Source organism: Erwinia aphidicola, assembly GCF_014773485.1.
Taxonomy (GTDB): Bacteria; Pseudomonadota; Gammaproteobacteria; order Enterobacterales; family Enterobacteriaceae; genus Erwinia; species Erwinia aphidicola.
In genome coordinates, this window is sequence record NZ_JACXBP010000012.1 from 1 (window position 1) to 54,868 (window position 54,868).

A 54,868-nucleotide genomic window follows, 5' to 3' on the forward strand; every position below is an offset into this window, starting at 1 on the left:
GACCCCTGAAGGGACGTTGAAGACTACGACGTTGATAGGCCGGGTGTGTAAGCGCAGCGATGCGTTGAGCTAACCGGTACTAATGACCCGTGAGGCTTAACCTTACAACGCCAGAAGCGTTCTGGTGTGCGTTCGAGAGACGCAAAAGAGATTTTCAGCCTGTAACCGGATAACAATTTAGCGGAAACGAAAGATTTTGTGCTGAGGCAAGGCGGCAAGCGAAGGAAAGAAAGGAGCATACTGAAGTATGTGACTGACTTTACAAGCGCGGCCAACGCAGCAGCAGTGCAAAAGATTCGTTTCGTGCACCAAGATTTGCCTGGCGGCTTTAGCGCGGTGGTCCCACCTGACCCCATGCCGAACTCAGAAGTGAAACGCCGTAGCGCCGATGGTAGTGTGGGGCCTCCCCATGCGAGAGTAGGGAACTGCCAGGCATCAATTTAAGACCCGTTTACGGGTCGTGACCTTACCCCTGACAAGGTAAGGGCGAAACACCTGAAGTCAGACGCAGTCTGAATTCAGTACAGAATCGGTGGAGCGGTAGTTCAGTTGGTTAGAATACCTGCCTGTCACGCAGGGGGTCGCGGGTTCGAGCCCCGTCCGTTCCGCCACTAAAACATGAAGCCCTGACTCATACGAGTCAGGGCTTTTTTGTATTTGAGTTCTTATTTGCATTTCCTTACGCACAATCCCGTTTGAATTACCCTCCTCCGATTGAAAGTACGCAGTAAAGTCCCTATAACTGATAGATGGTAAGCTCATTCAGCAGTAATAAGTACAGGCGGTAACGTGCGGAAAAAAACATATGCCATGAGATACGTAGCAGGGCAGCCAGCGGAGCAAATATTTCCGCCAGGGGCAATGCTGCATGTCGGCCAGGCATTGCCGCCCGGTGCCCCGCTAACGACCGAATCCACCCTGAAGGTACTGGTGTGGAATATTTTCAAGCAGCAGCGCGCCGAGTGGCTGTCGGTATTACAAAACTTTGGCAAAGATGCGCATCTGGTTCTACTGCAGGAGGCACAAACGACGCCTGAGCTGGTGCGTTTCGCCACCACCAATTACCTGGCGGCCGACCAGGTTCCCGCTTTTGTTCTGCCCCAGCATCCTTCCGGCGTCATGACGCTGGCTTCAGCTCATCCGGTCTATTGCTGCCCGCTGCGCGAGCGTGAACCGCTGCTGCGCCTCTCCAAGTCAGCGCTGGTCACCGCTTACCCCTTGCCCGGTGGGCAAATGCTGATGGTGGTCAATATACACGCGGTGAACTTCAGTCTGGGTATTGATGTTTACAGTAAGCAGCTAGGGCCGATCGGTGAGCAGATCTTTCACCATCAGGGCCCGGTGATCATGGCAGGCGATTTTAACGCCTGGAGTCGTCAACGCATCAATGCCCTGTATCGTTTTTCACGCGAAATGGGGCTGCGTGAGGTACGTTTCACCGACGATCACCGTCGCAAAGCCTTTGGGCGTCCGCTGGATTTCGTTTTTTATCGCGGAATGGGGGTGGCAGAAGCTTCTGTACTGGTCACCCGCGCCTCAGATCACAACCCACTGCTGGTAGAATTTAACGCTCATCCGCCATCGCTGGCATAACAGGGAAGCTTCTCGTAATGGCAACAAAACATCATGACAACGTTGATAAACAGTTCGGCGAGCAGGCTAATGCCTACCTGACCAGCGCGGTACATGCCAGCGGTCGGGATTTAGTGCGGCTGGCAGAGCGGGTGTTTGGTGCCTCAGACGCGAAAGTACTGGATATGGGCTGCGGAGCAGGGCATGCGAGCTTTGTTGCCGCTCAGCATGTCAAAGAGGTCATTGCCTACGATCTGTCGGAAAAGATGCTGGCGGTAGTGCGCGAGAGTGCGGATGAGCGCGGGTATCACCACCTCAGCACGCAGCAGGGCTATGCCGAGAGCCTGCCATTTGCCGATGCCGCGTTTGATATTGTCATCAGCCGCTACTCCGCACACCACTGGCATGATGTTGGCAGTGCGCTGCGGGAGGTGTGTCGTGTGCTCAAACCCGGCGGCAGAGTGATTTTTATGGACGTCAGCGCGCCGGGCAATCCGGTGCTTGATATCTGGTTACAGACGGTAGAGGCGCTGCGTGATACCTCGCACGTGCGCGATTACAGCCCTGGGGAGTGGCTGACGCTAATGACCGAAGCCGGTCTGGCCGTGCAGGCTCTCTCGCAGGATAAGTTGGAGCTGGAGTTTAGCAGTTGGACAGAGCGTATGCGCACCCCTGAAGTAATGGTGCAGGCGATAAGGGCTTATCAGCAGGCAGCACCTGACGACGTCCAGAACTACTACGCTCTCAGGCCGGATGGCAGTTTCAGCACCGATATCATCTTTATCGAGGCCCTGCGGCCATAAAAAAAGCCCGTCTAGAGACGGGCTTTTTATTGGGTCTGGTATCGGACTAACTGTCAGGTGTCGCACTATTATCCACAAACAGCGTCAGCTTATCGCCGGGCTGGATGTTCTTAGCACTGTTACTGGCGACGCTATTCCAGCGCACCACATCTTTGATGTTTACGCCGTGACGTTTTGCGATACTGGCCAGAGAATCACCCTTACGTACCTGATAGGTGATGCTGTCGCCGTTATCTGCCAGTCTGTTACTGCTGCTTACGCTCAGCGTCTGCCCCGGTTTGATGCTGGCACCGCGCAAATTGTTTGCCCGCTGCAGATCTTTTACCGGAACGCCAAGACGCTTGGCAATGCCGGACAGCGTGTCACCGTTGCGCACCTTATAGGAGCCGGATGAAACGCTGTTGTTCGCAAGTGAAGTCGGCTGCACCGCTGCGATATCCCCGGTCGCCAGTGAGTTACGAAGCTTAGCCACGTTGGACTTCGGTACCATAATGTAGTGAGGACCATTAGGGGCCGTTTTTCCACGCGTGTAGCCGGAGTTAAACGTCTTCATCTTGCTTAGCGACATGCCAGCCATTTCGGCTGCCTGCGTCAATTCAATCTGCTGACCCACTTCAACGCGTGCCAGAGCACGAGATTCGTTGGGAGCGGGCAGACGTATGCCATATCGCTTACTGTTCTTGAGCAGTTGCCCCAGAGCCAGCATTTTTGGCACATAGACCGTCGTTTCTTTTGGCAGCGCTAAAGACCAGAAATCCGTAGGTCGTCCACGGGCTTTATTGGCTTTCATCGCTTTCAGCACGCGTCCTTCACCGCTGTTGTAGGCCGCAACCGTCAGTAACCAGTCACCGTCAAACATACCGTTAAGGCGCTGCATCATATCCAGGGCAACTTTGGTCGATGCCACAACATCGCGTCGTCCGTCATACCACTGGGTCTGCTTAAGACCATAATTTTTACCCGTCTGCGGCACAATCTGCCAGATGCCAGCGGCATTCGCAGATGATGTTGCATGAGGGTCAAAAGCGCTCTCCACTATGGGTAGTAGTACCAGTTCCATCGGCATTTTGCGTTGCTTAATTTGCTCGACAATCCAGTACATATACGGCTCTGCCCGTAATGTTACATCGTGGAGATAGCTCTTGTTCTTCAGGTATTTCTGTTTTTGTTCGCGTATCCGGTAATTATCCGGAACCTTCATCTTCAGCTCGTCGCTAATGAAATTCCACAGATCTTTGTCCTGCGCAAGCGATGTTCCATCATCCTGCCAGCGCGGCGACAACATATTATCTGAGTACTGTCCATTTTCACCTTGACCTGCCGAAGACAAACTCTGTGCATGCTGTTCAGGGATGTTAGCATCATGCCTTGATGCCTGGCACCCTACCAGCAAGACCGAGGCGAGTAATATCGCTTTAGCCTTCATGTGTGTGTCATTGGTTCCGCTTAAAAGACGAGCAATAATACGTGGTCGGTCCCCTCAGCACAACCTAAATTATCAAAAACGGTCTTTCTTCTCGCGTAGAGCCGCAAATACCTGCCACTCATGTTGCGGAGTTGTTTCTAATCCAATAGTGCGTTGTAATTCAACATCTTGCGTTCTTAAAAAAAGATTAATTTTTCGCTCAAAACCCAGTTTTGTAGGCAAACTTACCCCATTTTTTGCGTGTAACTCCTTAATTTCTCGATAGTAGCGGCTTATCTCCGCATCTTGCGGGAAAATGGCCTGCGCAAAGGTTAAATTCGATAACGTATATTCATGGGCGCAACAAACCAGAGTGTCAGCTGGAAGCTGATTAAGCTTTTGAAATGACTGAAACATCTGTTCAGCAGTGCCTTCAAACAGTCTCCCGCAGCCGGCGGAAAAGAGTGTGTCTCCGCAGAAAAGGTAAGGGAAGCTGAAATATGAGATATGTCCTAAAGTGTGGCCCGGCGTAGCATAAATGGTGAAGTTACAGCCTAAAACATCGACGCTATCACCCTCGTTGACGATCGCATTTGCCCCTTTATCTCGGGCTTCTTCCGGCCCATAAACCGTCAGGTCGGGGTAATGAGCCAGCAGCTCCGGCACACCGCCAACGTGATCGTGATGATGGTGCGTAAGCAATATCGCCACCGGCTGCCAGCGGTTTTTTGCCAGGGCACGCAGCACCGGAGCGGCCTCGCCAGGGTCGACAATCAGACAGCGGCCTGCCGCGTCGTTTAACGTCCAGATGTAGTTATCCTGAAGGGCTGGAATGCTGGTAAGATTCATATGATCGCTCCCGTATGCTCGCAATGGAAAGAAGATGGTAAAGCATGAAGCCCGCTAAAACACGTCATATTCGCCATGTGCCAGAGTCATGGTCGCAAATCCCCTGCGGTGAGTATTATCGCGATGCGCTGTCGCATCAGCTGCGCCCCAGCCTGGCTAAATTATATGGTTTTCATCTGCTGAAGGTAGGCAGTCTGAGCGCGGAAATCGATACTGAAAGCTGTGCGATTTCGCATCAGGTTAACGTTGGGTTGAGCGGGGATAATCTGCAGGTTCACGCCGACCCACTAAGCCTGCCCTTTGAGTCTAAATCGGTTGATGCCTGCCTGCTGGCCCATACGCTGGCATGGAGCAGCGATCCGCACCGCGTGTTGCGTGAGGTGGACAGGGTGTTGATCGACGACGGCTGGATGATCATCAGCGGCTTCAATATTTTCAGCGCCCTGGGAGTCGGCAAGCTCATCCCCGGCCTGCACCGTAAGGTGCCGTGGAATAGCCGGATGTTCACCCAGATGCGCCTGATGGACTGGCTGAGCCTGCTGAACTATGAGGTGATACACCGCTCGCGCTTCCAGGTACTGCCGTGGAACCGCCAGGGGGGGAAAGTGATTAGCACCCACCTGCCCGCGCTCGGCTGTTTAAACCTGATCGTCGCGCGTAAGCGTACCTTCCCACTGACCATGAACCCGGCGAAAAAGAGTGCCAGCAAGCGCCAGCTGCACGCCGTGGGTGCTACCAGCCAGTACCGGGAAGGGCGCAGAGGCTGAATGGTATAACGGGATCGCCTTCTATCCCGTTCATTGCTTTTGCGTTACGCGCCGGCCTGATAACCCACATCATCACATGTCGGATTGCCGGCAGCCGCGCGCGCCAGCTCATCGCAGCGCTCGTTTTCTACGTGGCCGGCATGCCCCTTAACCCACTTCCAGTGGATCTCGTGCGTGCTGAGGGCGCTGTCCAGCCGTTGCCATAAATCGACATTTTTAACCGGCTTCTTATCGGCAGTCTTCCAGCCGCGCTTCTTCCAGTTGTGGATCCAGCTGGTGATCCCCTGGCGCACATACTGGCTGTCGGTACTCAGCGTGACGTTACACGGCTGAGTCAGTGCTTCCAGCGCCACAATCGCCGCCATCATCTCCATGCGATTATTGGTGGTGAGATGGAAACCCGCACTGAATGTTTTTTCATGCGAGCCGTAGCGCATAATCGCGCCATAACCGCCGGGGCCTGGATTACCGAGGCACGAACCGTCGGTGAAAATTTCTACCTGCTTAAGCATCTCTGGTAGACTCTCCGTAGAAAAACGCCAAGTCTGACATAAACGGGTCCTATGAGCACAGTAAATACAACGCGTCAGATCGTACTCGATACCGAAACCACCGGTATGAACATGATCGGCGTCCATTATGAAGGGCACCGCATCATTGAGATTGGTGCGGTAGAGGTGATCAACCGCCGCCTGACCGGCAACAACTTCCACGTTTACCTCAAGCCCGACCGCCTGGTGGACCCGGAAGCGTTCGGCGTTCACGGTATCGCTGACGAATTTCTGCTGGATAAACCCACCTTCGCTGACATTGCCGACGACTTCCTTGCCTATATAAAGGGGGCGGAGTTAGTCATCCATAATGCCTCGTTCGATATCGGCTTTATGGATTACGAATTCTCCAAGCTGCAGCGCGGCATTCCGAAGACCGAAACCTTCTGCCAGATCACCGACAGCCTGGCGATGGCGCGCAAGATGTTCCCCGGCAAGCGTAACAGCCTTGATGCCATCTGCTCACGCTATGAGATAGACAACAGCAAGCGCGTCCTGCACGGCGCACTGCTTGACTCCGAAATTCTTGCAGAAGTCTTCCTGATCATGACCGGCGGGCAAACCTCGCTGGCCTTCTCGATGGAAGGGGATCGTGAAGAGCAGAGCGACGGCGAAACCATCTACCGCATCGAACGCCCCGCCTCCGGGCTGCGGGTAGTGCGCGCCAGTGAAGCCGAAGTAGCGGCACACGAGGCGCGTCTCGACCTGGTGCAGAAAAAGGGTGGCAGCTGCTTATGGCGCCCTCAGGAAGAGGCTGACGAGGTATAACGCTTTAAATTTGCATAATAAAACCGCGTGATGGTGAAAAACGCAGCAGTTGATATTAATCCACAGAAAAAGCGTTGACGAACATCTGACTGCCCCGTAATATCCGCCTCGTTCCCGACGGGGAACATCGGTGGAGCGGTAGTTCAGTTGGTTAGAATACCTGCCTGTCACGCAGGGGGTCGCGGGTTCGAGCCCCGTCCGTTCCGCCAAACATTCAGAGAAAGGCCGACTCGTAAGAGTCGGCCTTTTTCGTTTCTACGCTGCGCTACTCTTTCTGCATCGCCACTTTGGCGTTATAGCCTTTCGCCACGGTCGCCGCCAGGTCACCGCGTGCAATCCAGCGATAGCTCCCGGCACCCAGCGCCACACCGATAAACCAGCTAAAGTTCGCCACGGCATGCAGCGAAGGAATAAAGCTAATCACCAGCCCAATCGCCACCGACGGCAGCAGAGCAGCAATCGCTTTCGGGTTAAAGCCGCCCTTGTACCAGTAAATCCCCTTCGGCGTATCATCAAACAGGTCATCAACCGAAATCTGGCTGCGCTTAATCAGGTAGAAATCCGCCAGCAGAATCCCGAACAGCGGCCCGATAAACGCGCCCAGCACGTCCAGCGTATAGTGGATCAGCTCCGGTGACTGGAACAGATTCCACGGCGTCAGCAGTACCGATCCGACTGCCGCAATCATCCCGCCGGTGCGGAAGCTGATTTTCTGCGGAGAACAGTTAGAGAAGTCGAACGCCGGGGAAACGAAGTTCGCCACAATATTAATACCGATGGTCGCGATGATCATCGTCAGCAGCCCAATTGCCACGGCCAGATCGTTACCCACCATGCTGACGGTTTCAATAGGGTCAGTAATCATGCGGCCAAACAGCGACTGCGTGCCGGAGACAATCACCACGGTAACGATCGAAAACAGCAGGAAGTTGAACGGCAGGCCCCAGCGGTTGCCACGGCGGATCTCGCCCAGGCTTTTACCGTAGCGCGAGAAGTCACCAAAATTAAGCAGCGGGCCGGAGAAGTAAGAGACCACAAGCGCAGTGGCGGTGATCATCTGCCAGGCTTGCTCCCCGCCGGTCAGCGATTTACTCGCCAGCGTCAGAGAGATACCGCTGAAACCAGTTTTGTATACAATCCATCCCGCCAGCGCCACCATCACCACGTACACCGCCGGACCGGCGATATCGATGAAGCGCTTGATGGCGTTCATTCCATGCCAGAACACCATCGCCTGCAGGAACCACATAATCCCGAAGCAGATCCAGCCCAGCTGCGACAGGCCCAGCCACGAAGATTGTGTCAGGGTGCTCAGCGCCGGCCAGAACTTAAGGGAGACCAGCATCAGCGCATTCGCCGCCAGGTAGGTCTGAATACCGTACCAGGCAAAAGCGATCAGACCGCGGATCACCGCCGGGATATTAGCGCCAAAGACGCCAAACGCCTGGCGGCAGATCACCGCATAAGGCACGCCAGCCATCTGACTCGGTTTCGCCACCAGATTGGCGCACAGCTGCACAATGCAGATACCGGCCAGCAGGCAAAGCAGAACCTGCCAGCTGGCGAGCCCGAGCGTAAAGAAGCTGGCCGCCACCACATAACCGCCCATGCTGTGTACATCGGACATCCAGAAAGAAAAGATGTTGTACCAGCTCCAGTTCTGGTCACGCGTCGGCGCCAGATCCTCATTGCACAGCCTTGGGCTGTAGTTGGCATTGGCTCCAGCAGCTGCTGCCTGGGAAGACACTTCACTATTTGGCATGAAACCTGCTCCTCTGAATACAGTTATCAATAAACCGGGTTGCAGGAGACATTGCAGGATCCAGGCCAGATTGTAATTTCGTGTATACAAAAGTTGTGATTCCTGTGTACGCTTCCTGACAGAAATGATGTTGACCGGAGTAGGGAATGAAGAGTGAAAGCGGGCTGAAAACGGCCTCCGACCTGGGTGACAAGGACGAACCCATCTATCAGGCGCTGATGACCGCCATCGTTGAACATCAGTTACCTCCGGGGAGCAAATTACCTGAAGAGGCGCTCTCCGAAGTCTTTGGCGTTAGCCGGACCGGCATCCGCAAAGTGCTGCAACGCCTCGCCGCAGTGCAAATGATCACGCTAACGCCCAAACGTGGTGCACAGGTTGCCACGCCAACGGTGGAAGAGGCGCAGGATATCTTCCGCACCCGCAGCCTGATTGAGTGCGCCAATCTACCTGCCGTGCTGGCGCACTGCCAGGCACCGCATCTGGCAGCGCTGGAAAAGCTCAATCGCCAGGAGCAGCAGGCGCATGAGGATCATGACGGTGCCGCCGCCATCCGCCTCTCTGCCGCCTTCCATATTCAGCTTCAGGCTATCTCCGGCAATCAGGTACTGACCGAAATGGTGACGCGCCTGACCCAACGCTCTTCGCTGGTGGTCGCTGCCTGGGGCGCACCGTGGCAACAGGGCTGCCGCTGTGACGATCACGATCGGCTGGTCGAGCTGCTGCGCGAGAAATCTCTTACCCGCCTGACTGACTCACTACGGCAACATTTCGATCATATTGTCGCCAGTCTGCGCTTTGAACGCAGTGGCGAGACGCTGCCGGACTTTGCCCGGCTCTTCGCCGCCACAGGAGCACGATCATGAACAAGCAGGTCATCCAGGTCATCAACCCCAACACCAGCCAGGCGATGACGGAAACTATCGGCGCGGCTGCGCGTGCGGTTGCAGGAGCCAATACCGAGATCCTCGCGGTCTGTCCGACGCAGGGCGTGCCCTCTATCGAAGGTCATTTTGATGAGGCCATTGCGGCGATTGGCGTACTGGAGCAGGTGAAAGCCGGGCGTGAGCAGGGCGTTAGCGGCCATGTTATCGCCTGTTTTGGCGATCCGGGGCTGCTGGCCGCGCGCGAGCTGGCGCAGGGGCCGGTGGTGGGCATTGCCGAGGCGGCGATGCATATGGCTACGCTGGTGGCGACGCGCTTTTCGGTTGTCACCACGCTGCCGCGCACGCTGGTCATTGCCCGTCATCTGCTTCAGCAGTACGGTTTTGAGCATCACTGCGCGGCGCTGCACGCTATCGATCTGCCGGTGCTGTCGCTGGAAGATGGTAGCGGTATCGCCCAGGAGAAAGTACGCCAGCGCTGTATACAGGCGAAGCGCGAAGATGGCAGCGGGGCAATTGTGCTGGGCTGCGGCGGCATGGCCGATCTGGCGCAGACGCTGACGCGTGAGCTGGGGATCCCAGTGATCGACGGCGTAACAGCCGCGGTCAAAATGGTCGAGTCGCTGCTGGCGCTGGGGTTAAACACCAGCAAACACGGCGATCTTGATTACCCGATACGAAAAAATCTGTCGGGCCAGTTTGAGCGCCTAAACTAAGGCAATACCTTTCCGCGACCAGGGAGTCAAACCATGAGTGATGTACCGGAAAAGAAAGAATACAGCTTTAACAAAAACTATCCGCGTGACCTGCGCGGTTACGCCGGGAATCCTCCCCATGCCGCCTGGCCTGGCAAGGCGAAGATCGCAGTGCAGTTCGTCCTCAATTATGAAGAGGGCGCGGAAAACAACGTTCTGCACGGTGACGCCGGTTCCGAACAGTTCCTGTCCGATATTATTGGCGCAGCCAGCTATCCTGAGCGCCATATGTCGATGGACTCGCTGTATGAGTACGGTTCGCGTGCCGGTTTCTGGCGTATTCATAACGAGTTCCAGAAGCGCGGTCTGCCGCTGACGGTGTTTGGCGTGGCAATGGCGCTGGCCCGCCACCCGGAGATAGTCGCAGCGATTAAAGCCGCCGATTATGACGTGGTCAGCCACGGCTGGCGCTGGATCCACTATCAGAGCATGGATGCTAAAACCGAACGTCAGCATATGCAGCAGGCGCTGGATACCCTGACCGACCTGTTCGGCAAAACGCCGACCGGCTGGTACACCGGGCGCGACAGCCCGAACACGCGGCGTCTGGTGGTTGAGCAGGGCGGGCTGACCTACGACAGTGACTATTACGGTGACGATCTGCCGTTCTGGACCCAGGTCACCTGCCAGGATGGCACCGTGAAGCCGCATCTGGTGATCCCGTACACGCTGGAGACTAACGATATGCGCTTCGCCACGCCGCAGGGCTTTAATACCGCCGAGCAGTTTTATACTTACCTGCGCGACAGCTTTGACGTGCTGTATGATGAGGGCGACAGCGCGCCGAAGATGTTGTCGATTGGCATGCACTGCCGCCTGCTGGGGCGCCCCGGCCGCTTCCGCGCCCTGCAGCGCTTCCTCGATCATATCCAGCAGCACGACAGAGTGTGGATCTGCACCCGTCAGCAGATTGCCGAGCACTGGGTGGCAAAACACCCGGCACCGGAAATTTAATCGATTGCGGGCGGGTTCCTGATCTGAGGCACCCCCACAAAAGATTGGATTTGAAGGTTATCGCGGGATGACAGGCGCCCGGTTTCAGGAGGGAGGGCTGCTTTCCGCACCGGCATGAATACATCCCTGTAGCGAGGCAGCACGGCCATCCCTGGCCGCGTGCCGAGGCCCGCAGGGAGCGTGTTTTGCCGTTCCGGCGTGCTCAGGCTGAGCTCAGACCGGTTTGCGGACGTTTAGCGATGGAAATAATTCATGGGGAATTCATGAGTGTCTCCTCGCCCGTTTAGATCGCATAATTTATAAATTGGCTGAATTACTAATTCAAAAAGTGCGGATATTTGCTGTCGGCTCTTAATTATCGAGATATTGAGCATATAGTTATTGCGGGATGCGGTAATTACAAAATTAAGGATAAAACTATGTGCCAAAAAGTGAAAGATTCAAAAATTCAACAGATCATTAATCCTTTTATCAGGTTTTGGGAGGGGAGTAGTGAGCCATGGATAGTAAAAAATAATCTTTCTCAATTCGTATATTCGAATGTGCGTATGAGAAATTTTATTGGTTTGCCAAAAGGTTTTAATATGGAGGGACTTTTCGATCGTGAGCTACCATTGGCAATACACGAATTTGAACCTCAGTTTCAGGCCCACGATCGTAAAGTAGAAATCGCTAAAGATCGCGTAACTTCTGTAGAAGTTCATAATTTCGACCAACTGAACTATCTACAGCCCTGGTACTGTGAAAAATTCCCTATTCTGGATGAAGATGGCACACCCTTAGGCGTCATCGCACACTGTCGCCCGGTTGAGTCTGTTTTCATTACGCGCCTGGCGAAAATAAAAATCCCTACTTCGTTGATGTTTACTCCACCCACCGAAATATTCACTGATAAAGAGTGGGAGATCATCTTCTACACCTGTCAGTCATTTACACCGAAAATGATCGAAGCCGCTATTGGCGTTCCCAACCGTACGGTGGAGGATATCCTATGTCGTATTTATAAAAAATCTGGTGTTGGTAATAAACGAGGCCTGATTGATTACTGCATTGAGCACGGCTTTAATAATTTTATTCCGCAAAGTATTTTCCAAAGCAGTGATTCAATTATGCCATTTGAACAATAGCCTTCTCAAAAGGGGGAGCAAATCACGCTTCCCCATCATATCTTTTCTGCATTTTCACCTTCGCCTTGCGGCGCATCTCATAACGCGTGGGCCAGATCACTTCAGGCTTGATACCCAGCGTCAGCGCAATAATTTTCTCTCCTTTTGGCCACGGTCGCGTCAGGGCATTCGCCAGCGTGCCGCCCGCCAGACCGTATGCACGGGACAGCGAGGCAATAGAGTAGCCTTTAAGGCGTATAGCGCATTTTATCTCTTCGCGATGCCAGTCTTCATTAAGCGGTTTTGCTCTGGCAGCGATGCTGGGGCGGGTGGTGGTCATGTGTCTCTCCTTTTCACATCGTTGGAAAGGGAGTTTTATCATCAGCAGGGGGACGTTGCCACCGTGTAAAGTACGGATCGTAAGGGGCCGTGAGCGGCCCCTGAAAAACGCAATTTAGCTCATCAGGCTGACCTGGGCTGCAACAATCCGCCAGCCGCAGGGTAACCTGACCCAGGTCTGCTGCTGGCGACCTATTCGTTCGCTGCCTTCACGGGTAAACTCGGTGCTGCAGACCGCAAAGTCCTCGCCGTAGCTGGTTATTACGGTGTTCTGTAGCTGGCGGTCTAAGCCGGCAGACGGGCGTGAAGCGCGGAACTCTCTGATGGCATCAATACCGTACAGATTCTCCCCGGCCCCCAGGCGCACCGTACGCTCGTCATGCCAGAACAGTTCATCCAGTACCGCAACATTGTTGCTGATTAACGCCTCTTCATAGCGGTAAAACGCGGCGGTGACCTCGGCAAGAATGCCCGGGCGATCAATATATTCACTTTTCATGTTATGACTCCATGCTGGCAGGCGCGGCCTGCGCAATGCCCATCTGCTCAAGCACGCGTGCAGCTCGCAGGCAGGCTTCCTCTTTAAAGGGGGCTGCGATCAACTGTAATCCGATTGGCAGCCCCGAGGAAGTGCGCAGTGGTACGGTGGTGACGGGCAGGCCCAGGAATGAGATCGGCTGCGTCAGTATCCCCATGCTGGCGCGCACCGGCAGATCGCTGCCGTTAATGCGCATGCTTTCCTGACCAATCAGCGTAGCGCTGGTCGGCGTGGCCGGGGCGATCAGCACATCGACCTCGGCAAAGCGTGCCAGCACCTGCTGCTGAAAATGACGGCGGAAGCGCTGGGCCTGCACATACCATGCGGAGGGGATCATCGCCCCGGCCAGCAGGCGCTCGCGCGACAGCGGCTCGAAGCGCTCTGGCGAATGGCGCAGTGCGGGCAGGTAGTGATTGCCGCCCTCGGACGCCGTAATAATAAAAGCCGCCGCGCGCGCCAGTTCGGCTTCCGGCAGCACTATCTCATCATTGACGTTGAGCGCTTTCGCCGCCTGAGCCACCGCCAGCCGTGCATCGTCGTCACACCACTGCTGGAAATAGCCGCCCAGCACGCCGCAACGCAAGCCTTCCATCCCGCGCTCCAGCAGGGGGGCGACTGGCTGCATGGCTTTCTCCGCCTGGAAACTGTCCTGCGCATCACGCCCCTGAAGCGCATCGTAGACCTGCGTCAGGTCGCTGACGCGGCGCGCAAAGGGGCCGATATGGTCGAGGCTGGCAACAAAAGGATGGCTGCCGCTGCGCGACAGGCGGCCAAAGGTCGGTTTCAGGCCGAAGATGCCGCACAGCGAAGCGGGCACGCGAATCGACCCGTTGGTATCGGTGCCGAGAGAGAAGTGGACCACTCCGGCAGCGACGGCGGCGGCAGAACCGCCGGAAGAGCCTCCGGCAATGCGCGTCAGATCGTGCGGGTTATGGGTTGCCCCGTAGTGGCTGTTTTCAGTGGTAAAACCGTAGGCGTAAGCATCCATATTGAGCATACCGGAAAGCAGGCCACCGCTGGCGGCCAGCTTGTGGACCGCCCAGGCATCCTGACGCGCCGCCGTGCGGTTGCTGAACAGGCTGGCTCCCGCCAGGGTGCTGTGACCGGCCACGTCGAACAGATTTTTCACGGCATAGGGTACGGCAGCCAGCGCGGGCAGCGGCTGGCCTTCACGCTTCAGGCGATCGAGGCGGTCAGCCTCCTGTAACATGCGCTCCTGAGTGACGTGGGTCCAGGCGTTCAGCGCGGGATTATGGCGCTCAATATTTGCCAGCGTCTGGCTGGCGATATCGCGCGCGCTCAGCTCACCCGCCGCCAGCGCGCGTTTCAGTTCTGCAATCGATAAGGACGCCAGATTCATGCTTTATATACCCCCGCCACTTCAAGGCGATCGTCGAGCGGGAAAGCCATCAGCGGCGCCGCCATCGCGGCAATGCGGCTAAACTGAGTCAGCAGTTCGGCGCGGCGAGTCTCGTCCAGCTCCAGCGCCAGCACCTGCTCCATCTGTGCCACGTAGGCTGCCCAGTCGGGTGTGTCTTGTTTCATGATCTCTCCCCTGTCTCTTTAAATTTTCAACTCGGTTAAAAACCGGCCGCGCTGCCGTTGCTGCGCGGGTCGAAGGCGCCTTCCAGCATGCCGTTGATGTGGCGCACAATCGCTCCGGCATGGCCGACGGCCTCGCTGAAATCCGCTAACATCTCCACTTCATGCCCCAGCTCGCGCAGCGTGGCAACGGTCTCTGCGCTGAAGCGCCCCTCCAGCTTTAACGAATCCGATGCCTGGCCCCAGGTCCGGCCCAGCAGCCAGCGCGGAGCACCGATAGCCTGTTGCAGCGCCATCCCCTGAATTACATGGCGGGTAAAAATCGCCGCCTGGGTTTGCGGCTGGCCGTCCCCGCCCATCGAGCCATACACCATGGTGCGGCCATCCGTCAGGCGCGCCGCCGCCGGATTCAGGGTATGGAAAGGCTGTTTGCCCGGTACCAGCGCCAGCAGATGCTCAGGATCGAGGCTGAAAGAGGCACCGCGGTTCTGCCAGGTGATGCCGGTACCCGGGATCACCACGCCGCTACCGAATTCATGGTATATGCTCTGAATAAAGCTCACCGCCAGCCCGCTGCTGTCCATCACCCCCATCCACACCGTGTCGCCCGGGCCTTTGCCGGTGCCCCACGGCGCGGCGCGATCCACATCGACGCATGCAGCCAACTGCTGCAATCGATCGCTGTCGAGCAGCGCCTGCATCTCTTCCCGCATATGCAGCGGGTCGGTGATGTGCTGGTCGCGCAGGCCAAAGGCCAGCTTGGTGGCTTCGACAATGCGGTGAATGGTTTGCGCTTCGTCAGCATCTGCCATTGCCAGATGGTCGGTAATGCCGAGGATCGCCAGCGAAACCAGGCCCTGAGTGGGCGGCGGCATATTGAATACGTCGCCGTACTGATGGCGGATGCGCAGCGGCCTGCGGCGTTTTGCCTGCTGGCGGTTGAGATCTTCCAGCGTTACCGGCATGCCAAGGCGTGACATCTCGCTGGCAATCTGGCGCGCCAGCGGACCGCGATAGAAGCTCTCCAGCCCGGCTTCTGCCAGGTGGATTAAGGTCGCCGCCAGTTCGGGCTGGGTGAAGCGGCTACCGGGGCGGGGCACTTCGCCATCGGGCAGAAAGGTCGCGGCAAAGCCGGGCTGATTAGCCAGCTCGGCATGTTTACTGGCGGTGGCCACCGCCTGGGATTCCGTCACTGGAATTCCGTCAGCAGCATAGCGGATGGCATCGGCCAGCAGGCGCGGCAGCGGGCGCTGCTGGCCGCCCAGCTCTTTGGATACCGCCAGCGCTTCCTCCCAGCCGCTGACGGTTCCCGCTACGGTAAGTGCCGATTCAGGACCGCGATGCGGGATGGTGGCGTGGCCCTGGTAGAAATCGATTGAGGCCAGCGAACCGGCGGCACCGCTGGCGTCAATGGCGATCGGCTCGCCGTTTGGCGGCAGGATCAACCAAAAACCATCACCGCCCAAACCGTTCATATGCGGGTAGACCACGGCGATAGTGGCAGCCGCAGCAACCATCGCTTCAATGGCATTGCCGCCTTCGCGTAATACACCCAGTGCGCTTTCTGATGCCAGGTGGTGAGGTGTGACCGCCATACCCAGCGGCGCGATATTGCTTTGATTCATTCCATTCTCGTCGTCCAGATTGCTGATAGCTTAATATAAGCAATAGCCGTTCCAGTTTGCCGGATGATGGACGCAGGGAATTGAAAAACTGTCGGTCAGCACCGGTTTTAACAAAAAATGTTTAGTGCGCCGCGCTACAGACGGGCACGTTATTTGTATATCATCCAGACCGTGAAACAAAAGTTACAGGGCAGAAGCCATGAAGCAGCTTGATGAACGCCTGCGCAGCCATTACGCACAGCTGTCGCCGCAGGAACAGCGTATCGCCGATTTTGCCTTTGACCATTTCGACGATCTGATCAGCTATAACAGCGCGGAGCTGGCGCGCCTGAGTGGGGTCTCGAAGGCTACGGTCAGCCGCCTGTTTAAGCGCCTGGGCTATGAAAAATATAAGGATATGCGCGACGAGCTGCGTACCCTGCGCCAGAGTGGGATGCCGCTGACCGACAACCGCGATGCAGTGCAGGGCAACACGCTGCTGGCGCGCCACTACAAGCAGGAGATGGCCAACCTCACCCAGTGGGTTAACGCTATCGATACCGGGCAGTTGGGAGAGGTGGTGCAGGCGTTGTCCAACAGTAAACGCATTTTTATCATTGGCTTACGTAACGCGTATCCGGTGGCGTTGCACCTGCGACAGCAGCTGCTTCAGGCCCGCGCCCAGGTGCACTTACTGCCGCAGCCGGGCCAGACGCTTGCCGAGGAGCTGGTGGATCTCACGCCCGACGATCTGGTGGTGGTGATGGCTTTCCGCCGCCGTCCGCGCATCATCCGCCCGCTGCTGCAGCAGCTGCAGCAGAGCGGCATCCCAACGCTGGCGCTGTGCGAGCCGCAGGCGCAGGGCGTCATTGCTCTGGCGCGCTGGCAGCTCTGCGCCCCGCTCGACAGCGTTTCGGCGTTTGACAGCTACGCCGCGGCCAACAGCCTGATCAACCTGCTGGCGAATGCAGTGCTGCATGAACTGTTAAGCGATGGCCGCCAGCGCATTCATCAGATCGCCGACCTTTACAGCCAGCTGGATGAACTGGAACAGCGCTAATGGGGCACTGTTTTGGTGCTTTGCATGATTTTGGGGCGCGCCATCGCGCCCCATTTTATTCCCCAACTCCTGCCTCTGCCCACCTGTTAATCCGCCGTGCCTTCCGTGTTTTTATTGGCTAATTGCAGGCGAATAAACGCTTTTTTCTTCCCGCTTACCGCTTAAGACCAAAAATTTATGCAGTGTGCCGCGCGCTGGCACATTAGTTGCAAATAAATTCTTTAAGAATCTTTCGTTTCATGATGTATTAACCGGGGAAGTGAAGATGAAAAAAGGTTTACTCGCATTACTGGCTGGCGCCGTGCTGTTCACTCAGACCACCGTGGCGCATGCCGACCAGCTGCAGGATATTGAAAAGCGTGGCGTTATTCGTATCGCTGTGCCGCAGGACTTCCCACCGTTTGGTTCGGTCGGTACCGATTTACAGCCGCAGGGCTACGACATTGATATGGCGAAGTATCTGGCGAAGCAGATGAAACTTAAGTTGCAGCTGGTGCCGGTCACCAGCGCTAACCGCGTTCCCTATCTGCAAACGAATAAGGTGGATTTGGTCATCTCCAGCCTTGGTAAAAACCCGGAGCGCGAGAAAGTGATCGACTTTAGCCGCGCCTATGCGCCGTTCTTCCTGGGCGTATTTGGCCCGAAAGATGGCACGTTGAAAGATGCCGCCGAGCTGAGCGGCAAATCCATCGGTGTGACGCGTGGCGCGGTGGAAGATATGGTGCTGACCGGTATTGCGCCGAAAGACGCCGAGGTGAAGCGTTATGAAGATAACAACACCACGCTCTCCGCTTATCTGTCAGGGCAGGTGCAGTACGTGGCGACCGGTAACCTGGTGGTGGCCGCGATTTCCCGCCAGAACGCCGACAAAGCGCCGGTGGCAAAATTTATGCTGAAAGACTCACCGTGCTTTATTGGCATGAAGAAAGAAGAACCGGCCCTGAAGGCCAAAGTTGATGCGCTGATCGAGCAGGCAATTCAGGACAAAACTCTGAACGGCCTCTCTGAACAGTGGTTGAAAGCACCGCTGCCGGCTGACCTCGGCGCGTAAGGGCAGACTGATGATGGGGCAACTGAACTTTCCTGCACTGTGGCCCTACTGGCCGGAACTGATTTCCGGCCTGTGGGTGACTATCCAGCTAACGGTAATGGCAACGGTAGGCGGCGTGGCGCTGGGGATCTTTGGCGCTGCGCTGCGCAGCGGAAAACCGACGGTGCTCAGCCGCATTTGGGGTGTCTACGTCGAGCTGATCCGCAACACGCCGTTTGTGGTGCAGCTGTTTTTTATCGTGTTTGGCTTGCCCAATCTCGGCCTGAAACTGACGGCGGGCGAAGCCGCACTGCTGGCGATGCTGATTAACCTTGGCGCTTACAGCACGGAAATTATCCGCGCAGGCATTCAGGTGACGCCGAAAGGGCAGTGGGAAGCGGGGCGCGTGCTCGGCCTGAGCCGCACGCAGACCTTTATCCGCATCGTGCTGCCGCCGTCGTTGAAACGTATTTATCCGGCGCTGGTCAGCCAGTGCATTATCGTGATGCTCGGTTCGTCGGTGGTGTCGCAGGTCTCTTATGAAGAGCTGACCTTCGCCGCCAACCTGATCCAGTCGCGCACCTTTTTGAGTTTTGAAGTCTACCTGGTGACCACGCTGATGTATCTGGCGCTGTCGATTGCCATGCGTCAGCTGCTGCTGGCAGCGGGACGGAAATGGTTTGGGGAGCAGCCATAAATGAACACCTTTACCGACTGGGACATTCTGCGCAACCTGCTGCTGGCGGCGCGCTGGACTATCGCGCTGTCATTAACCGCCTTTTTCGGCGGCACGCTGGTGGCGCTGCCGCTGGTGCTGGTGCGCCTCGGCGGGCGCGTCTGGCCTAACCGTTTCATCCGTGGCTATATTGAGCTGTTCCAGGGCACGCCGCTGCTGATGCAGCTGTTCCTCGCCTTTTTCGGCGTGGCGCTGTTCGGCATCGATGTGTCGCCGTGGACCGCCGCCTCGCTGGCCCTGACCTTTTACACCAGCGCCTTTTTGGTGGATATCTGGCACGGCAGCATCAAAGCGCTGCCAAAGGGGCAGTGGGAAGCCAGCCGCTGCCTGGGGTTAAGCTTCGGCCAGACGCTGCTGCGCGTGGTGCTGCCGCAGGCGCTGCGCATCGGGCTGGCCCCGACCGTGGGCTTTGCCGTGCAGGTGGTGAAAGGCACCGCGCTGGCTTCGATAATCGGCTTTATCGAACTGACCAAGGCGGGCACCATTCTGAATAACGTCACCTATCAACCGTTTAAAGTCTTCGGGCTGGTAGCGCTGGGCTACTTCCTGATGTGTTATCCGCTGTCGCGCTACAGCCAGTATCTGGAGAAGAAATTCAATGCCGCTCATCACCATTAATCAGGTGCAAAAATATTATGGCGACAACCACGTACTGAAAGGCGTGGATCTCGACATCGAAATGGGTGAAGTGATCTCGATTATCGGCCGCAGCGGCTCGGGGAAAAGTACCCTGCTGCGCTGCGTCAACGGTCTGGAAGGCTATCAGGAAGGCAGCATCAAACTCGGCGGCATGACCATCACCGACCGCGATTCCCAGGCGCGTGACATCAGCCGCTCGATCGGCATGGTGTTCCAGAACTTCAATCTGTTCCCGCATATGACCGCGCTGGAAAACGTGATGCTGGCGCCGCGCCGGGTACTGAAAAAAAGCGAAGCCGAGTGCCGCCTGCTGGCTACCCAGATGCTGGAAAAAGTCGGCCTCGCTGACCGTGTCGATTACTACCCGGCCAACCTTTCCGGCGGCCAGCAGCAGCGCGTGGCGATTGCCCGCGCGCTGGCGATGTCGCCGAAAGTGCTGTTATGTGATGAAATCACCTCGGCGCTCGACCCGGAGCTGGTGGGTGAGGTGCTGAAAGTGCTGGAACAGCTGGCACAAGAGGGCATGACGCTGATTCTGGTGACGCACGAAATGAACTTTGCCCGTGAAGTGGGTGACCGCGTGGTGTTTATGCACCAGGGGCGCGTCTGGGAGCAGGGCGACAGCAAAACGGTGTTCTCCAACCCGCAAACGACAGAACTTAAACAATTTATCTCCTCGGTGCGTGGCCTGAGTTAAGTGCAACGCGGATGAACAGAAGGATGGAACAGATGGATTTATCTAAATTTACCCAGATCAACCCGCCGCAGCGCCTGCTGATGGGGCCGGGACCGATTAACGCCGACCCGCGCGTGCTGCGCGCCATGTCCAGCCAGCTGCTGGGCCAGTACGATCCGGCGATGACGCAGTATATGAACGAAGTGATGGCGCTGTACCGTGGCGTGTTCCGCAGCGAAAACCGCTGGACGATGCTGATCGACGGCACCTCGCGCGCCGGGATTGAAGCGATCCTGCTGTCGGCGATCCGCCCTGGCGATAAGGTGCTGGTGCCGGTATTTGGCCGCTTTGGCCACCTGCTGTGTGAAATCGCCCGCCGCTGCCGTGCGGAAGTGCACACCATTGAAGTACCGTGGGGCGAAGTGTTCACCCCGGATCAGATTGAAGATGCGATTAAAAAAGTGCAGCCGCGCCTGCTGCTGACGGTGCAGGGCGATACCTCCACCACTATGCTGCAGCCGCTGGAAGAGCTGGGCGCCATCTGTAAAAAATATGGCGTGCTGTTCTACACCGATGCCACCGCCTCGCTGGCCGGTAACGCGCTGGAAACCGATGCCTGGGGGCTGGATGCCGTCTCTGCCGGGATGCAGAAATGCCTTTGCGGGCCGTCCGGCACCTCGCCCATTACCCTTAGCCCGGCGATGGAAGAGGTTATCCGCAAGCGTAAATGCGTGGAAGAGGGGATCCGCACCGACGCCCATCAGGACGGCGTTGACGAGATGATCTACTCCAACTATTTCGATCTCGGCATGATCATGGATTACTGGGGGCCGGAGCGCCTGAACCATCACACCGAAGCCACTTCTGCGCTGTTTGGCGCGCGCGAGTGCGCCCGCCTGATCCTCGAAGAGGGGCTGGATAACGGCATCGCCCGCCACAAGCTGCACGGCGACGCGCTGTTAAAAGGTATTCAGGGCATGGGGCTGGAGACCTTCGGCAACCTGCAGCACAAGATGAATAACGTGCTCGGCGTGATGATCCCGCAGGGCGTCAACGGCGACCAGGTGCGCAAGCTGATGCTGGAAGATTTCGGTATTGAGATCGGCACCTCATTTGGCCCGCTGATTGGCAAAGTGTGGCGCATCGGCACCATGGGCTACAACGCTCGTAAAGACTGCGTGATGCAGACCCTGAGCGCGCTGGAGTCGGTGCTGACCCACCTTGGTTTCCGTACTCCCCAGGGCGCTGCAATGCAGGCCGCCTGGGATCACTACAACGGGAGCCGCTAATGAACGCCTGCCTGATGAATGCCCCGGCGGCAGCGATTGCCGCCGAGCGCGTTATGTCCCGCTGCGATGCGCTGGCTGAAATCAGTGAAACCCCGGAATACCTCACCCGCGTCTATCTGTCGCCGGAGCATCTGCGCGCTAACGCGCTGGTCGGCAAGTGGATGAAGGCAGCGGGCATGCAGGTGTGGCAGGACAGCGTCGGCAATATCTGCGGCCGCTATGAAGGGCAGGAGACGGGTGCCAAAGCGCTGCTGCTTGGCTCACACCTGGATACCGTGCGCAATGCCGGGCGCTACGACGGCATGCTCGGCGTGCTGACGGCGATTGAGACCGTGCAGTATCTGCACGATCGCGGTGAGCGCCTGCCGTTAGCCATTGAGATTATCGGCTTCGCCGACGAAGAGGGCACGCGCTTCGGCATCACCCTGCTCGGCAGCCGTGGCCTGACCGGGACCTGGCCGGAAAGCTGGGTTACGCATCCGGACGGTAACAGTATTACCGTCGGCCAGGCGATGCGCGATATCGGCCTCAATCCCGATCGCATCTGGCAGGCCGCGCGCGACGCGGAAGATTTCGTCGCCTATCTCGAACTGCATATCGAGCAGGGGCCATGTCTTGAGCAAGAGCAGCTGGCGCTGGGGGTGGTGACGGCGATTAACGGCGCACGCCGCCTTAACTGCCGCTTTACCGGCGAAGCCGGGCACGCCGGGACGGTGCCGATGAGCCATCGCAAAGATGCGCTGGCCGCTGCCGCCGAATGGATGGTGTTTATCGAACAGTGCCCGCCGCAGCACAACCCGCAGCTGGTGGCGACGGTCGGCACACTGCAGTGCCATCCGGGGGCGGTGAACGTCATTCCCGGTGAGGTGGCGCTGACGCTTGATGTGCGCGGCCCGGAAGACCAGGCGCTGAGTGAGCTGCTCTCCGAGCTGCTTACCCAGGGTGAAGCCATTGCCCTGCGCCGTGGCCTGAGCTTCAGCGCCGAAGAGTATTATCAGATCCCGGCAACGCGCTGTGATGATGCTTTGCAGGCCGCGTTAACCCAGGCGGTCAACAGCGTACAGGGGCGCAGCCTGTCACTGCCGAGCGGTGCAGGTCACGATGCCATCGCCATCGCCGAGCGCTGGCCGGTGGGCATGCTGTTTGTGCGCTGCGACCGTGGCATCAGTCATCATCCGGCAGAGTCGGTGACCACGCAAGATGTGGCGCAGGCGGTGCAGGCCTATGTACAGGCGGTGAATGCGATGGCCTGTAGCCAGTCAGCTTAAGGTCGAGGCGTGCCGCGACCGCCATAACGGAGGCGAATGATGAAGTTAACAGAGTTCAACCAGGCCAGCGCCGCCGCTGCCCGGCACAGTATTGCACACTGCGTGGCGCTGCCAGACTGGTCCGCCGCGCTGGTGAATGGGCGGCCGTACTCGTCGCTTGATGAGCTGCTGGCTGGGGGCGAGCTGCTGGCGCAGGAGTGGGATGGCGCCGCACTCAATCAGGCGCTCTCAGCGCACCCGCGCATCGGCGAGCGTGCGGCAGGCGGCGGGAAAGAAGCCGCGATGTCCGGCAGCGAACAGAGCCAGGTCAACAGCGCGGATGCCCGGCTGGCAGAGGCGTTACGCGCGGGGAATGCGGCCTATGAACAGCGCTTTGGCCGGGTGTTCCTGATCCGTGCCAAAGGGCGCAGCGGTGAGCAGATCCTCGCCGAGCTGCAGCGCCGCCTGAACAACCATGCAGAGCAGGAGGTGCGCGAAGCCCTTGCCCAGCTGAGTGAAATCACCCTTTTACGACTGCAGGAGGCGTTTCAGTGAGCACCATTACCACACATATCCTGGATACCGCGTTGGGCAAACCGGCGGCAGGGGTGACCATCGCCCTTGAACAGCAGGGCAGCGAAGGCTGGCAGCCGCTGGCCAGTGGCGTCACCAATGGTGATGGCCGCCTGAGCGACCTGACTCCGCAGCCGCTGGCGCCGGGCCACTACCGCCTGACGGCAGAGATTGGAGACTATTTTGCCGCCGGCGGGCGTGAAACCCTGTACGTCAATGCGCAGATCAATTTCGTGATTGCCGCCACCGGCAGCCATTACCACTTACCCTTTGTGATCACCCCGTGGTCGTGGTCCACCTACCGCGGTAGTTAAATCCCGGGCGAGGCAAGCCATCGCCCCTACGACGTCTGTCAGGACGTGTTTTTCGTAGGGGGCAGGCATGCCTGACCCGTCTTACAGCAAATACAAAAGGCACTATTATGAGCGTCAGGCCAGAAGATACGCGTTATCCGGCAGGCAAGGCTTTTGCCTGGGGTTTACAACATGTCCTCACCATGTACGGCGGCATTATTGCGCCGCCGCTGATTATCGGCGCCGCTGCCGGGCTGAACGCCGCACAGCTGGGCGTGCTGGTGACGGCTGCACTGTTCGTTAGCGGCTGCGCCACGCTGCTCCAGGCGCTGGGCGTGCCGGGCTTCGGTTCGCGCCTGCCGCTGGTGCAGGGGGTCTCCTTTGCCGGTGTGGCGACGATGGTGACGCTGGTGACCGGTGGCGGTGGGCTGCCGATGGTGTTTGGCGCGGTGATCGCCTCCTCGCTGATCGGCCTGCTAATCGCCCCGCTGTTTGCTCACATCATCCGCTTCTTCCCCCCGGTGGTGACCGGGACCGTCATTACGGCGATCGGCCTGTCGCTGATGCCGGTGGCAGCGCGCTGGGCGATGGGCGGAAATCCGCAGAGCGCAGGCTGGGGTTCGACCAATAATATCGGGCTGGCGGCGGTGACGCTGGTCATGGTGCTGCTGCTTAACCGCGTCGGCAATGCGGCGGTTAAACGGCTGGCGGTGCTGCTGGCAATGGCGGCAGGCACCGGCATTGCGCTGTTTACCGGGCAGGCCGATTTCAGTCGGGTGGCGCAGGGCGACTGGCTGGCGCTGCCGGGAATACTCAGCTTCGGCATGCCGGTGTTTGACCTGGCGGCGATAGTTTCGATGACGCTGATTGTGCTGGTGCTGCTGACGGAAACCACGGCGGGGCTGATCGCCATCGGCGAGATTGTCGGCACGGATGTGGACGGCAAGCGCATCGCTCGCGGCCTGCGTGCCGATATGCTGACCAGCGCGCTGGCACCGCTGTTCAACTCCTTCCCGCAGAGTGCCTTTGCGCAAAATATCGGGCTGGTGGCAATGACCGGGGTGAAAAGTCGCTTTGTCGTTGCGGCGGGCGGGGTGATCCTGGTGCTGCTCGGCTTCTTTCCGCTGCTGGGTAGGGTGGTGGCGGCGATACCGCTGCCGGTGCTGGGTGGGGCAGGCGTGGTGCTGTTTGGTACCGTGGCGGCCAGCGGGATTCGTACGCTGGCGAAGGTGGACTACAAGGACAATATGAACCTGGTGATTGTTGCCACCTCGATTGCCTTTGGCATGATCCCGATTGTGATGCCGTCGTTCTACGACCAGTTCCCCGGCTGGGTACGTACCCTTTTCCATTCAGGCATCAGCGCCGCATGCCTGGTATCGGTCACATTGAACCTGCTGTTTAACCGGGTAAGCGAAGACGTTGAATATCGTCGGGGCCGATCGCTTCTGTGACCGGCCCGTGACCGCGCACGAAATTAGAAACTAAAGCTGTCCGCATCGCGCCATGCCGGGAACTTCTCACGGTATTCGCGCACGTTCTCCAGCGACAGGTCGGCATCGAGCCGCGCTGGCTGATGCGGTTCACCGGCAGCGAGTATCTCACCCAGCGGGCTGATAATCCGGCTGTCGCCGCTGTACTGATGACCGTTGCCGTCCGTGCCGACGCGGTTACAGCCGGCAACATACGCCTGATTCTCAATCGCCCGCGCCTGCAACAGCGTCTGCCAGTGCAGCGCGCGCGGTGCCGGCCAGTTAGCGACGTAGAGCGCCAGGTCATAATCGTTCTGATTACGCGAGAAGACCGGGAAGCGCAGGTCGTAACACACCTGTGGCAGAATGCGCCAGCCGCGCCACTCGATAACTTCACGCCGCTCGCCCGCCAGGTAGTGCTGGTGCTCGCCCGCCATGCGGAACAGATGGCGCTTGTCGTAGTGATGCACAGTACCGTTTGGCTCGACCAGTAAAAAGCGGTTAACCGCGCCTTTTTCCGTCTGCAGTGCGGCGCTGCCCGCCACCATCGCGTGGGCCGCTTTGGCTTTGGCCTGCAGCCAGCTCACCACCTGCGCTTCCGGCAGCGAGCTTTTCGCCGCCTCCATCGCAAAACCGGTGGTGAACATCTCCGGCAGGATAATCAGGTCACGGCCGTCGATTCCGGCCAATAGTTCGTCGAAAAAGCGCAGGTTGGCTGCGCCGTCCATCCACTCCAGCGGTTGCTGAAGTACGGTAATTTTCAAAGTTGACACAGGCGCTCCGCAGCAGCATCCAGCGTGGCTTCCTGTTTAGCGAAGCACAGGCGGATCAGTTTATGGGGGAAGGCGTCGGCGCAGAATACCGACAGGGGAATTGCCGCGACGCCCACTTCTTTTGTCAGCCACTGGCAGAATGCCACATCGTCGAGATCGGAGATAGCGCTGTAGTCTGCCAGCAGGAAGTAGGTGCCCTCGCACGGCAGGATCTCAAAGCGGCTGTTCGCCAGCGCCTGCACGAAGCGATCGCGACGCGCGCGGTAGAATGCCGACAGCTGGCGGTAGTGCTGCGGCTCCTGCTCCAGCATATCGGCAATCGCCAGCTGTGCCGGGGTGTTCACCGAAAAGGTCAGATACTGATGCACCTTGCGCACTTCCGCACTTAACGCCGCCGGAGCCACGCAGTAGCCGACTTTCCAGCCGGTCATATGGAAGGTTTTGCCAAATGAGGAGACCGCAATCGCCCGCTCGCGCAGCTGCGGATGCGCCAGCACGCTGGCATGGCCGTGCTGATCAAAACAGATATGCTCGTACACTTCATCGCTCAGCACGTAGATTTCCCGCTGCGCAATCGCCTGCCACAGCGCGGCAAAATCTGCTTGCTGCCAGACGGTGGCCGACGGGTTGTGCGGCGTGTTGAGGATCACCAGCCGGGTTTTATCCGACAGCAGGGCCGTGAACTGCGCCCAGTCAACGCGAAAGCCCGGCGGCTGTAGCGCAATGCGCTTCATTACGCCGCCTGCCAGCGTCACTGCCGGGGCATAACTGTCGTAGCTAGGGTCAAAACAGATCACTTCATCGCCCGGGCGCACCAGCGCGGTGATTGCAGCAAACAGAGCTTCGGTCGCGCCGGAGGTGACGGTAATTTCGCTATTGGCATCTGGCTGGTAGCCGTACAGCTCGGCGGTTTTTTTCGCAATCGCCTCGCGCAGCGGGGCAACGCCAGTCATTGGCGCATACTGGTTCGCCCCCTGGCTGACGTGGTGGGCCAGGCGCTGCTGCAGATATTGCGGGCCGTCAAAATCGGGGAATCCCTGCGACAGATTAATGGCGTTGTGCTGCTGCGCCAGCGCGCTCATCTGCGTGAATATAGTGGTGCCCAGCGCGGGCAGTTTGCTCTCTGGGGTGAACGACGTCTGGCTCATGGATCTCAACCCTTACAGTGCGGTTTTATGATGTTGGACTCCGAATATAACACGGTGATAGTATTTGGCAATCAAGACGCTTAGACGTCCATAACCATCCTTATCATCTTTCACACTAAGGAAAGAGATGACGCAAAGCTCTCAGTTAGATCAATTAGTTGCTGCCTGTCACTGGATTGGCGCGCGCGGCTGGGCGCCCGCCACCGGGGGCAATATGTCAGTGCGCCAGGATGCGCAGCACTGCCTGCTGAGTGAGTCGGGCAAAGACAAAGGCAGCCTGACGCGCGACGACTTTATCCAGGTGGAGATCGCCACTAATCGTGTGCCATCCGGGCGTAAACCCTCGGCGGAAACCGGGCTGCATACCTTAATCTATCGCCTGTTCCCGCAGGCAGGCGCGGTGCTGCATACGCATACGGTGAACTCCACCGTGCTGTCGCGCGTGGAGAAAGGCGCGGCGCTGGCGCTGCAGGGCTACGAGATGCAGAAAACCCTCGCCGGGCAGAGTTCGCACCTCGACTGCGTGCCGATTGCCCTGTTCGACAACGATCAGGATATCGACGGGCTGGCGCAGCGCATTGAGCAGTTCGCCGCCACCACGCCGCTGCGCTACGGTTTCCTGCTGCGTGGCCACGGGCTGACCTGCTGGGGCAAAGACGTGAATGAAGCGCGTCGACATCTTGAAGGGCTGGAGTTTTTGTTCCAGTGTGAATTACAACGCCGCGTACTGGAGAGAACATGATCCGCGCCATCATCACTGATATTGAAGGCACCACCAGCGATATTCGCTTTGTGCACAACGTGTTATTCCCCTTCGCGCGTGAAAACCTGCCCGGCTTTATCGCCGTGAACCAGCATCAGCCAGCCGTGGCGCAGGCGCTTGACGATCTGCGTGCCGAAGTGGATCGGCCACAGGCAAGCAGCGAAGAGCTGGTGGAAGTGCTGTTCGGTTTTATGGATCAGGATCGTAAATCCACCGCGCTGAAAGCGTTGCAGGGCATGATCTGGCGTGCCGGCTATGAGAACGGCAGCTTTACCGGCCATCTGTATGACGATGTATTGCCCGCCTTAAAACGCTGGCAGCAGCAGGGTGTCGCGCTGTATGTTTATTCATCCGGCTCCGTAGCAGCGCAGAAATTGTTATTTGGCTACAGCGACGCGGGTGATATCACTGGACTGTTCAGCGGCTATTTCGATACCCACGTCGGCGCCAAGCGCGAGGTACAGTCGTACCGCAATATCGCCAGCCAGATCGGGCTGCCGCCGCAGGAATTGCTGTTTTTATCCGATATTCATCAGGAGCTGGATGCCGCACAGGAAGCGGGCTGGAATACCGTGCAGTTAATACGCGGCGCACATGACAGCGAGAGCCGTCATCGTCAGGTCGCCGGTTTTGATCAGATTAACCAGGAACTGTAAAACTCATGAGCGCACTGACTATTTTTACCGAAACCGAAGCCACCACCCCGGTCTGGCACAGCACTGAGGCGGCAGAGATTGCGCAAAAGCTCAATGCCAAAGCGGTACGCTTTGAGCGCTGGGAAGCCGACCGCGATCTGGGTGAAAACCCGGATGCCGATACGGTGATCGAGGCGTATCAGCACGCGATCGATCGGCTGGTGGCAGAGAAGGGCTATCAGAGCTGGGATGTGATCAGCATGCGCGCGGATAATCCGCAGAAAGAGGTGCTGCGCAGCAAGTTTCTCTCTGAGCACACTCACGGTGAAGATGAAGTGCGTTTCTTTGTCGAGGGCGCGGGGCTGTTCTGCCTGCATCTCGACGGGCATATCTACCAGATCCTGTGCGAGAAGAACGATCTGATCTCGGTCCCCGCAGGCACGCCGCACTGGTTTGATATGGGATCGTCGCCGAACTTTACCGCGATCCGAATTTTTGATAATCAGGAAGGTTGGATCGCGAAGTTCACCGGTGACAATATTGCGGATGCCTATCCGCGCTTACCTTAATACGGGTGATTGATGCGGGCTGCCCCGTAACTGCTGCGGGCGGACCGAAAAAGAGGGTCCGCCCCTACAAAACCCGTGTTGATGATTTGCAGAATTGCAATGAAGGCCCTTTTTTCCGGTCGACCCGTGTTGATGATTTGCAGCATTGCAATGGAGACCTTTTTTCCGGTCGACCCGTGCCGTCATTCAACCGCGTGGCTGAAACACGCCCGCTTTCACATCTTCGGGTGTTACCACCCCGGTATCCAGCACCCAACCGCTGATCAATGACGCTGGCGTCACGTCAAACGCCGGGTTATACACCTGCGCATTTTCCGGCGCCCACTGCACCTCGCCAAAACTGCCCGCCACGCCGGTCACTTCACTGGCGGCGCGCTGCTCAATAGGAATGGCAGAGCCGTCCGGGCATTCGCGATCCAGCGTGGTGTGCGGTGCGGCGACGTAAAACGGCACGTTGTGATAGTGGGCCAGCACGGCGAGGCTGTAGGTGCCAATCTTGTTCGCTACGTCCCCATTGGCGGCAATGCGGTCCGCGCCAACCCAGATGGCATCAACTCTGTTCTGCGCCATCAGGCTGGCCGCCATGGAATCGCAGATCAGATGATAGGGCACGCCCAGCTCGCCCAGTTCCCACGCCGTCAGGCGGCCACCCTGCAGCAGTGGGCGGGTTTCATCCACCCAGACGCTGCTCACCAGCCCCTGCTGCCAGCCGCGGGCAATCACGCCCAGCGCGGTGCCAACGCCTGCTGTCGCCAGGCCGCCGGTGTTGCAGTGGGTCAGCAGGCGGCTGCCGGGAGTAATCAGCGCACTCCCCGCGAGGGCAATGCTGTCACACAGCGCTTTATCCTCTTCCACCAGGCGAAGCGCCTCCGCACTCAGCGCGCTGACAAAATCAGGCTGTGCCAGCGCCAGCTTCATGCGGTCGAGGTTGTTCATCAGGTTAACCGCCGTCGGGCGCGCAGCCCGCAGGACCTCCAGTGAGGTTGCCAGCTCGGCCTGCGCCATGCCGTTTTCCGCCAGCAGCGCCAGCAGCAGGCTGGCCGACAGGCCAATCAGCGGCGCACCGCGCACGCGCAGCGCTTTGATATGGCCAACCAGCGTGGCAACGTCCGGCGTTGGGCACCAGATCTTTTGCTGCGGCAGAGCCTGCTGGTCAAGGATCCAGAGCTGATTATCACGAACCTGTAAGCTGGTGGTGCTGAGTGTCTGCATGGTTAAATCCTGGTTGCTTTAATGCGTCATATTGTGCCAACATGCATAACGGATGTATAGACGTCTGAACGGCTTATTACAACGAAACGTGTCTTATTTTGAGGGTCAGGTCAATGTCGCAATATCGTACGTTCACCGCAGCGGATGCCGTGGAATATGCTCGCCAGTTCGGCGGCGTGGATAATCCCAACAGTCTGGTTGATTCGCTGGAAGTGGGCGATGGAAATCTTAATCTGGTATTTAAGATTTTCGATACGAATGGCATCAGCCGCGTCATCGTCAAGCAGGCGCTGCCTTACGTGCGCTGCGTCGGCGAGTCCTGGCCTTTAACCCTTGACCGCGCGCGGCTGGAAGCGGAGGTGCTGATCGAACACGGCAAATTCTGCCCGCTGCACACGGTGAATATTCTGCATTACGATGCCGAGCTGGCGGTGATGGTGATGGAAGATCTCTCCGATCATGCCATCTGGCGCGGCGAGCTGGTCAAAGGCGTGGAGTATCCGCAGGCGGCAGGGCAGCTGGGCGAATACCTCGCGCAGACGCTGTTCCACACTTCCGATTTCTTCCAGCATCCTTACCAGAAAAAAGCTGACGTGGTGCGCTTCACTAACCCGGAGCTGTGCGACATCACCGAAGAGCTGTTCTTCAACGAACCGTATGAAGTGCACGAGCGCAACGCCTATCCGCGCGCGCTGGAGCCGCTGGCACAGGCGCTGCGTGATGATGCCGAGCTGCGCGTGGCGGTGGGTGGGCTGAAGCACCGCTTCTACTGCCATGCCGAAGCGCTGCTGCACGGGGATGTGCACAGCGGTTCGATCTTTGTGGCAGAAGGGCGCCTCAAGGTGATTGATGCCGAGTTCGGCTTCTACGGCCCGATGGGCTTTGATATCGGCAGCGCGCTGGGCAATCTGCTTATCAGCTACTGCGCGGCCCCTGGCCTGCTGGCCCCACGTGAAGCGGCCGCTGCGCGTGAAAATCGGCTGAGAGACGTGCGTGAAGTGTGGCTGAGCTTTGCCGGGCGCTTCCTGGCGCTGGCGGCGGAGAAGAGCCGTGACCGCGCGCTGGCCGTCCCGGGGTATGCGCAGGCGTTCCTCGATAAAGTGTGGCGTGACACCATTGGCTACTGTGGCACCGAAGTGATCCGCCGTACCGTCGGCATGTCGCAGGTGGCGGATATTAAGCAGATTAGCGATGAAGGGATGCGCGTCGAGTGCGTGCGTCAGGCGATCACGCTGGGCCGTAGCCTGATCCTGCTGGCTGACCACGTGGCGGATATTGATGCGCTGATTGCGCGCATTCGCCAGAACGGGTAATGCAAATAAACGGGGCGACCAGATGGTCGCCCCGTTTAATTACGCCGCTTCAATCTTTCGCTGCGGCTGCTCCTCTTTCACCGGCTGGGTTGCCAGCGCATCGGCAGCAAACTCATCGACGTTAATCGAACGCAGGCGGCTGGCTTCGGCGCGGATCAGCACGTCGGCCTCCTCCTGAGTCACCCATCCTTTCTCTAATCCTTCGGCCGCCAGTGCATCAAGGCGGGTAAAGGAGAGGTGTTTTTTCTGCTGTTTACACAGCCGGTCATGGATAACTTCCGCCGCCATCACATGCTGCAGCGCCTCTTCCAGCTGCCCTGCCGGATTATGCTCGCTCGGCGTCAGATACTGACCGCGACCGAGGCGGCTGCGGGTGGCGGAAGGAATTTGCAGAATGCGTGCCAGCTGGTGATCGAGACGGTCCGACGGCGCACGGCAGTGGCGCCCGGTCGGGAACACCACCACGCGCATCAGTCCGGCCACCAGGCGGTTAGGGAAGTTACGCAGCAGGTCGTCAATCGCCCCTTCTGCCTGATTCAGTGCATCCTGCACGCCCCAGTGCAGCAGCGGCAGATCGGCTTCGTTACGGCCCTCATCCTCATAGCGTTTCAGCGCGGCAGAGGCCAGATAAAGCTGGCTCAGCACATCGCCCAGGCGCGCCGAAATACGTTCGCGGCGTTTCAGGCTACCGCCCAGCACCGACATCGACACATCCGACAGCAGGGCGAGGTTGGCGCTGATGCGGTTAAGATGCTGATAGTAGCGGCGCGTAGCGTCACGGGTTGGCGTAGCGCTGGTCAGGCCGCCGGTCAGGCCCAGCCAGAAGCTGCGCATTTTGTTGCTGCCGACGTGGCCGATATGGCTGAACAGCGCCTTATCAAAGGCCACCACGTTGTTGCTCTGCGCCGCAGCCATCTCGTCCAGCACGTAAGGATGGCAGCGAATCGCCCCCTGGCCGAAGATAATCATGCTGCGGGTCAGAATGTTGGCGCCTTCCACGGTAATGGCAATCGGTGCGCCCTGATAAGCGCGGGCGAGGAAGTTGCTGTTACCGAGCATAATGCCTTTACCGCCTGCAATATCCATCGCATCGACGATTGCCCGCTGGCCGCGGTGGGTACAGTGATATTTCACGATGGCCGACAGCACCGCCGGTTTTTCGCCGAGCATAATCCCACTGGTGATCAATGAGGCAGCGGCATCCATCACGTAAGCATTACCGGCAATGCGCGCCAGCGGCTCTTCAATCCCTTCCATCTTGCCAATCGGCAGGCGGAACTGACGGCGAATATGGGAGTAAGCCCCAATCGCCATCGCAATGCTTTTCAGGCTGCCGGTGGAGTTCGACGGCAGGGTGATACCGCGCCCGACGGACAGGCACTCAACCAGCATGCGCCAGCCCTGACCCGCCATTGATGGCCCGCCGATAATAAAGTCGATGGGGACAAAGATATCCTGACCGCGCGTCGGGCCGTTCTGGAACGGCACGTTAAGCGGGAAGTGGCGCTGGCCAATTTCGACGCCTGGCGTCTGGGTTGGGATCAGCGCACAGGTGATGCCCAGTTCAACCGTGTCACCCAGCAGGCGATCCGGATCCGAGAGTTTAAACGCCAGGCCGAGCACGGTGGCGATAGGTGCGAGTGTGATATAGCGTTTATTCCAGGTCAGGCGCATACCCAGCACCTGTTGACCCTGCCAGTCACCCATGCACACTACGCCAACGTCCGGGATAGCACCGGCATCAGAGCCCGCTTCCGGGCTGGTCAGGGCAAAGCAGGGGATCTCCTGACCGCGTGCCAGGCGTGGCAGATAGTGATTTTTCTGCTGTTCGGTGCCGTAGTGCTGCAGCAGCTCGCCTGGGCCAAGGGAGTTTGGCACGCCGACGGTAATCGCCAGGATACCGGAAACCCCGGCCAGCTTTTGCAGCACCCGCGCCTGAGCGTAAGCCGAGAATTCCAGCCCGCCGTACTCTTTCTTGATGATCATCGCGAAGAAGCGGTGCTGCTTCAGGTAAGCCCACAGCTCCGGCGGCAGATCGGCCATTTCGTGAGTGATCTGGAAATCATTCGCCATGCGGCAGGCTTCTTCCACCGGGCCATCGATAAATGCCTGCTCTTCCGCCGTCAGCTTAGGCTGCGGATAGTTATGCAGTTTTTTCCAGTCCGGCGCGCCGCGGAACAGATCGCCTTCCCACCAGGTGGTCCCGGCGTCGATGGCTTCTTTCTCGGTGCGTGACATTGGCGGCATCACTTTCTGGAAGGTTTTTAGCGTCGGTTTGCTAAACAGCGCACGGCGCATCGGCAGGAGATTGAACGGCAGCATGATAAGCGCCAGCGGCAGCAGCAGCCACAGGCTCCACAGCCCGGAAAAACCGAGAGCTGCGGTCCATATCAGCAGGATAGCGCTACCTGCCAGCAGGTTGACGCGGTGATAAAATAGCGCGCCGATCAGTACGATCGTCGCCACAATGCTGAGAACCATCATAACGTGTGCTCCGTAAGTAGTAAGAGGTCCGACCTGTTGGTTATATGTTTAGATTATCATCACTACGGCCGCAATCTGTTTACATAATAATTACAACCTGGCTCACAAAGCGGCGGCACAAAGCGTTAATCCCCCAGGCTGTCGGGGAGATCGCTTCCCGCTTAACGGGCAACTTGATAAACTCCGGCGGTAACTCTTTCCTAAAAAGGACATCCCCTATGTACCAGGACCTCATTCGCGCCGAGCTGAACGAAGCGGCAGACACGCTGAATAAATTTCTAAGCGAAGATGCAAATATCGAGTCGATTCAGCGTGCGGCGGTTTTACTGGCTGACTCATTCAAAGCGGGCGGGAAAGTGCTCTCCTGCGGTAACGGCGGTTCCCACTGTGACGCGATGCACTTCGCCGAAGAGCTGACCGGCCGCTACCGCGAAAACCGTCCGGGCTACCCGGCGATCGCCATTTCAGATGTCAGCCACCTCTCCTGCGTCAGCAACGATTTTGGCTACGATTTTGTCTTCTCGCGCTATGTTGAAGCGGTAGGGCGCGCGGGGGATGTACTGCTGGGGATCTCCACTTCCGGAAACTCGGCCAACATCATCAAAGCGGTTGAAGCGGCGCGTGCGCAGGGGATGAAAGTGATCACCCTGACCGGTAAAGATGGCGGTAAAATGGACGGCGTGGCCGACGTAGAAATCCGCGTGCCGCACTTTGGCTATGCCGACCGCATTCAGGAGATCCACATTAAGGTGATTCATATCCTGATGCTGTTGATCGAAAAAGAGATGGTCAAATAATCCTCGTTATCTTTCACGCCGCCAGTGCGTGGGCTGCTCTCGCGAACCCCGGTTACTTACTGATGTAAGCTTCCGGGGATTCACTTGCTTGCCGCCTGCCTGCAGCGCGAAATAGTTAGGGGATTGGATCTGCTTCTAATTTTCACTGAGGTAATTCTATGTGCGAACTGCTCGGGATGAGCGCCAATGTCCCGACGGACATCTGTTTTAGCTTTACCGGGCTGGTGCAGCGCGGGGGGGGAACGGGTCCGCATAAAGATGGCTGGGGCATTACCTTTTATGAAGGAAAGGGCTGCCGCACATTTAAAGATCCACAGCCCAGCTTCCAGTCGCCGATTGCGCGCCTGGTGCAGGAGTACCCGATAAAATCCTGTTCGGTAGTGGCGCATATTCGCCAAGCCAACCGCGGGGAAGTGTCGCTGGAAAACACCCATCCATTTACCCGTGAGCTGTGGGGCCGCAACTGGACCTATGCCCACAACGGGCAGCTGAAGGGGTATAAAAACCTCGATACCGGCCCCCATCGTCCGATTGGGGAAACCGACAGTGAACTGGCGTTCTGCTGGCTACTGCACAAGCTGACCACGCGCTATCCGCGCACGCCCGGCAACTGGCCGGCGGTATTCCGCTATATCGCCGAACTGGCGGGTGAACTGCGTGGGAAGGGGGTATTTAATATGCTGCTGTCGGACGGGCGCTATCTGATGGCGTTCTGCTCGACCAATCTGTTCTGGATCACCCGGCGCGCGCCGTTTGGCAAAGCCAAGCTGCTGGATCAGGATGTGGAGATTGATTTTCAGAAGCAGACCACACCGAACGATGTGGTCACCGTGGTCGCTACCCAGCCGCTAACGGCGAATGAAACCTGGCACAAGATTGCGCCAGGCGAGTGGGCGTTATTTTGCCTGGGTGAGCGCGAGCGCTGAGTCAGGTGCCGTTGTGCCGTTCGACATTGGGCGGCTCAACACATATTTGCCATCGCTGACGCTGACAAACGGCGGCTGCTTCGTCTGCACGAACTGCGCATATCCCGGCTGTAGCTGTTTCCAGAAATTGTAATAGGTTGAGTAGCGGTGGCGCTGCATATTACTTTCCGTCATGCGGAATGGATAGATGCTCACCTCAACACGCGGCTGGCCATTGCGCAGCGCGGCTTCCACATAGTGATAAATCTCATCCATATAGGCATCGGTCATGGCATAGCAGCCAATCGACACGCAGTTGCCGTGGATCATCAGATATTTCCCCTGATAACCCTGCTGACGATCGTACTCGTTCGGGAAACCGACGTTAATTGCCCGGTAGAAGCGGCTATCAGGCTTCAGCTGGGAGAGCCCCACGCTGTAGAAACCTTCCGGGCTTTTGAAGTCACCCTGCACGCGTTTTGGCCCAAGGCCGCCGGAGAAATTACAGATGCGATAACTGTTGAGCAGGCGATATTCGTTGCCGATCTTGCCGTAAAGCTCAAGCGTGCGCTCTTCTTTGAAAATTTGCAGATACACGGGGGTGCCGAGTAATTGTTTCTTTAACTCTTTGCTTACCGGCGCCAGAGGGGTAACCGCATCGGGTACGCTGGCGAAGACAACGGCTGGCAGAAAAATCATCGCAAACAGCAGTGCGATTTTGCCCATTCTGTTTCCCTTGAAAAGTAGGGGTGGAAAGCAACGCCGGAAGGCGTCTGTTAACTGACAATATAGGACGAATCCACTATCGCTGCGTCACATTAGCATTGTCTATTTTTTTAGCAAGATAGTGAAGGATAAAAAGCGGCAATTTAGTGATGACCGACGTTTATGCGCTGCATTGAACTCTGCAAAATTGACTGTATACTTATCCAGTATCGTCGGAGGGGGTTATGCGTAAAATTATTCACGTGGATATGGACTGCTTTTTCGCCGCAGTGGAAATGCGCGATAATCCGTCCCTGCGCGACATTCCCATCGCCATTGGCGGCAGCGAAAAACAGCGCGGCGTGATCAGTACCGCGAACTACCCGGCACGTAAATATGGCGTACACAGCGCGATGTCCACTGCGATGGCGCTGAAGCTCTGCCCGCACCTGACGGTGATCCCCGGCCGCTATGAAGCTTATAAAGAAGCCAGCGCGCATATTCGCGACATCTTCTCACGTTTTACCCCGCTGATTGAGCCGCTGTCGCTGGATGAAGCCTATCTCGATGTCTCCGACAGTGTGCACTGCCACGGCTCCGCCACCCTGATCGCCCGCCAGATCCGCGACACTATTCAGCAGGAGCTTAATCTCACCGCTTCGGCAGGCGTAGCGCCGGTCAAGTTTCTGGCTAAAATCGCCTCCGATTTAAACAAGCCCAACGGCCAGTTTGTCATCACCCCCGATGAAATGGCGCCGTTCTTGCTGACGCTGCCGCTGGCAAAGATCCCAGGCGTGGGGAAAGTCACCGCGCGCAAGCTGGAGGAGCTGGGGCTGACGACCTGCGGCGACGTGCAAAAAACCGATCTGGCGCTGCTTTTGAAGCGCTTCGGTAAGTTCGGGCGCGTACTGTGGGAGCGCTGCAACGGTATTGACGAGCGCGAAGTGGTCACCGAGCGCCAGCGTAAATCCCTCGGCGTGGAGCGCACGCTGTCGCAGGACATCCACGACTGGGAAGACTGTCTGGAGATTATCGACCGTTTATACGACGAGCTGGAAAGGCGCTTGAGCAATATTCGCCCGGATCGGCAGATTGCTCGCCAGGGCGTCAAGCTGAAGTTCAATGATTTCCAGCTGACCACCCAGGAGCACGTCTGGCCGGAACTGAATAAAGCCGATTTGATTGCGATAGCGCGCAAAAGCTGGGATGAACGGCGCGGCGGGCGCGGAGTCAGGCTGGTGGGGCTGCATGTGACCATGCTGGATCCGCAGATTGAGCGGCAGCTGTTGCTGGGGTTGTAAAAAGAAACACGGGCCGATCGAAAAAAATGGTCGGTCCTGAAAACACGGGCCGATCGAAAAAAATGATCGGCCCCTACAGTAGGGGCGGACCCTCTTTTTCGGTCCGCCCGATGCGCCGGGTTATTTAACCGGAATCGCCTGCAGTAACGCGGTCAGCAGCTGCCAGTACAGGCCAACGCTCTTAATATGTACCTGCTCATCCGGCGAGTGTGGCCCGGTAATGGTTGGCCCAATCGACACCATATCCATCTGCGGGTACGGCTCTTTAAACAGCCCGCACTCCAGGCCCGCGTGGATCACCTGAATATTCGGCGTTTTATCAAACAGCTTTTCATAGGTTTCACGCACCAGCGCCATCACTGGTGAGGTGGCATCCGGCTGCCAGCCAGGGTAGCTGCCTTTCGCCAGCGTTTTGGCACCGGCCAGTTCGCCGAGCGCCGTCAGCATTTCCACCACGTAATCCTTGCCGCTGTCGATCAGCGAGCGGATCAGGCAGTTGATTTTCGCTTCATTACCGTCAAAGCTCACCACGCCGACGTTCAGCGAGGTTTCCACCACGCCTTTCATCACGTCAGAGTTGCGGATCACCCCGTTCGGCGTGGCGTTCAGCAGGGCAATAAAGGCATCGCGGCTGCTGGCGTTTAACGCCTGCCCGGTGCTGGCAACGTCTTCCGTCACGATGGTGATATTTTTCTCTTTCAGGCTCAGCTCGTTTTGCAGCGTCAGCAGGTAGCCCGCCGCCAGCGATTTCAGCTTGTCGACCTGCTCCGGCGCAACGGCCAGGGTGGCAAAAGCTTCACGCGGGATGGCGTTACGCAGCGTGCCGCCGGTGAAGTCCACCAGCCGCAGGTCGAGATCCCTGGCGTGAGTAAACAGGAAGCGCGCCAGCAATTTGTTGGCATTACCCAAACCGACGTGAATATCACAGCCGGAGTGGCCGCCTTTCAGACCTTTCAGGGTGAGCTTCAGCGTCTGGAAACCTGAAGGGATGGCTTCACGGCTCAGGGGCAGGGTGCTGGTAAAGTCGATACCGCCGGCGCAGCCCATATAGATCTCACCTTCCTCTTCGGAGTCGGTGTTGATCAGAATATCGGCCTGCAGCCAGCCAGCCTTGAGGCCGAATGCACCGGCCATGCCGGTCTCTTCGGTCATGGTCAGCAGCACTTCCAGCGGTCCATGCTGCAGGCTGTTATCGGCCAGCACGGCCAGCGCAGACGCCATGCCGATGCCGTTATCCGCGCCCAGCGTGGTGCCGCGCGCTTTCACCCACTCACCATCGACCCATGGCTGAATCGGATCTTTAGTGAAGTCATGTACCGTGTCGTTATTTTTCTGCGGCACCATGTCAAGGTGCGCCTGCAACGCCACCGGCTGGCGGTTCTCATAACCTGGGGTTGCTGGTTTGCGGATCAGGATGTTGCCAACCTGGTCACGTTCGTTCCACAGACCCTGCTCGCTCGCCCACGATATGATATGGGCAGCCAGCTGCTCTTCATGATAGGAAGGATGCGGAATGGAGCAGATTTTGGCAAAAATATTCCACAGCGGCTGCGGGGATAATTGAGACAATTCAGACACGATAACTCTCCTGTGTCAGCATAACCGACCTGCCGCGCTGGCAGGGGGCATGCAGTGATATCGGTTAGACGATTCCCGCCAGCGGATCCGGCGCGATGGCAAAAGAATATCACCGATTATCGCCTCATGCTTCTTTCGCCCCAGGAAAAAAGGGTCTGGAGGGCCACTGGTGCTGGTTTTTAGCGCCTCAGATCACTATAATTTCGCGCAACCGCTCCCATTGCACAATTTTTAAGCCAGGTTTACTGGTCGGGATTCTTTTATGAGTGAAAAATACGTCGTCACCTGGGACATGCTGCAAATCCATGCCCGTAAACTTGCCCAGCGCCTGCTGCCTGCTGAACAGTGGAAAGGCATTATCGCCGTGAGCCGTGGGGGCCTGGTGCCTGCTGCGCTGCTGGCGCGCGAGCTGTGCATCCGCCATGTGGATACCGTTTGCATCTCCAGTTATGACCACGATAATCAGCGCGAAATGAAAGTGCTGAAGCGTGCCGAAGGCGATGGCGAAGGCTTTATTGTGATTGATGACCTGGTCGACACTGGCGGCACTGCCCAGGCGATCCGCGATATGTACCCGAAAGCGCACTTCGTGACGATTTTCGCCAAGCCTGCCGGTCGTCCACTGGTTGACGACTATATTATCGACATCCCGCAGAACACCTGGATTGAGCAGCCCTGGGACATGGGCGTGGTTTATCTTCCACCGCTGGTTAAAGGCTGATCCCTCCACGCTGGCTCTCTCAGAGCTGCGTGAGATCAAAGTGCGCCCGGTTATGCCGGGCGCATCTGTTTTTACTCTTCGCGTCAATCCCCGGCCTACGGTAGACTAAAACACTACTAGCACGCCGGAGGACCTCCCTGTTATGTCGCCGAAAAATCTCAGCGAAGAACTGTTCAAGCCGCGCTTCAAGCACCCGGAAACTTCATCGCTGGTGCGCCGTCTCGCCCACCATAATCCGTTAAGTATTCACTCCGCGCTGGACGGGGAGAATCATGCTGGCTGGTATCGCATGATTAACCGCCTGCTGTGGAGCTGGCGCGGCATCTCTCCGCAGGAGATTAGCGAAGTGCTGGCGCGCATTGCCGCCAGCAACGTGGAGCATACCGATGACAAACTGCTGGATACGGTGATTGGCTATCGCGGCGGCAACTGGATTTACGAGTGGTCGAAGCAGGGCGCACAGTGGCAGCAGAAAGCCAGCGAGTGCAGCGACGATGCGCAGGCAGGTCAACACTGGCTGCATGCCGCCAACCTCTACAGCGTGGCGGCTTACCCGCATCTTAAAGAGGATGAGCTGGCGGAGCAGGCGCAGCTGCTGGCCAGCCGTGCCTATGAAGAAGCCACCAACCGCTTGTCTGGCGAGCTGAAAGAGCTGGAGTTTGCCATTCCCGGCGGTAGCCCGGTGATCGGCTTCCTGCATATGCCTGCCGATGTGAAAGCGCCGTATCCTACGGTCATCATGTGCGGCAGCCTCGACGCGCTGCAGAGCGACCATTATCGCCTGTTCCATGACTACCTTGCGCCGCGCGGCATTGCGATGCTGACGCTGGATATGCCGTCGGTCGGGTTCTCCGCGAAATGGAAGCTGACGCAGGACTCCAGCTTCCTGCATCAGCAGGTGCTGCGCCAGCTGAATACCGTGCCGTGGGTCGACCATACGCGCGTGGCGGCGTTTGGCTTTCGCTTCGGCGCCAACGTCGCGGTGCGGCTGGCGTATCTGGAAAGCCAGCACCTGCGCGCCGTGGCCTGCCTGGGGCCGGTGGTGCATAGCTTACTGAGCGACACTAACCTACAGGACCGCGTGCCGGAGATGTATATGGATATGCTCGCCAGCCGCCTTGGCATGTCGAGCACCTCGGACAGCGCTCTGCGCACCGAACTGAGCCGCTTCTCGCTAAAAATTCAGGGACTGCTGGGACGCCGCTGCCCGGTGCCCATGCTGTCCGGTTACTGGCCGCACGATCCTTTCAGCCCGGAAGAGGAGTCGCGCTTAATCGTCAGCTCTTCCAGCGCCGGGCGGCTGTTAAAAATCAATCCCACCCCGGCGATGGGCAACTTCGATAAGGCAGTTCGCGATATTTGCGACTGGATATCGGAGCGTTTACGCGCATGAGTTGCCATAATTCATGGTTTTGCGCTACAACTATAGGCCCAATGAAGGAGGTTAAGCGATGACGTTACCGAGTGGACACCCGAGGAGTAAGCTGATTAAGCGCTTTCACTCTTTAGGTCCTTATATCAGAGAAGGAAAATGTGAGGGTGACCGTTTCTTCTTTGACTGTCTGGCAGTTTGCGTCAATGTGAAACCCGCACCCGAGCTGCGTGAGTTCTGGGGCTGGTGGATGGAGCTTGAAGCTCAGTCTGACCATTTTACCTATGAGTATCACTTTGGCCTGTTCGATAAAGAAGGCAACTGGAAGCCATCGACGGTGAAAGGTAAGGATAATAATGCCCGGCTCGAAGAGACGTTGCGTAATTTCCACGAGCGTTTGAAAGCCCAGCTGGCAGAGCTGAAGTTAGGGCTGGTTCCGGCGGCAGATTTCGCCGACGAACCGGTGAAGCTCACCGCGTAAAATCTGAAATAAAAGAAAAGGCTGGATAACTCCAGCCTTTTTTATAGACACATAACGAGGGGTAAGGCTCACTGTGGCAGTGGCGTTGTCACAGTGTTGACAGCGTTAGAACTGATACATCACGCCGACAGCAACGATATCGTCGGTGTTGAGACCGAGTTTGTTGTCGTCGTTCAGCAGGTTGACTTTGTAATCTACGAAGGTCGACATGTTTTTGTTGAAGTAGTAGGTGGCGCCGATATCAACAAATTTGTACAGGTCAGCATCGCCAATCCCGTTTTCCATATCTTTGCCTTTGGTCTGCACGTAGGCCAGTGACGGGCGCAGGCCGAAATCAAACTGATACTGCGCAACCAACTCAATGTTCTGCAGTTTGTTCACGTAGCCAGAAACTGCCGTGGTGGTGCCGTTCTGCGTGAAGGTGGCGCCGCTGTTAATGGGATTCATGTTACGCGTTTCAGCGTAAGTACCGGCCAGATAAACACCATTGTTGTCATATTTCACCCCGGTTGCCCAGGCTTCCGCTTTCTCACCTGCACCGTAAGTTGACTCTTTCTGCGTCTGGATAAGACGGTTAGAAGAAGAGACTGCCCCGTTGACGGTCAGACCTTCAATAATTCTGTACGACAGTGATGCGCCATAGCCGTCGCCGTTAGAGACGTTGGCATTACGGGTAGAGGATGCGTCGTTTTTGCCCTGATACTGTAAGGCAAACTTCAGGCCATCAACCAGACCGAAGAAGTCATTATTACGGTAGGTCAGCATGCCGTTACCACGGGTCAGCATGTAGGTGTCAGCGCGGGTATAAGCCGTTGCGCCGAACTCTGGCATCATATCGGTGAAGGCTTCAACGTCGTAGATCACGCCGTAGTTACGGCCGTAGTCGATTGAGCCGTAATCCTTCAGTTTCAGACCGGCAAAGCCCAGACGGGTTTTGTTGCCAGACTGTGCGTCAGAACCCCCTTCTGAGTTGCTCAGGCTGAAGTTATATTCCCACTGGCCGTAGCCGGTCAGCTGGTCGTTAATCTGGGTCTGACCTTTGAAGCCGATACGGGTGTAAGACTTGTCAGCATTGTTGCTGGCGTTAGTATCCGCATCGCTCATATAACGCATTGCTTTAACTTTGCCGTAGAAATCCAGCTTATTGCCGTCTTTGTTATAGACTTCTGCGGCTTGTGCAGCGGTGGACAGAGCCAGAGCCGCGGTTAAGATTGCCAGTGCGCTTTTCTTCATCATTTTCAATCAATCCCGAAAGAGTAAAATTTTTAAGTGGCCCGAAGGCTCTGCTGAAAGCACGGACTTTTTACCCTTTCTCCATTAAAGATTTATTACAGTTTTCAACATTTCTTGTTAATTGCGAACTTTTGGTCTAGCGAGTGGTCAGGCCTTTTTCGCCGTTTTCCCTTGATGGCTGTTGGCTTCAGCCACCACACCTGCTAAAACGTTTCTCTGTACTCTTTTTTACGAATGGCAGGAATTTAATGAGCAGCAGTCAGACCCTGGTAGTCAAACTGGGGACCAGCGTACTGACCGGCGGATCGCGTCGGCTGAATCGGGCACACATCGTTGAGCTGGTGCGTCAGTGCGCGCAGCAGCACGCGGCGGGCCACCGGATTGTCATTGTTACCTCGGGCGCGATGGCGGCCGGGCGTGAGCATCTTGGCTACCCCGAACTGCCCCCGACCATCGCCTCTAAGCAGCTGCTGGCTGCGGTGGGGCAGAGCCGCCTGATCCAGCTGTGGGAACAGTTGTTCTCAATTTACGGCATCCACATCGGCCAGATGCTGCTGACCCGCGCAGACCTTGAAGATCGCGAGCGGTTTCTCAACGCCCGCGACACCATGCGTGCGCTGCTCGACAACCATATCGTGCCAGTGATTAATGAAAATGACGCCGTTGCTACCGCGGAAATCAAAGTGGGTGATAACGACAATCTGTCGGCGCTGGCGGCGATTCTGGCCGGTGCCGACAAGCTGCTGCTGCTGACCGATCAGCCGGGGCTGTTTACCGCCGATCCGCGTAATAACCCGCAAGCAGAACTGATCAGCAACGTCCACGGCATTGATGATGCGCTGCGTGCACTGGCCGGGGATAGCGTGTCCGGCCTCGGCACCGGTGGCATGGCGACCAAACTGCAGGCCGCCGACGTCGCCTGCCGGGCGGGCATCGACACCATTATCGCCGCCGGTAGCCGCCCCGGCGTGATTGCCGATGTCATCGCCTGTAACCCGGTCGGTACGCGTTTCCACGCCTTTGAAACGCCGCTGGAGAACCGCAAACGCTGGATCTTTGGTGCGCCGCCCGCCGGTGAGCTGGTGGTCGATGACGGCGCGCTGTCGGCGATCCTCGAACGCGGCAGCTCGCTGCTGCCGAAAGGCATCCGCGAAATCAGCGGTAACTTCTCGCGTGGCGAAGTGATCCGTATTCGCAGCCTGCAGGGGCGCGACGTTGCCCACGGCGTATCGCGCTATAACAGCGATGCAATGCGCCTGATTGCCGGGCACCACTCCCAGCAGATCGGCGAAATTTTAGGTTATGAATATGGTCCGGTTGCCGTGCACCGCGACGATATGATTGTTTCTTAAGGAACGCGCATGCTTGAACAAATGGGTAAGGCCGCTAAGGCCGCCTCGTACCAGCTGTCGGTGCTCTCCACCGCCGAGAAAAATCAGGTCCTGATGACCATTGCCGATCGCCTGGAAGCGCAGAGTGCGCCTATCCTTGCGGCCAACCAGCTTGACCTTGCCGATGCGCGCAGCCACGGCATGAGTGAAGCGCTGCTCGACCGCCTGATGCTGAACCCGGCGCGGCTGAAGGGGATTGCCGACGACGTTCGTCAGGTGTGCCGCCTGGCCGATCCTGTTGGGGTAGTGATCGACGGCGGCAAGCTCGACAGCGGGCTGCGCATTGAGCGCCGCCGCGTGCCGCTGGGCGTGGTTGGGGTGATCTACGAAGCGCGCCCGAATGTGACCGTGGACGTCGCCACGCTGTGCCTGAAAACCGGTAATGCGGCGATCCTGCGCGGCGGTAAAGAGACATACCGTACCAACGCCGCTACCGTACGGGTGATCCAGGATGCCCTGCAGCAGCACGGCCTGCCAGCGGGCGCAGTCCAGGCGATTGAGAGCCCGGATCGGGAGCTGGTGAATCAGCTGCTGAAGCTGGATCGCTATGTCGATATGCTGATCCCTCGTGGTGGGGCTGGGCTGCACAAGCTGTGTCGTGAACAGTCGACCATCCCGGTGATCACCGGTGGGATCGGCGTTTGCCATATCTATGTGGATAAGAGTATTGAGCTGGAAGCCGCGCTGAAGGTGATCGTCAACGCCAAGAAACAGCGCCCGAGCGCCTGTAACTCGGTGGAAACGCTGCTGATTGATGCGGAAATCGCCGAGAGTTTCCTGCCTGCGCTGAGCGCGCGGATGGCCGCAGAAGGCATCACCCTGCATGCCGACGCACGCTCCCTGCCGCTGCTCAGCAGCGGCCCGGCGGCAGTCAGCGCCGTGACGGAACAGCAGTATCGCGATGAGTGGCTGGCGCTGGATCTTAACGTCAAGCTGGTGGATGACCTCGACGAGGGTATTGCCCACATTCGCGAGTACGGCACTCAGCATTCGGACGCTATTCTGACGCGCACCATTCAGCATGCTGACCGCTTCGTTAACGAAGTGGACTCCTCGGCGGTATATGTCAACGCCAGCACGCGCTTTACCGACGGTGGGCAGTTTGGCCTGGGCGCGGAAGTGGCGGTCAGCACCCAGAAGCTGCACGCCCGCGGCCCGATGGGGCTGGAAGCGCTAACCACTTACAAGTGGGTGGCTTACGGCGACGATACGATTCGCGGTTAACAGAGAGTAAGGCGGTTTAAATGGTCACGCTCGCGCAGATTATTCCCTTTGCCGCCATTGCCCTCGGCATGGTGTTAACGCCCGGTCCGAATATGATCTATCTGATCTCGCGCTCGCTCTGTCAGGGGCGCAGGGCAGGGTATATTTCACTGTGCGGCGTGGCGCTCGGTTTTATGTTTTATATGGTCTGTGCCGCGCTGGGGATTACCGCGCTGCTAATGGCGGTACCGCTGGCGTATGACGCGCTGCGATTTGCCGGGGCAGCCTATCTGCTGTGGATGGCGTGGCAGGCCATTTTCGGCGGGAGGTCGCCTTTCCAGCTGCGCGACCTGCCGCCGGACAGCCCGCGTAAGCTGTTCAGCATGGGGCTGCTCACCAACCTGCTTAACCCGAAAACCGCAGTAATCTACCTGACGCTGCTACCGCAGTTTATCCACCCCGAACAAGGCCACGTGCTGGCACAATCGCTGACGCTGGGCATCACGCAGATCGTCACCAGCGTGCTGGTCAACGGAACGATCATTTTTGCTGCGGGAACGATTGCGGCCTTCCTCGCTACGCGCCCCGGCTGGCAAAAAATGCAGCGCTGGCTGATGGGCACCGTACTGGCGGGCCTGGCGGTGAAAATGGTGGTGGATAAGCGCTAAGAAATTAGCGTACGCAGGATATTCACTCCGGCTATATAGGCCACTTGCAAAACGAGGGTTCGCTGATTATCTTAATCGCTATAAGGTGATGGTGTTCCACCTTTCCCAACCGCCTCGTCCGTAAGGGGCTGATGACGCCTGATAACCCTGACTCTGTTCAACCAGAGGCGGGTGTATCAGGCTATCTGTTTATTTGCCTGCTGGCACCTGCCTCGAAATTCGCTGAGGACTCTATGCTGAAACCTTTACTGGCCGTCATGATTGGCGGCTGCGCTGGCTGTGTGATCCGCTGGCTGCTGGCCGTGCGCCTGAACGCACTGTTCCCCAATCTGCCGCCCGGCACCCTGCTGGTTAATCTGGTGGGGGGATTTATTATCGGCGTGGCAGTGGCGTGGTTTATGCGCCACCCGCAGCTGGACCCGGCGTGGAAACTGCTCATTACCACTGGCTTATGCGGCGGGATGACCACCTTTTCCACATTCTCGCTGGAGGTGGTCACGCTGCTGCAGGCGGGTAACTATGTCTGGGCAATCACGTCGGTGCTGATCCACGTGCTGGGTTCACTGCTGATGACCATCGCCGGATTCTGGCTGGTCTCGCTGTTTTTCTAAGTGCTGCTCTTCATCTTTTAATGCCAGCGCGCTAGCGCTGGCCGCATCGAACAGCGAAAAACTCTCAATCTGGTCCAGCATGATCACCTTGCGAAACGCCATTGCCGACTTAGGCTCTGACTCCAGCGTTATGCCATGCTCGGCATACCAGCGGCTGTAGTTATGCTCAATATTCAGATTTAAGGTCTTTCCATCACGGTAGCCGCTCAGCATCGGGATCAGCACCACATTGGCGGTTATCTCAGGCTCAAACGACGCCGTGTGGATCATGCCGATATAGATGCGCCGTGATTTCAATGTCACCCATGCCAGCTCGCCTTCCTCCATACACTGAAACAGTAATCCCTCTACGCCATTGGAGCGCGAGAGCTTCTTGTACAATTTTTTGCGGTCAGAGCTGTTGAGGCGTGCGCTGCCGGACCAGTTGGAGCGATAAAAACAGAAGGCGACGGCGAAGGTCAGCATGACCACAACGGGTGCCTGAATACCTAAAAAGCTCCAGGTCATAAATTCAACTTGCCACTGATGATGCAGGCCATCAGCCAGCTGCGGGATAGCATTGAAAATAGCAGACACCAGCAGCAGCAGCAGCCAGACAAGCGCGGTGGCGATCACCCCTTGCAGGACGAAAATACAGCCGTAAAGAGCAACCAGGAAGTAAACATCCCAGCCAAACGAGCGTTTAATTTTGAAGCGGGTGGAAAGGTCGCGGCTGGTATACCAGTAACCGCAGACCATCAGTACCATAAAAATAGCCGTTCCCATCTTATGCCCTCTTCAATGCGGCAACGTGGCGGGCAAAATCAGCGCGCACTTCCGGGCTGGAAATGTTGACCATTGCACTGCCATCTTCGTCGATCAGGATGCGCTCACCCTCTTCAATTGATTCGGCGATGTCATTCTGGCTCATCACCTGTAGCAGGTACTCCGGGCTGGAAAACAGGGAAGTGATAAAACGAAACATGGGTTCTCCTTAACTTATCTGCCAAGCCTGGCAGCAGGCAGCCGATCCCGCTATAGGAGGAAAGCGCATTTATGGGCAAACAGGGGCAATAAGGTGATCAAATCCTGTTTACCCGTTTCGGGGGGAATGGTAATTTCTTACGAATAAACTGAGAGGATAAAAGTACGATGAAGCAGTTGGTGATCGATATTCTGATGAAAATGGCCAAAATGGATGTGGATAACAAAGAGCTAACCGCTCAGGTTGAGGCGCAGTCGCTGCTGATTGCGGCCCTGCTGCTGACCGTGGGTAAGGGGACCTCTTCCTCTATTTCAGACAATATCCAGAATGCCATTCTGACCGCCTCCCAGAGCGGCGAAGGTTTCCTGCAAACGGACGTTGACCTGCTGTTGACCCATGTGAACCGCCTGCTGGCGGTGACGCGCTATGTGGATGAAGCGGCGCCTGCCGCAGACAGTTAATCATTACGCATTATCGGTAGACTTCACCGCACAGCAGCACCACGTTGGGGCGGCGCTGATGAATGCGTTCAGCCATCTGTTCGCAGGCGTAGCGGCTGGGAAAGATATGCTCAGATACCGGAAGTGCATCACAGGCGTCATGCCCACAGGCGCTGACGAGTAAAACGAAGCCAATTAACATCTTTCACTCCTTTGATAATCCGGTTTGCTTATCAGTATAGGTGACAAGCTCAGTACCAGCCTGTTCCGCATGTGCTGAGCGCGTGAAGTTTCTGCTATCTGTCGTTGTTCACCGTCAGGCGGTGTAATAAGGAGTTTCTGTGGCACTGTTTCAAGGACTTTCTGCTTTTCCCATCACCCCGACTGACGCCGCTGGCGTAGTGGATATCCGCGCGCTGGAAAAACTGCTGCTGCGCCTGAAACATGCCCGGGTCGATTCTGTCGGTTTACTCGGCAGCACCGGTCTTTACGCTTATCTCCGCCGTGAGCAAAAGCAGCGCGCTATTGAAGCGGCAGTGGCCTGTCTGGGGGATATTCCGGTGATTGCCAGCGCCGGGGCGTTGCGTACCGATGATGCCTGCCAGCTGGCTGCCGATGCCGCACAAGCGGGCGCACGCGGTATTTTGCTGGCTCCGGTCTCCTATACGCCGCTGTCTGACGAAGAGGTATTCCAGCACTATGCCGCCGTGGCGCAGGCCAGCGATCTGCCGATCTGCATCTACCATAATCCGGGCACCACGCACTTTACCTTTTCACCTGAACTGCTGCAGCGCCTGGGAACCCTTCCGCAGATTCAGGCGCTGAAACAGCCTGCTCAGCCCGCGACCCGTCGCGATGATGTCAATGAACTGCGCGCCCGCTTTGCCCCGGGTTTTGCCGTGGGTTTTAGCGGTGACTGGAATGCGGGCAATGCCTTGCTGGCAGGGGGCGATCTGTGGTTCAGCGTGCTGGGTGGGCTACTGCCGCAGCACGCGCAGGCACTGATGCGGGCGGCTCAGGCGGGGGATGCAGAGCAGGTGGCCGAGCTGAATCAGATACTGGCGCCGATGTGGCAGCTGTTCCAGCGTCTCAGCAGCCTGCGGGTGATGTATGCCGCCGTAGAGATTCTGGGGATTTGCCAGCCTGTGTTACCCCGTCCGTTACTGGGACTGGATCGGGCAGAGCGGCAGGAGATCGAACAGGTGCTGAACGCACTGTTGGATAAAATCTGAGGCGCTAACGGATGAATGGCCTTGCGCTGCATGCAAGGCCATGAGCTGCTGTGCGTTCTAAAATTTAATCAGTGCGCAACCGTAGAGGTTGTCGTTGTGGTGGTGCCGGTGTTCGAGCCATCGCCGCCGCTGGACGTCGCGAGAGCGATACCCAGCAGCGCGGCAACGGCGCCAACGCCAACGGCATTAGAGGTGCCATCAGACATTGACGATGCGCTGCTGCCTGCTGCTTCACCCGCTCCGGTCACGGCCCAGGTACTGCTGCTGCCTGCCAGTAATGCCAGCAATAAAAGTGATTTGACGCGTTTCATATTATTATCCTCGGGCGTTGAGATTCTGGTGCTGCAGAGGAAGCATAATGAGATTTATGGCGAGGTGAAATGGGTGAACAACGGCAAAAATAGCCGCACTCCAGTACCGCTGGATGCTAAAAAGATCCATTAATAACCGGACCTGTTGTGTCATCCATCCCTGTATGCCACGCGTGATAACACGGCGGCAATGCAATAGTGAGATTTTTCCCGCCGCCTGCGCGGTTAACCCTGGCTGTGAAAGATGGCCGTAATAAGCTGGAAATCCACGCTATTTTTCAGAATATCCTCTGATGCTCTCGATCTGGCTGAAAAGCGTGCAATTTTTGCGATTTATCCTGGTTTTAGGGGGATCCTGCAGGTTTTAAGAACTTGTTAACCAAGTTATGGCCTACTGGACTAAGTCAAATTGGCCAGGGGATGAAAGATGTTGTTGACCGCACTGTCGTATATCAAAGATAAAACCGGTTACTTACAAGAGTTTATCGCCGATCCGCGCAAAACCGGGACCATTGCTCCCTCTTCCCAAACGCTGTGTAAAACCATGTCAGACGCCGTCGAATGGCAGCAGTGCCTGCGCGTAGCGGAATTAGGTGCCGGGGAGGGCGTGTTAACCCGCCATCTGCTAAGCAGAATGCGGGCGGATGCCAGCCTGCTGGCTTTCGAAACCAACCCGCGCTTTCATCCGCGCCTGGCATCCCTGCATGACAATCGTTTACAGGTGAGCGGCGAGTCGGCGGAAACGCTGGAGGGGGAGTTTGATGCGATATTTTCCGGCCTGCCGCTGCTGTCGCTGCCCCACGGGGTGCGCCACCGCATTCTGCAGCGTGCCGCCGAAAAGCTGAGTGAAAACGGCGTGTTTGTTCAGTTCCAGTACACCTCATTATCCGAGCCGCTGCTCTCTGAATACTTCGCCTGGAACCGCACGCGCGTGCTGGCTAACCTACCGCCTGCATGGGTGTATCGTGGGCACTCACTAACCCGCTTACCCTGGGCCAGCGCGGCTCGCTAATGCGAATGTTCCTACTCTGCCTGGCAATTGTGTCAGATTTGCTATGCTTAACCTTTAGCCAAAGAGGAGGAGAAGATGAGCAGTGAAACAGAAGTGCCGGTTACAAACGAGGAAGAAGTGTGCAATATCATCGGTAAAGCCGTGGTTGACCTCAGCATCACGGGACAACCGGTCAACAAAGCCACGCTGGGCCTGAAGCTGCTGGCAATGGCCGATCAGGATAGCGATGACGAACGTATTTTACTCTACTGGATTGCCCGCAGGGCCATCAATCAACCGCACAAATTTGCGGAGGCAAGGTACTGACTACCTGCCTGTAGCCGGGGCTGCTGCCACCGGAAATACGCGGCCGTTCAGTGATATGCTGGGCGGCCATCGAGTTACACCAGCTTGCGCAGCCACGGCACGCGCATCACCAGTGCAATAATCAGCGAAGAGATAATAAACACTGCCAGCGCTACGGCTGGGATGGTGAACGCCGAGTAGTAACCATTGAACTCCACCGCGACCAGGCGCAGCACGCTCTCCAGCACCAGCATATGCACAAAAAAGATACCTACGCTGAGCTTTGCCTGACCGCGAATCGCCAGATTAACGCGCCGGGTAAATTGTAATGGCGCATTCAGCAGCATAAAGAAACAGGCCAGCGCCAGCGTAACGACGGTCGGCGCAGAATAGAACAGAAAAATTCCGTCCGGCCTGCCGATACTGCGCGACAGCGAGTACTCCATCACCGCAGTCAGCACCGCGCTGAGCACGAATATCACCGAGGCGATAGTCACTTTTGGCGCGAGCTTATAACGCCTTACTACGCCACCAATAATATAAAAGCCGGAAAGGTAGACCACCATATCGATATTACTGGGGTTCTGCCGAAGGTGATTTTCCAGCACGCTCTCTTTGAAGTTATCAAACAGCATATAGACCGATGCCAGCGCGAACCAGACGGCGAGAATATAGTTGATGCGCTGCTGACTGCCGTATTGAATAAAGGTATTAAGCAGCGGAGTGACCAGGTAAAGCAGAATTAGCGTGTAAATGAACCACAGATGGCTGTAGGCCGGGGTGCTGAGTAAATCCAGCAGGCTAAAGGGTTTTGGGCTGTCATTCACCGTGCGGTCGTAGACAAAATAGATAATTGTCCAGGCCACCAGCGGGATCAGCAAATCCAGCACGCGCGTTTTTAGCGTGCTGAGCAGGGATTCATTTTTATTTAGAGAGATATAGCCCGCAATCAGCAGGAAAAGCGGAAATGAAATTCGCCCCAGCGTGTCATACATCACTGCAACCGACCAGCCGTTATGAAATGAGCCGTAGGGGATCTCTGCGGTGTGCAGCAGGATCACCAAAAAGGTCGCAATCAGCGTAAGTAATTTAATATTGAGGGTTTTCAACAACAGATTCCTTTGCCAGGGCAGCACTGCAAAGTCTCTACAGGCTTCAACTTAGGGTAAATGTAACATACCTTGGTAAAATCCTGCTGTGTTTACCCGCAAAATTTGCCGTCTGTTTAGCTGCGATGCGTTTCTACGGTAATTTGCGCCGCGCAGCTTTCACCGGGTTTGACCACGCGGAATTCTGCTTTGCCCTGATGCACGTAGATACAGGCGCGCCCCGCATCACCGCCATCCTGCTCCTGCGACAGGGATATCGAAAGGGTTTGCGCGCTGGAAACGGCTATCAACGCGGCGTACAGCGCCAGCGTGGCGCAAATCAACCGGGCTTTAGTGAGCTTTAATTTACTTTCCGATAGCAACATGGGTGCCCTCCGTGAGCGCAGGCTGTCAATAGGGCTGGCGCTGGAGGCGAGGATCCAGAGCGCAACACCATCAATGAAGATAAACGTCTGGCAATATCGGCGTTAACCGCCTGGCGACTCTATGGGATAACTCTTATTTTGAATGGTAGCAATACGATGGCGGAAGCGCTGCTGCTTCCGCCCGTGCGCTACGGCATTAATGCTGGGAAAACTGATGCTTAATGTGCTGATAGAAGTAAGACCCCTTAGACGGGGAGGCCATAAAGAAGTGCCATGTTGTCAGAGGAACATCGCAATAGGTCCAGGTACCGTGGCCCAGAGTTTCAACTTCCAGTATGCGCTTATCTGCATCGTAACCCACTGAATGAATTGCGGATGATGCAACGGTCTGTCGTTTCATTTCAACCTCCTTTTATCATCGGTAAGGTTAAAATTTAAGCTGATTTTTGCCCGTTTATCCTGTCAGGGATCAAGAAATTTTATCTTTTGGCACGAAAGGTTAATCGAAGCGGCAGAAAAAAAGGGGGAAAGGGGGGGAGAAAAATAAGCCTCGGGAAGTGGGAAACCCAGCAACACTTCCTGAGGCCATGCAAATGCATAATTCGTTACAGGAGTTACTTTAGCCGCTTCGCCAAACTTGTACAAGTTTATTTTTCTTTGTACAACTTTGTCCGGCGGGGTAAAAAGCGTGACGAAAAGGGGCCAAACTTGCTAGAGTGCGTTTTTACTGTTTTAGCGGAAATGATTATGTCGAACGAAATTGCCCATCCGTCCAGCAGCCCGAAGCAGGCTGCCTTACAGCTGGTGATTGAACTGGTACGTGCGGGGAAGCTCAGCCCGCTGCAGGGAGATGCATCAAATATGATCTCTATCTACGAGCAGTTTAAAACGCATTTTGAAGCGGATAAACAGAAACACGCCTCGGGTTCAGCCATCTCCTGATCTTCAGCTTTGATGCGGTCAGCTACGGGGTGCTCCGTAGCTGACGGAGATGACGAGTTATTCCCTCATTGCTTACTAACGCGGTCAAAGTACAGCAGGCTGATACCAATGCCCTGATGTGCCCCCTGAATATTTTTCCCCAGCCCGACAAGTTGTTGCCCCTGTAGCGAGACCACAAACGGTGAATTTTGCTGGATGTCTGTTTGCAGCTGCTGATAAAGCGCCGTGCGTTTTTGCGTATCACTTTCCGCCGCCGCCGCGCGCGTTTTGGCACTCAATTCCGGGATATTCCAGCCAACGCGCCACGCCAGCGTTTTCGGGCCGCCCGCGACGTTATAGGCGAAGGTGCTGGCATTGCTGTTGGCATCAACGTAATCCGCGCCCCAGTAGATAAAGATCGACTGGAAATTGCGGCTGCGCATTTTGCTCCACAGCTCGGACTCGGCGACCGGCTGAATATCAATCTGAATATCCGCTTTAGCAAAGCTCGCCTGCAGCGCCTGGGCAATATCGCTGTACGGCGGCTGGCTGACGACGGTCAGCGCAAAGCGCGTGCCGGGCTTGATCCCGCCCTTCGCCAGGATCGCTTTGGCTTTCGCCACATTGTAGTGGAACGGCTGGTTGGTCAGCGCGCCCTCAAAACCGGCAGGCAGGAACGTTTGATGCACCTGATACTGGCCTTTCAACAGCTGCTGAGAAAGGCTGTTGTAATCCACCAGCCAGCGGGCAGCCTGCCACAGCGCGGGGTTGCCCAGCGCCGGCTGCTGCTTATCCTGGGTATTGAAGCCGAGATAATAGATCAGGCTGGAGGGGAAGCTGGCGACCTGCACCTTGCCCTGCTTTTGCAGCGTGGCGAACTGGTCGGCGCCCAAATTATAGGCGACGTCGGCATCGCCGCTCTCCAGCAGCAGGCGGCGTGAACCGGCATCGCTGACGTTCTTCAGGATCACCCGCTTGAGAGGGGGGGCTGGCTGAGCGTGCGGGTTCTGCTCCAGCACCAGCGCCTGCTGGGGCACGTAGTTGCGGATGCTGTAGGCCGCGCTACCTGCCGAGTGAGTGCGCAGCCAGCCGTTGCCAGCGTCCCGATCCGTCACGTGCTGCTGCACCAGCTTGCTGTCCACTACCGAGGCG

General features: G+C 57.3%; 61 protein-coding genes, 2 tRNA genes, 2 rRNA genes and 1 riboswitch (1 of these 66 cut by a window edge). Of the genes, 41 read left to right on the forward strand and 24 right to left on the reverse strand.

The features are described 5' to 3' along the window. The 5 genes from ID864_RS21185 to ID864_RS21205 all read left to right on the forward strand — a co-directional run. Positions 1–104, forward strand: a 23S ribosomal RNA gene (locus tag ID864_RS21185); the annotation flags it as partial. Between the two features lie 214 nt (positions 105–318). After that, positions 319–434 (forward strand): 5S ribosomal RNA (gene rrf / locus ID864_RS21190). A 100-nt stretch (positions 435–534) separates the two neighbouring features. Continuing rightward, positions 535–611, forward strand: a tRNA-Asp gene (locus ID864_RS21195). Between the two features lie 178 nt (positions 612–789). Next, positions 790–1,593 (forward strand): endonuclease/exonuclease/phosphatase family protein, encoded by an 804-nt coding sequence (locus tag ID864_RS21200; protein WP_048917082.1) that lies wholly within the window; start codon positions 790–792, stop codon positions 1,591–1,593. 17 nt (positions 1,594–1,610) lie between these two features. Beyond that, positions 1,611–2,375, forward strand: coding sequence for a class I SAM-dependent methyltransferase (locus ID864_RS21205; protein WP_191150324.1), 765 nt, complete (start codon positions 1,611–1,613; stop codon positions 2,373–2,375). Positions 2,376–2,421: 46 nt separating this feature from the next. Here ID864_RS21205 and mltD read toward each other — a convergent pair whose 3' ends face one another. Together mltD and gloB are read right to left on the reverse strand one after the other, a co-directional pair. Continuing rightward, complete coding sequence (mltD, locus tag ID864_RS21210) at positions 2,422–3,801, reverse strand: murein transglycosylase D (protein ID WP_048917080.1); 1,380 nt, start codon at positions 3,799–3,801, stop codon at positions 2,422–2,424. A 72-nt stretch (positions 3,802–3,873) separates the two neighbouring features. Continuing rightward, positions 3,874–4,629, reverse strand: a complete 756-nt coding sequence (gene gloB / locus ID864_RS21215; protein ID WP_191150325.1) for a hydroxyacylglutathione hydrolase — start codon at positions 4,627–4,629, stop codon at positions 3,874–3,876. Positions 4,630–4,673: 44 nt separating this feature from the next. On the opposite strand from gloB, the gene ID864_RS21220 reads away from it, so the two are divergent. Beyond that, positions 4,674–5,396 (forward strand): class I SAM-dependent methyltransferase, encoded by a 723-nt coding sequence (locus ID864_RS21220; RefSeq protein ID WP_048917078.1) that lies wholly within the window; start codon positions 4,674–4,676, stop codon positions 5,394–5,396. Positions 5,397–5,440: 44 nt separating this feature from the next. Here ID864_RS21220 and rnhA read toward each other — a convergent pair whose 3' ends face one another. Beyond that, positions 5,441–5,908, reverse strand: a complete 468-nt coding sequence (rnhA, locus tag ID864_RS21225; RefSeq protein WP_048917077.1) for a ribonuclease HI — start codon at positions 5,906–5,908, stop codon at positions 5,441–5,443. A gap of 51 nt (positions 5,909–5,959) precedes the next feature. Between rnhA and dnaQ the strand changes: the two genes are divergently transcribed. Further along, complete coding sequence (gene dnaQ / locus ID864_RS21230) at positions 5,960–6,715, forward strand: DNA polymerase III subunit epsilon (RefSeq protein WP_048917076.1); 756 nt, start codon at positions 5,960–5,962, stop codon at positions 6,713–6,715. Positions 6,716–6,847: 132 nt separating this feature from the next. Then, positions 6,848–6,924 (forward strand) — tRNA-Asp (locus tag ID864_RS21235). 56 nt (positions 6,925–6,980) lie between these two features. On the opposite strand, the gene ID864_RS21240 is transcribed toward ID864_RS21235, so the two are convergent. Further along, the gene (locus ID864_RS21240) at positions 6,981–8,477 is read right to left on the reverse strand and encodes an NCS1 family nucleobase:cation symporter-1 (RefSeq protein WP_048917075.1); all 1,497 of its coding nucleotides are present in this window, start codon (positions 8,475–8,477) and stop codon (positions 6,981–6,983) included. 146 nt (positions 8,478–8,623) lie between these two features. On the opposite strand from ID864_RS21240, the gene ID864_RS21245 reads away from it, so the two are divergent. The 4 genes from ID864_RS21245 (at position 8,624) to ID864_RS21260 (ending at position 12,197) form a co-directional block, all read left to right on the forward strand. Continuing rightward, complete coding sequence (locus ID864_RS21245) at positions 8,624–9,343, forward strand: GntR family transcriptional regulator (protein ID WP_099753623.1); 720 nt, start codon at positions 8,624–8,626, stop codon at positions 9,341–9,343. Then, entirely contained in the window at positions 9,340–10,077 is a 738-nt protein-coding gene (gene hpxA, locus ID864_RS21250) for an allantoin racemase (RefSeq protein ID WP_133624380.1), read from the forward strand. Before ID864_RS21245 ends, hpxA begins: the two co-directional genes overlap by 4 nt. Before the next feature lie 33 nt (positions 10,078–10,110). Then, positions 10,111–11,070 (forward strand): allantoinase PuuE, encoded by a 960-nt coding sequence (puuE, locus tag ID864_RS21255; protein ID WP_191150326.1) that lies wholly within the window; start codon positions 10,111–10,113, stop codon positions 11,068–11,070. Between the two features lie 419 nt (positions 11,071–11,489). Continuing rightward, positions 11,490–12,197, forward strand: a complete 708-nt coding sequence (locus ID864_RS21260) for a helix-turn-helix transcriptional regulator (protein ID WP_099753621.1) — start codon at positions 11,490–11,492, stop codon at positions 12,195–12,197. Positions 12,198–12,219: 22 nt separating this feature from the next. On the opposite strand, the gene ID864_RS21265 is transcribed toward ID864_RS21260, so the two are convergent. The 5 genes from ID864_RS21265 to ID864_RS21285 all read right to left on the reverse strand — a co-directional run bounded on the left by ID864_RS21265 (position 12,220) and on the right by ID864_RS21285 (position 16,220). Then, positions 12,220–12,516 carry a helix-turn-helix domain-containing protein gene (locus tag ID864_RS21265; RefSeq protein ID WP_048917069.1) on the reverse strand — a complete coding sequence of 99 codons (297 nt, stop codon included), beginning with the start codon at positions 12,514–12,516 and terminating at the stop codon, positions 12,220–12,222. Positions 12,517–12,630: 114 nt separating this feature from the next. After that, positions 12,631–13,014 (reverse strand): oxalurate catabolism protein HpxZ, encoded by a 384-nt coding sequence (hpxZ, locus tag ID864_RS21270; RefSeq protein WP_048917068.1) that lies wholly within the window; start codon positions 13,012–13,014, stop codon positions 12,631–12,633. 1 nt (position 13,015) lies between these two features. Beyond that, the gene (locus ID864_RS21275) at positions 13,016–14,413 is read right to left on the reverse strand and encodes an AtzE family amidohydrolase (protein ID WP_099753620.1); all 1,398 of its coding nucleotides are present in this window, start codon (positions 14,411–14,413) and stop codon (positions 13,016–13,018) included. Then, positions 14,410–14,598, reverse strand: a complete 189-nt coding sequence (gene hpxX, locus ID864_RS21280) for an oxalurate catabolism protein HpxX (protein WP_048917066.1) — start codon at positions 14,596–14,598, stop codon at positions 14,410–14,412. The genes ID864_RS21275 and hpxX overlap by 4 nt, the downstream gene beginning before the upstream one ends. A 35-nt stretch (positions 14,599–14,633) precedes the next feature. Continuing rightward, positions 14,634–16,220: a gamma-glutamyltransferase family protein gene (locus ID864_RS21285; protein WP_191150327.1), complete on the reverse strand. Its 1,587-nt coding sequence runs from the start codon at positions 16,218–16,220 to the stop codon at positions 14,634–14,636. Between the two features lie 199 nt (positions 16,221–16,419). On the opposite strand from ID864_RS21285, the gene hpxU reads away from it, so the two are divergent. From hpxU to ID864_RS21335, 10 genes are all read left to right on the forward strand, one after another. Beyond that, the gene (gene hpxU, locus ID864_RS21290; RefSeq protein WP_048917064.1) at positions 16,420–17,259 is read left to right on the forward strand and encodes a MurR/RpiR family transcriptional regulator HpxU; all 840 of its coding nucleotides are present in this window, start codon (positions 16,420–16,422) and stop codon (positions 17,257–17,259) included. 265 nt (positions 17,260–17,524) lie between these two features. Beyond that, complete coding sequence (locus tag ID864_RS21295; protein ID WP_133624366.1) at positions 17,525–18,310, forward strand: transporter substrate-binding domain-containing protein; 786 nt, start codon at positions 17,525–17,527, stop codon at positions 18,308–18,310. A gap of 10 nt (positions 18,311–18,320) precedes the next feature. Continuing rightward, positions 18,321–18,986, forward strand: a complete 666-nt coding sequence (locus ID864_RS21300; protein WP_048917062.1) for an amino acid ABC transporter permease — start codon at positions 18,321–18,323, stop codon at positions 18,984–18,986. Next, positions 18,987–19,643 carry an amino acid ABC transporter permease gene (locus ID864_RS21305; RefSeq protein WP_048917061.1) on the forward strand — a complete coding sequence of 219 codons (657 nt, stop codon included), beginning with the start codon at positions 18,987–18,989 and terminating at the stop codon, positions 19,641–19,643. Further along, positions 19,624–20,361 (forward strand): amino acid ABC transporter ATP-binding protein, encoded by a 738-nt coding sequence (locus ID864_RS21310; protein WP_048917060.1) that lies wholly within the window; start codon positions 19,624–19,626, stop codon positions 20,359–20,361. Before ID864_RS21305 ends, ID864_RS21310 begins: the two co-directional genes overlap by 20 nt. Before the next feature lie 32 nt (positions 20,362–20,393). Continuing rightward, positions 20,394–21,629 carry a pyridoxal-phosphate-dependent aminotransferase family protein gene (locus ID864_RS21315; RefSeq protein WP_048917059.1) on the forward strand — a complete coding sequence of 412 codons (1,236 nt, stop codon included), beginning with the start codon at positions 20,394–20,396 and terminating at the stop codon, positions 21,627–21,629. Further along, positions 21,629–22,897, forward strand: coding sequence for an allantoate amidohydrolase (gene hpxK, locus ID864_RS21320; RefSeq protein WP_191150328.1), 1,269 nt, complete (start codon positions 21,629–21,631; stop codon positions 22,895–22,897). The genes ID864_RS21315 and hpxK overlap by 1 nt, the downstream gene beginning before the upstream one ends. 39 nt (positions 22,898–22,936) lie before the next feature. Further along, entirely contained in the window at positions 22,937–23,431 is a 495-nt protein-coding gene (gene uraD, locus ID864_RS21325; RefSeq protein WP_048917057.1) for a 2-oxo-4-hydroxy-4-carboxy-5-ureidoimidazoline decarboxylase, read from the forward strand. Further along, on the forward strand, positions 23,428–23,763 hold the full coding sequence (gene uraH, locus ID864_RS21330) for a hydroxyisourate hydrolase (RefSeq protein WP_048917056.1): 336 nt from the start codon (positions 23,428–23,430) through the stop codon (positions 23,761–23,763). The genes uraD and uraH overlap by 4 nt, the downstream gene beginning before the upstream one ends. A gap of 107 nt (positions 23,764–23,870) precedes the next feature. Then, a complete protein-coding gene (locus ID864_RS21335; protein WP_191150329.1) occupies positions 23,871–25,196 on the forward strand; it encodes a nucleobase:cation symporter-2 family protein in 1,326 nt (441 codons plus the stop codon). A 23-nt stretch (positions 25,197–25,219) separates the two neighbouring features. On the opposite strand, the gene ID864_RS21340 is transcribed toward ID864_RS21335, so the two are convergent. Next, positions 25,220–25,987, reverse strand: coding sequence for an amidohydrolase (locus ID864_RS21340; RefSeq protein WP_187498993.1), 768 nt, complete (start codon positions 25,985–25,987; stop codon positions 25,220–25,222). After that, positions 25,975–27,135: a pyridoxal phosphate-dependent aminotransferase gene (locus tag ID864_RS21345; RefSeq protein ID WP_191150330.1), complete on the reverse strand. Its 1,161-nt coding sequence runs from the start codon at positions 27,133–27,135 to the stop codon at positions 25,975–25,977. The genes ID864_RS21340 and ID864_RS21345 overlap by 13 nt, the downstream gene beginning before the upstream one ends. 127 nt (positions 27,136–27,262) lie before the next feature. Between ID864_RS21345 and ID864_RS21350 the strand changes: the two genes are divergently transcribed. From ID864_RS21350 to ID864_RS21360, 3 genes are read left to right on the forward strand one after another with little or no spacing between them, the layout of a single operon-like run. Further along, on the forward strand, positions 27,263–27,877 hold the full coding sequence (locus ID864_RS21350) for a methylthioribulose 1-phosphate dehydratase (protein ID WP_048917052.1): 615 nt from the start codon (positions 27,263–27,265) through the stop codon (positions 27,875–27,877). Next, positions 27,874–28,554, forward strand: coding sequence for an acireductone synthase (gene mtnC / locus ID864_RS21355; RefSeq protein ID WP_191150331.1), 681 nt, complete (start codon positions 27,874–27,876; stop codon positions 28,552–28,554). Before ID864_RS21350 ends, mtnC begins: the two co-directional genes overlap by 4 nt. Before the next feature lie 5 nt (positions 28,555–28,559). Further along, a complete protein-coding gene (locus ID864_RS21360) occupies positions 28,560–29,102 on the forward strand; it encodes a 1,2-dihydroxy-3-keto-5-methylthiopentene dioxygenase (protein ID WP_048917050.1) in 543 nt (180 codons plus the stop codon). Positions 29,103–29,288: 186 nt separating this feature from the next. Here the strand turns inward: ID864_RS21360 and mtnA are convergent, their stop codons facing one another. After that, positions 29,289–30,314: an S-methyl-5-thioribose-1-phosphate isomerase gene (mtnA, locus tag ID864_RS21365; protein ID WP_099753617.1), complete on the reverse strand. Its 1,026-nt coding sequence runs from the start codon at positions 30,312–30,314 to the stop codon at positions 29,289–29,291. A 113-nt stretch (positions 30,315–30,427) separates the two neighbouring features. Between mtnA and mtnK the strand changes: the two genes are divergently transcribed. Further along, positions 30,428–31,627 carry an S-methyl-5-thioribose kinase gene (gene mtnK / locus ID864_RS21370; RefSeq protein WP_099753616.1) on the forward strand — a complete coding sequence of 400 codons (1,200 nt, stop codon included), beginning with the start codon at positions 30,428–30,430 and terminating at the stop codon, positions 31,625–31,627. Between the two features lie 39 nt (positions 31,628–31,666). Here the strand turns inward: mtnK and fadE are convergent, their stop codons facing one another. Next, entirely contained in the window at positions 31,667–34,111 is a 2,445-nt protein-coding gene (gene fadE / locus ID864_RS21375) for an acyl-CoA dehydrogenase FadE (protein ID WP_191150332.1), read from the reverse strand. 218 nt (positions 34,112–34,329) lie between these two features. Between fadE and lpcA the strand changes: the two genes are divergently transcribed. Beyond that, positions 34,330–34,908 carry a D-sedoheptulose 7-phosphate isomerase gene (gene lpcA, locus ID864_RS21380; protein WP_048917046.1) on the forward strand — a complete coding sequence of 193 codons (579 nt, stop codon included), beginning with the start codon at positions 34,330–34,332 and terminating at the stop codon, positions 34,906–34,908. Positions 34,909–35,066: 158 nt separating this feature from the next. Further along, positions 35,067–35,834: a class II glutamine amidotransferase gene (locus ID864_RS21385; protein ID WP_099753614.1), complete on the forward strand. Its 768-nt coding sequence runs from the start codon at positions 35,067–35,069 to the stop codon at positions 35,832–35,834. Here the strand turns inward: ID864_RS21385 and dpaA are convergent. After that, a complete protein-coding gene (dpaA, locus tag ID864_RS21390; protein ID WP_048917044.1) occupies positions 35,805–36,539 on the reverse strand; it encodes a peptidoglycan meso-diaminopimelic acid protein amidase in 735 nt (244 codons plus the stop codon). The genes ID864_RS21385 and dpaA overlap by 30 nt on opposite strands. Before the next feature lie 224 nt (positions 36,540–36,763). On the opposite strand from dpaA, the gene dinB reads away from it, so the two are divergent. Then, positions 36,764–37,819 carry a DNA polymerase IV gene (gene dinB, locus ID864_RS21395; protein WP_191150333.1) on the forward strand — a complete coding sequence of 352 codons (1,056 nt, stop codon included), beginning with the start codon at positions 36,764–36,766 and terminating at the stop codon, positions 37,817–37,819. 120 nt (positions 37,820–37,939) lie between these two features. Here the strand turns inward: dinB and pepD are convergent, their stop codons facing one another. Beyond that, positions 37,940–39,397, reverse strand: a complete 1,458-nt coding sequence (pepD, locus tag ID864_RS21400) for a beta-Ala-His dipeptidase (RefSeq protein ID WP_191150334.1) — start codon at positions 39,395–39,397, stop codon at positions 37,940–37,942. Positions 39,398–39,659: 262 nt separating this feature from the next. On the opposite strand from pepD, the gene gpt reads away from it, so the two are divergent. The 3 genes from gpt to crl all read left to right on the forward strand — a co-directional run bounded on the left by gpt (position 39,660) and on the right by crl (position 41,971). Continuing rightward, entirely contained in the window at positions 39,660–40,118 is a 459-nt protein-coding gene (gene gpt / locus ID864_RS21405; RefSeq protein ID WP_048917041.1) for a xanthine phosphoribosyltransferase, read from the forward strand. Between the two features lie 142 nt (positions 40,119–40,260). After that, positions 40,261–41,511, forward strand: coding sequence for an esterase FrsA (gene frsA / locus ID864_RS21410; protein WP_099753613.1), 1,251 nt, complete (start codon positions 40,261–40,263; stop codon positions 41,509–41,511). Positions 41,512–41,569: 58 nt separating this feature from the next. Beyond that, entirely contained in the window at positions 41,570–41,971 is a 402-nt protein-coding gene (crl, locus tag ID864_RS21415) for a sigma factor-binding protein Crl (RefSeq protein ID WP_048917039.1), read from the forward strand. Between the two features lie 105 nt (positions 41,972–42,076). Here the strand turns inward: crl and ID864_RS21420 are convergent, their stop codons facing one another. Next, on the reverse strand, positions 42,077–43,207 hold the full coding sequence (locus tag ID864_RS21420; RefSeq protein ID WP_062820975.1) for a porin: 1,131 nt from the start codon (positions 43,205–43,207) through the stop codon (positions 42,077–42,079). 245 nt (positions 43,208–43,452) lie between these two features. On the opposite strand from ID864_RS21420, the gene proB reads away from it, so the two are divergent. The 4 genes from proB to crcB all read left to right on the forward strand — a co-directional run bounded on the left by proB (position 43,453) and on the right by crcB (position 47,077). Then, positions 43,453–44,556 (forward strand): glutamate 5-kinase, encoded by a 1,104-nt coding sequence (proB, locus tag ID864_RS21425; protein WP_048917032.1) that lies wholly within the window; start codon positions 43,453–43,455, stop codon positions 44,554–44,556. 9 nt (positions 44,557–44,565) lie between these two features. Further along, positions 44,566–45,819, forward strand: coding sequence for a glutamate-5-semialdehyde dehydrogenase (gene proA / locus ID864_RS21430; protein WP_048917031.1), 1,254 nt, complete (start codon positions 44,566–44,568; stop codon positions 45,817–45,819). A gap of 20 nt (positions 45,820–45,839) precedes the next feature. Next, complete coding sequence (locus ID864_RS21435; protein WP_048917030.1) at positions 45,840–46,466, forward strand: LysE family translocator; 627 nt, start codon at positions 45,840–45,842, stop codon at positions 46,464–46,466. A 75-nt stretch (positions 46,467–46,541) separates the two neighbouring features. Next, positions 46,542–46,614: riboswitch (Fluoride riboswitch) on the forward strand. Positions 46,615–46,699: 85 nt separating this feature from the next. Further along, a complete protein-coding gene (crcB, locus tag ID864_RS21440; RefSeq protein WP_191150335.1) occupies positions 46,700–47,077 on the forward strand; it encodes a fluoride efflux transporter CrcB in 378 nt (125 codons plus the stop codon). On the opposite strand, the gene ID864_RS21445 is transcribed toward crcB, so the two are convergent. Both ID864_RS21445 and ID864_RS21450 read right to left on the reverse strand, forming a co-directional pair. After that, positions 47,027–47,842, reverse strand: a complete 816-nt coding sequence (locus ID864_RS21445) for a hypothetical protein (protein ID WP_191150336.1) — start codon at positions 47,840–47,842, stop codon at positions 47,027–47,029. The genes crcB and ID864_RS21445 overlap by 51 nt on opposite strands. A 1-nt stretch (position 47,843) precedes the next feature. Then, entirely contained in the window at positions 47,844–48,041 is a 198-nt protein-coding gene (locus ID864_RS21450; RefSeq protein ID WP_048917028.1) for a hypothetical protein, read from the reverse strand. 167 nt (positions 48,042–48,208) lie between these two features. Here ID864_RS21450 and iraP point away from each other — a divergent pair, with 167 nt between their 5' ends. Beyond that, positions 48,209–48,502 (forward strand): anti-adapter protein IraP, encoded by a 294-nt coding sequence (iraP, locus tag ID864_RS21455; RefSeq protein ID WP_048917027.1) that lies wholly within the window; start codon positions 48,209–48,211, stop codon positions 48,500–48,502. A 10-nt stretch (positions 48,503–48,512) separates the two neighbouring features. Here the strand turns inward: iraP and ID864_RS21460 are convergent, their stop codons facing one another. After that, on the reverse strand, positions 48,513–48,683 hold the full coding sequence (locus ID864_RS21460; protein ID WP_099753612.1) for a hypothetical protein: 171 nt from the start codon (positions 48,681–48,683) through the stop codon (positions 48,513–48,515). 139 nt (positions 48,684–48,822) lie between these two features. Here ID864_RS21460 and ID864_RS21465 point away from each other — a divergent pair, with 139 nt between their 5' ends. Next, complete coding sequence (locus tag ID864_RS21465; RefSeq protein WP_048917026.1) at positions 48,823–49,713, forward strand: dihydrodipicolinate synthase family protein; 891 nt, start codon at positions 48,823–48,825, stop codon at positions 49,711–49,713. Between the two features lie 68 nt (positions 49,714–49,781). Here the strand turns inward: ID864_RS21465 and yjbE are convergent, their stop codons facing one another. Continuing rightward, the gene (yjbE, locus tag ID864_RS21470) at positions 49,782–50,024 is read right to left on the reverse strand and encodes an exopolysaccharide production protein YjbE (RefSeq protein ID WP_099753610.1); all 243 of its coding nucleotides are present in this window, start codon (positions 50,022–50,024) and stop codon (positions 49,782–49,784) included. Between the two features lie 427 nt (positions 50,025–50,451). On the opposite strand from yjbE, the gene ID864_RS21475 reads away from it, so the two are divergent. Together ID864_RS21475 and ID864_RS21480 are read left to right on the forward strand one after the other, a co-directional pair. Next, positions 50,452–51,036, forward strand: coding sequence for a class I SAM-dependent methyltransferase (locus ID864_RS21475; RefSeq protein ID WP_048917025.1), 585 nt, complete (start codon positions 50,452–50,454; stop codon positions 51,034–51,036). A gap of 75 nt (positions 51,037–51,111) precedes the next feature. Next, the gene (locus tag ID864_RS21480) at positions 51,112–51,342 is read left to right on the forward strand and encodes a hypothetical protein (RefSeq protein ID WP_048917024.1); all 231 of its coding nucleotides are present in this window, start codon (positions 51,112–51,114) and stop codon (positions 51,340–51,342) included. 74 nt (positions 51,343–51,416) lie between these two features. Here the strand turns inward: ID864_RS21480 and ID864_RS21485 are convergent, their stop codons facing one another. The 3 genes from ID864_RS21485 to ID864_RS21495 form a co-directional block, all read right to left on the reverse strand. Further along, positions 51,417–52,433 carry an acyltransferase gene (locus ID864_RS21485; RefSeq protein WP_191150337.1) on the reverse strand — a complete coding sequence of 339 codons (1,017 nt, stop codon included), beginning with the start codon at positions 52,431–52,433 and terminating at the stop codon, positions 51,417–51,419. A gap of 113 nt (positions 52,434–52,546) precedes the next feature. Further along, positions 52,547–52,795, reverse strand: coding sequence for a hypothetical protein (locus ID864_RS21490; RefSeq protein ID WP_053110444.1), 249 nt, complete (start codon positions 52,793–52,795; stop codon positions 52,547–52,549). 196 nt (positions 52,796–52,991) lie between these two features. Further along, entirely contained in the window at positions 52,992–53,195 is a 204-nt protein-coding gene (locus ID864_RS21495) for a KTSC domain-containing protein (RefSeq protein WP_048917022.1), read from the reverse strand. A 347-nt stretch (positions 53,196–53,542) separates the two neighbouring features. Between ID864_RS21495 and ID864_RS21500 the strand changes: the two genes are divergently transcribed. Then, the gene (locus tag ID864_RS21500) at positions 53,543–53,737 is read left to right on the forward strand and encodes a hypothetical protein (protein WP_048917021.1); all 195 of its coding nucleotides are present in this window, start codon (positions 53,543–53,545) and stop codon (positions 53,735–53,737) included. 65 nt (positions 53,738–53,802) lie between these two features. On the opposite strand, the gene ID864_RS21505 is transcribed toward ID864_RS21500, so the two are convergent. After that, a protein-coding gene (locus tag ID864_RS21505) for an ABC transporter substrate-binding protein (RefSeq protein WP_191150338.1) crosses the window boundary here: on the reverse strand, positions 53,803–54,868 show its 3' portion. The gene runs 512 nt beyond the window's last position; the window shows 1,066 of its 1,578 coding nt (coding positions 513–1,578); the start codon falls outside the window, past its right edge — the gene reads right to left on this strand; it ends in the stop codon at positions 53,803–53,805.

Coding starts and splice junctions, on each gene's coding strand:
- ID864_RS21205 (WP_191150324.1), top strand. CDS start 1,611: ATGGCAACAAAACATCATGACAACGTTGATAAACAGTTCGGCGAGCAG.
- mltD (WP_048917080.1), bottom strand. CDS start 3,801: ATGAAGGCTAAAGCGATATTACTCGCCTCGGTCTTGCTGGTAGGGTGC.
- gloB (WP_191150325.1), bottom strand. CDS start 4,629: ATGAATCTTACCAGCATTCCAGCCCTTCAGGATAACTACATCTGGACG.
- ID864_RS21220 (WP_048917078.1), top strand. CDS start 4,674: ATGAAGCCCGCTAAAACACGTCATATTCGCCATGTGCCAGAGTCATGG.
- rnhA (WP_048917077.1), bottom strand. CDS start 5,908: ATGCTTAAGCAGGTAGAAATTTTCACCGACGGTTCGTGCCTCGGTAAT.
- dnaQ (WP_048917076.1), top strand. CDS start 5,960: ATGAGCACAGTAAATACAACGCGTCAGATCGTACTCGATACCGAAACC.
- ID864_RS21240 (WP_048917075.1), bottom strand. CDS start 8,477: ATGCCAAATAGTGAAGTGTCTTCCCAGGCAGCAGCTGCTGGAGCCAAT.
- ID864_RS21245 (WP_099753623.1), top strand. CDS start 8,624: ATGAAGAGTGAAAGCGGGCTGAAAACGGCCTCCGACCTGGGTGACAAG.
- hpxA (WP_133624380.1), top strand. CDS start 9,340: ATGAACAAGCAGGTCATCCAGGTCATCAACCCCAACACCAGCCAGGCG.
- puuE (WP_191150326.1), top strand. CDS start 10,111: ATGAGTGATGTACCGGAAAAGAAAGAATACAGCTTTAACAAAAACTAT.
- ID864_RS21260 (WP_099753621.1), top strand. CDS start 11,490: ATGTGCCAAAAAGTGAAAGATTCAAAAATTCAACAGATCATTAATCCT.
- ID864_RS21265 (WP_048917069.1), bottom strand. CDS start 12,516: ATGACCACCACCCGCCCCAGCATCGCTGCCAGAGCAAAACCGCTTAAT.
- hpxZ (WP_048917068.1), bottom strand. CDS start 13,014: ATGAAAAGTGAATATATTGATCGCCCGGGCATTCTTGCCGAGGTCACC.
- ID864_RS21275 (WP_099753620.1), bottom strand. CDS start 14,413: ATGAATCTGGCGTCCTTATCGATTGCAGAACTGAAACGCGCGCTGGCG.
- hpxX (WP_048917066.1), bottom strand. CDS start 14,598: ATGAAACAAGACACACCCGACTGGGCAGCCTACGTGGCACAGATGGAG.
- ID864_RS21285 (WP_191150327.1), bottom strand. CDS start 16,220: ATGAATCAAAGCAATATCGCGCCGCTGGGTATGGCGGTCACACCTCAC.
- hpxU (WP_048917064.1), top strand. CDS start 16,420: ATGAAGCAGCTTGATGAACGCCTGCGCAGCCATTACGCACAGCTGTCG.
- ID864_RS21295 (WP_133624366.1), top strand. CDS start 17,525: ATGAAAAAAGGTTTACTCGCATTACTGGCTGGCGCCGTGCTGTTCACT.
- ID864_RS21300 (WP_048917062.1), top strand. CDS start 18,321: ATGATGGGGCAACTGAACTTTCCTGCACTGTGGCCCTACTGGCCGGAA.
- ID864_RS21305 (WP_048917061.1), top strand. CDS start 18,987: ATGAACACCTTTACCGACTGGGACATTCTGCGCAACCTGCTGCTGGCG.
- ID864_RS21310 (WP_048917060.1), top strand. CDS start 19,624: ATGCCGCTCATCACCATTAATCAGGTGCAAAAATATTATGGCGACAAC.
- ID864_RS21315 (WP_048917059.1), top strand. CDS start 20,394: ATGGATTTATCTAAATTTACCCAGATCAACCCGCCGCAGCGCCTGCTG.
- hpxK (WP_191150328.1), top strand. CDS start 21,629: ATGAACGCCTGCCTGATGAATGCCCCGGCGGCAGCGATTGCCGCCGAG.
- uraD (WP_048917057.1), top strand. CDS start 22,937: ATGAAGTTAACAGAGTTCAACCAGGCCAGCGCCGCCGCTGCCCGGCAC.
- ID864_RS21335 (WP_191150329.1), top strand. CDS start 23,871: ATGAGCGTCAGGCCAGAAGATACGCGTTATCCGGCAGGCAAGGCTTTT.
- ID864_RS21345 (WP_191150330.1), bottom strand. CDS start 27,135: ATGAGCCAGACGTCGTTCACCCCAGAGAGCAAACTGCCCGCGCTGGGC.
- ID864_RS21350 (WP_048917052.1), top strand. CDS start 27,263: ATGACGCAAAGCTCTCAGTTAGATCAATTAGTTGCTGCCTGTCACTGG.
- mtnC (WP_191150331.1), top strand. CDS start 27,874: ATGATCCGCGCCATCATCACTGATATTGAAGGCACCACCAGCGATATT.
- ID864_RS21360 (WP_048917050.1), top strand. CDS start 28,560: ATGAGCGCACTGACTATTTTTACCGAAACCGAAGCCACCACCCCGGTC.
- mtnA (WP_099753617.1), bottom strand. CDS start 30,314: ATGCAGACACTCAGCACCACCAGCTTACAGGTTCGTGATAATCAGCTC.
- mtnK (WP_099753616.1), top strand. CDS start 30,428: ATGTCGCAATATCGTACGTTCACCGCAGCGGATGCCGTGGAATATGCT.
- fadE (WP_191150332.1), bottom strand. CDS start 34,111: ATGATGGTTCTCAGCATTGTGGCGACGATCGTACTGATCGGCGCGCTA.
- lpcA (WP_048917046.1), top strand. CDS start 34,330: ATGTACCAGGACCTCATTCGCGCCGAGCTGAACGAAGCGGCAGACACG.
- ID864_RS21385 (WP_099753614.1), top strand. CDS start 35,067: ATGTGCGAACTGCTCGGGATGAGCGCCAATGTCCCGACGGACATCTGT.
- dpaA (WP_048917044.1), bottom strand. CDS start 36,539: ATGGGCAAAATCGCACTGCTGTTTGCGATGATTTTTCTGCCAGCCGTT.
- dinB (WP_191150333.1), top strand. CDS start 36,764: ATGCGTAAAATTATTCACGTGGATATGGACTGCTTTTTCGCCGCAGTG.
- gpt (WP_048917041.1), top strand. CDS start 39,660: ATGAGTGAAAAATACGTCGTCACCTGGGACATGCTGCAAATCCATGCC.
- frsA (WP_099753613.1), top strand. CDS start 40,261: ATGTCGCCGAAAAATCTCAGCGAAGAACTGTTCAAGCCGCGCTTCAAG.
- crl (WP_048917039.1), top strand. CDS start 41,570: ATGACGTTACCGAGTGGACACCCGAGGAGTAAGCTGATTAAGCGCTTT.
- ID864_RS21420 (WP_062820975.1), bottom strand. CDS start 43,207: ATGATGAAGAAAAGCGCACTGGCAATCTTAACCGCGGCTCTGGCTCTG.
- proB (WP_048917032.1), top strand. CDS start 43,453: ATGAGCAGCAGTCAGACCCTGGTAGTCAAACTGGGGACCAGCGTACTG.
- proA (WP_048917031.1), top strand. CDS start 44,566: ATGCTTGAACAAATGGGTAAGGCCGCTAAGGCCGCCTCGTACCAGCTG.
- ID864_RS21435 (WP_048917030.1), top strand. CDS start 45,840: ATGGTCACGCTCGCGCAGATTATTCCCTTTGCCGCCATTGCCCTCGGC.
- crcB (WP_191150335.1), top strand. CDS start 46,700: ATGCTGAAACCTTTACTGGCCGTCATGATTGGCGGCTGCGCTGGCTGT.
- ID864_RS21445 (WP_191150336.1), bottom strand. CDS start 47,842: ATGGGAACGGCTATTTTTATGGTACTGATGGTCTGCGGTTACTGGTAT.
- ID864_RS21450 (WP_048917028.1), bottom strand. CDS start 48,041: ATGTTTCGTTTTATCACTTCCCTGTTTTCCAGCCCGGAGTACCTGCTA.
- iraP (WP_048917027.1), top strand. CDS start 48,209: ATGAAGCAGTTGGTGATCGATATTCTGATGAAAATGGCCAAAATGGAT.
- ID864_RS21460 (WP_099753612.1), bottom strand. CDS start 48,683: ATGTTAATTGGCTTCGTTTTACTCGTCAGCGCCTGTGGGCATGACGCC.
- yjbE (WP_099753610.1), bottom strand. CDS start 50,024: ATGAAACGCGTCAAATCACTTTTATTGCTGGCATTACTGGCAGGCAGC.
- ID864_RS21475 (WP_048917025.1), top strand. CDS start 50,452: ATGTTGTTGACCGCACTGTCGTATATCAAAGATAAAACCGGTTACTTA.
- ID864_RS21480 (WP_048917024.1), top strand. CDS start 51,112: ATGAGCAGTGAAACAGAAGTGCCGGTTACAAACGAGGAAGAAGTGTGC.
- ID864_RS21490 (WP_053110444.1), bottom strand. CDS start 52,795: ATGTTGCTATCGGAAAGTAAATTAAAGCTCACTAAAGCCCGGTTGATT.
- ID864_RS21495 (WP_048917022.1), bottom strand. CDS start 53,195: ATGAAACGACAGACCGTTGCATCATCCGCAATTCATTCAGTGGGTTAC.
- ID864_RS21500 (WP_048917021.1), top strand. CDS start 53,543: ATGTCGAACGAAATTGCCCATCCGTCCAGCAGCCCGAAGCAGGCTGCC.